This is a genomic window from Deltaproteobacteria bacterium (assembly GCA_009692615.1).
In the GTDB taxonomy this organism is placed as follows: Bacteria; Desulfobacterota; Binatia; order UBA9968; family UBA9968; genus DP-20.
Window position 1 is genome coordinate 1 of sequence record SHYW01000017.1, and the last position, 57671, is coordinate 57671.

The 57671-nt window shown below is 57.0% G+C and carries 54 protein-coding genes and 1 pseudogene (1 of these 55 running past the window's edge); 21 read left to right on the forward strand and 34 right to left on the reverse strand.

Annotated features, from left to right (window positions below):
• The first annotated feature begins 220 nt into the window (after positions 1-220).
• From EXR70_05995 to pyk, 5 genes are all read left to right on the forward strand, one after another.
• Positions 221-1750 (forward strand): peptide ABC transporter substrate-binding protein, encoded by a 1530-nt coding sequence (locus EXR70_05995; protein MSP38023.1) that lies wholly within the window; start codon positions 221-223, stop codon positions 1748-1750.
• A 125-nt stretch (positions 1751-1875) separates the two neighbouring features.
• Positions 1876-2751 carry an alpha/beta hydrolase gene (locus tag EXR70_06000; protein MSP38024.1) on the forward strand — a complete coding sequence of 292 codons (876 nt, stop codon included), beginning with the start codon at positions 1876-1878 and terminating at the stop codon, positions 2749-2751.
• Between the two features lie 80 nt (positions 2752-2831).
• Complete coding sequence (locus EXR70_06005) at positions 2832-3833, forward strand: ABC transporter permease (GenBank protein MSP38025.1); 1002 nt, start codon at positions 2832-2834, stop codon at positions 3831-3833.
• Positions 3793-4695, forward strand: coding sequence for an ABC transporter permease (locus EXR70_06010; GenBank protein ID MSP38026.1), 903 nt, complete (start codon positions 3793-3795; stop codon positions 4693-4695). The genes EXR70_06005 and EXR70_06010 overlap by 41 nt, the downstream gene beginning before the upstream one ends.
• Positions 4696-4828: 133 nt before the next feature.
• Positions 4829-6232 carry a pyruvate kinase gene (pyk, locus tag EXR70_06015; protein ID MSP38027.1) on the forward strand — a complete coding sequence of 468 codons (1404 nt, stop codon included), beginning with the start codon at positions 4829-4831 and terminating at the stop codon, positions 6230-6232.
• Between the two features lie 174 nt (positions 6233-6406).
• On the opposite strand, the gene EXR70_06020 is transcribed toward pyk, so the two are convergent.
• Positions 6407-7948 carry a phosphatase PAP2 family protein gene (locus tag EXR70_06020; GenBank protein MSP38028.1) on the reverse strand — a complete coding sequence of 514 codons (1542 nt, stop codon included), beginning with the start codon at positions 7946-7948 and terminating at the stop codon, positions 6407-6409.
• 382 nt (positions 7949-8330) lie between these two features.
• On the opposite strand from EXR70_06020, the gene EXR70_06025 reads away from it, so the two are divergent.
• The 3 genes from EXR70_06025 to EXR70_06035 all read left to right on the forward strand — a co-directional run bounded on the left by EXR70_06025 (position 8331) and on the right by EXR70_06035 (position 11234).
• On the forward strand, positions 8331-9344 hold the full coding sequence (locus EXR70_06025; GenBank protein ID MSP38029.1) for a cupin domain-containing protein: 1014 nt from the start codon (positions 8331-8333) through the stop codon (positions 9342-9344).
• Positions 9345-9428: 84 nt separating this feature from the next.
• On the forward strand, positions 9429-10175 hold the full coding sequence (locus EXR70_06030; protein MSP38030.1) for a hypothetical protein: 747 nt from the start codon (positions 9429-9431) through the stop codon (positions 10173-10175).
• Positions 10176-10292: 117 nt separating this feature from the next.
• On the forward strand, positions 10293-11234 hold the full coding sequence (locus tag EXR70_06035) for an ABC transporter substrate-binding protein (GenBank protein MSP38031.1): 942 nt from the start codon (positions 10293-10295) through the stop codon (positions 11232-11234).
• On the opposite strand, the gene EXR70_06040 is transcribed toward EXR70_06035, so the two are convergent.
• The 5 genes from EXR70_06040 to EXR70_06060 all read right to left on the reverse strand — a co-directional run bounded on the left by EXR70_06040 (position 11145) and on the right by EXR70_06060 (position 14789).
• Positions 11145-11807 (reverse strand): SAM-dependent DNA methyltransferase, encoded by a 663-nt coding sequence (locus tag EXR70_06040; GenBank protein MSP38032.1) that lies wholly within the window; start codon positions 11805-11807, stop codon positions 11145-11147. The two genes, EXR70_06035 and EXR70_06040, sit on opposite strands and share 90 nt — an antisense overlap.
• A gap of 187 nt (positions 11808-11994) precedes the next feature.
• Positions 11995-12963 (reverse strand): electron transfer flavoprotein subunit alpha/FixB family protein, encoded by a 969-nt coding sequence (locus tag EXR70_06045; protein ID MSP38033.1) that lies wholly within the window; start codon positions 12961-12963, stop codon positions 11995-11997.
• Positions 12964-13743 (reverse strand): electron transfer flavoprotein beta subunit/FixA family protein, encoded by a 780-nt coding sequence (locus EXR70_06050; protein MSP38034.1) that lies wholly within the window; start codon positions 13741-13743, stop codon positions 12964-12966.
• Between the two features lie 118 nt (positions 13744-13861).
• Positions 13862-14053 (reverse strand): hypothetical protein, encoded by a 192-nt coding sequence (locus EXR70_06055; GenBank protein ID MSP38035.1) that lies wholly within the window; start codon positions 14051-14053, stop codon positions 13862-13864.
• 13 nt (positions 14054-14066) lie between these two features.
• Positions 14067-14789: a hypothetical protein gene (locus tag EXR70_06060; GenBank protein ID MSP38036.1), complete on the reverse strand. Its 723-nt coding sequence runs from the start codon at positions 14787-14789 to the stop codon at positions 14067-14069.
• A gap of 145 nt (positions 14790-14934) precedes the next feature.
• Here EXR70_06060 and EXR70_06065 point away from each other — a divergent pair, with 145 nt between their 5' ends.
• Positions 14935-16281 carry a nicotinate phosphoribosyltransferase gene (locus EXR70_06065; protein ID MSP38037.1) on the forward strand — a complete coding sequence of 449 codons (1347 nt, stop codon included), beginning with the start codon at positions 14935-14937 and terminating at the stop codon, positions 16279-16281.
• Here EXR70_06065 and EXR70_06070 read toward each other — a convergent pair.
• The 3 genes from EXR70_06070 to EXR70_06080 are packed head-to-tail and all read right to left on the reverse strand — an operon-like array spanning position 16278 to position 19621.
• The gene (locus tag EXR70_06070) at positions 16278-17270 is read right to left on the reverse strand and encodes a ketoacyl-ACP synthase III (protein ID MSP38038.1); all 993 of its coding nucleotides are present in this window, start codon (positions 17268-17270) and stop codon (positions 16278-16280) included. The two genes, EXR70_06065 and EXR70_06070, sit on opposite strands and share 4 nt — an antisense overlap.
• Positions 17267-18517: a beta-ketoacyl-[acyl-carrier-protein] synthase II gene (gene fabF, locus EXR70_06075; protein ID MSP38039.1), complete on the reverse strand. Its 1251-nt coding sequence runs from the start codon at positions 18515-18517 to the stop codon at positions 17267-17269. The genes EXR70_06070 and fabF overlap by 4 nt, the downstream gene beginning before the upstream one ends.
• A 60-nt stretch (positions 18518-18577) precedes the next feature.
• The gene (locus EXR70_06080) at positions 18578-19621 is read right to left on the reverse strand and encodes a histone deacetylase (GenBank protein MSP38040.1); all 1044 of its coding nucleotides are present in this window, start codon (positions 19619-19621) and stop codon (positions 18578-18580) included.
• Between the two features lie 85 nt (positions 19622-19706).
• Here EXR70_06080 and EXR70_06085 point away from each other — a divergent pair, with 85 nt between their 5' ends.
• Together EXR70_06085 and tatC are read left to right on the forward strand one after the other, a co-directional pair.
• Positions 19707-20027, forward strand: coding sequence for a twin-arginine translocase TatA/TatE family subunit (locus tag EXR70_06085; GenBank protein MSP38041.1), 321 nt, complete (start codon positions 19707-19709; stop codon positions 20025-20027).
• Between the two features lie 38 nt (positions 20028-20065).
• Positions 20066-20797: a twin-arginine translocase subunit TatC gene (tatC, locus tag EXR70_06090; GenBank protein ID MSP38042.1), complete on the forward strand. Its 732-nt coding sequence runs from the start codon at positions 20066-20068 to the stop codon at positions 20795-20797.
• Positions 20798-21088: 291 nt separating this feature from the next.
• Here the strand turns inward: tatC and EXR70_06095 are convergent, their stop codons facing one another.
• From EXR70_06095 to EXR70_06110, 4 genes are all read right to left on the reverse strand, one after another.
• Positions 21089-21640 (reverse strand): arginine decarboxylase, pyruvoyl-dependent, encoded by a 552-nt coding sequence (locus tag EXR70_06095; protein ID MSP38043.1) that lies wholly within the window; start codon positions 21638-21640, stop codon positions 21089-21091.
• A gap of 72 nt (positions 21641-21712) precedes the next feature.
• Positions 21713-22216: a biotin/lipoyl-binding protein gene (locus tag EXR70_06100; protein ID MSP38044.1), complete on the reverse strand. Its 504-nt coding sequence runs from the start codon at positions 22214-22216 to the stop codon at positions 21713-21715.
• A gap of 47 nt (positions 22217-22263) precedes the next feature.
• Positions 22264-23799 (reverse strand): acetyl-CoA carboxylase biotin carboxylase subunit, encoded by a 1536-nt coding sequence (gene accC / locus EXR70_06105; protein ID MSP38045.1) that lies wholly within the window; start codon positions 23797-23799, stop codon positions 22264-22266.
• A 98-nt stretch (positions 23800-23897) separates the two neighbouring features.
• The gene (locus tag EXR70_06110; GenBank protein ID MSP38046.1) at positions 23898-25448 is read right to left on the reverse strand and encodes a methylmalonyl-CoA carboxyltransferase; all 1551 of its coding nucleotides are present in this window, start codon (positions 25446-25448) and stop codon (positions 23898-23900) included.
• A 190-nt stretch (positions 25449-25638) separates the two neighbouring features.
• Here EXR70_06110 and EXR70_06115 point away from each other — a divergent pair, with 190 nt between their 5' ends.
• Complete coding sequence (locus EXR70_06115) at positions 25639-26829, forward strand: aminopeptidase P family protein (protein MSP38047.1); 1191 nt, start codon at positions 25639-25641, stop codon at positions 26827-26829.
• A 146-nt stretch (positions 26830-26975) separates the two neighbouring features.
• A complete protein-coding gene (locus EXR70_06120) occupies positions 26976-27728 on the forward strand; it encodes a hypothetical protein (protein MSP38048.1) in 753 nt (250 codons plus the stop codon).
• A 442-nt stretch (positions 27729-28170) separates the two neighbouring features.
• Here EXR70_06120 and EXR70_06125 read toward each other — a convergent pair whose 3' ends face one another.
• From EXR70_06125 to EXR70_06145, 5 genes are all read right to left on the reverse strand, one after another.
• A complete protein-coding gene (locus tag EXR70_06125; protein MSP38049.1) occupies positions 28171-28542 on the reverse strand; it encodes a hypothetical protein in 372 nt (123 codons plus the stop codon).
• A 110-nt stretch (positions 28543-28652) separates the two neighbouring features.
• Positions 28653-29618, reverse strand: coding sequence for a VOC family protein (locus tag EXR70_06130; protein MSP38050.1), 966 nt, complete (start codon positions 29616-29618; stop codon positions 28653-28655).
• Between the two features lie 43 nt (positions 29619-29661).
• Positions 29662-30381 (reverse strand): hypothetical protein, encoded by a 720-nt coding sequence (locus tag EXR70_06135; protein MSP38051.1) that lies wholly within the window; start codon positions 30379-30381, stop codon positions 29662-29664.
• 16 nt (positions 30382-30397) lie between these two features.
• Entirely contained in the window at positions 30398-31378 is a 981-nt protein-coding gene (locus tag EXR70_06140; GenBank protein ID MSP38052.1) for a hypothetical protein, read from the reverse strand.
• A 42-nt stretch (positions 31379-31420) separates the two neighbouring features.
• A complete protein-coding gene (locus EXR70_06145) occupies positions 31421-32497 on the reverse strand; it encodes an ornithine cyclodeaminase family protein (protein MSP38053.1) in 1077 nt (358 codons plus the stop codon).
• Between the two features lie 106 nt (positions 32498-32603).
• Here EXR70_06145 and EXR70_06150 point away from each other — a divergent pair, with 106 nt between their 5' ends.
• A complete protein-coding gene (locus tag EXR70_06150) occupies positions 32604-33938 on the forward strand; it encodes an MFS transporter (protein MSP38054.1) in 1335 nt (444 codons plus the stop codon).
• A gap of 126 nt (positions 33939-34064) precedes the next feature.
• On the opposite strand, the gene EXR70_06155 is transcribed toward EXR70_06150, so the two are convergent.
• On the reverse strand, positions 34065-35012 hold the full coding sequence (locus tag EXR70_06155) for a hypothetical protein (GenBank protein MSP38055.1): 948 nt from the start codon (positions 35010-35012) through the stop codon (positions 34065-34067).
• A 70-nt stretch (positions 35013-35082) separates the two neighbouring features.
• On the opposite strand from EXR70_06155, the gene EXR70_06160 reads away from it, so the two are divergent.
• A complete protein-coding gene (locus EXR70_06160) occupies positions 35083-36024 on the forward strand; it encodes a hypothetical protein (GenBank protein MSP38056.1) in 942 nt (313 codons plus the stop codon).
• 5 nt (positions 36025-36029) lie between these two features.
• Here the strand turns inward: EXR70_06160 and EXR70_06165 are convergent, their stop codons facing one another.
• Positions 36030-36623: an ABC transporter substrate-binding protein gene (locus EXR70_06165; GenBank protein ID MSP38057.1), complete on the reverse strand. Its 594-nt coding sequence runs from the start codon at positions 36621-36623 to the stop codon at positions 36030-36032.
• A gap of 97 nt (positions 36624-36720) precedes the next feature.
• Between EXR70_06165 and EXR70_06170 the strand changes: the two genes are divergently transcribed.
• The 3 genes from EXR70_06170 to EXR70_06180 all read left to right on the forward strand — a co-directional run bounded on the left by EXR70_06170 (position 36721) and on the right by EXR70_06180 (position 41305).
• Positions 36721-37239, forward strand: a complete 519-nt coding sequence (locus EXR70_06170) for a gamma-glutamylcyclotransferase (GenBank protein ID MSP38058.1) — start codon at positions 36721-36723, stop codon at positions 37237-37239.
• A gap of 94 nt (positions 37240-37333) precedes the next feature.
• Positions 37334-40957 carry a DUF748 domain-containing protein gene (locus EXR70_06175; protein MSP38059.1) on the forward strand — a complete coding sequence of 1208 codons (3624 nt, stop codon included), beginning with the start codon at positions 37334-37336 and terminating at the stop codon, positions 40955-40957.
• Positions 40958-41059: 102 nt separating this feature from the next.
• Positions 41060-41305 carry a hypothetical protein gene (locus tag EXR70_06180; protein MSP38060.1) on the forward strand — a complete coding sequence of 82 codons (246 nt, stop codon included), beginning with the start codon at positions 41060-41062 and terminating at the stop codon, positions 41303-41305.
• A gap of 56 nt (positions 41306-41361) precedes the next feature.
• Here EXR70_06180 and EXR70_06185 read toward each other — a convergent pair whose 3' ends face one another.
• Positions 41362-42792 (reverse strand): UbiD family decarboxylase, encoded by a 1431-nt coding sequence (locus tag EXR70_06185; GenBank protein MSP38061.1) that lies wholly within the window; start codon positions 42790-42792, stop codon positions 41362-41364.
• 252 nt (positions 42793-43044) lie between these two features.
• On the opposite strand from EXR70_06185, the gene EXR70_06190 reads away from it, so the two are divergent.
• Positions 43045-44283, forward strand: coding sequence for an MFS transporter (locus EXR70_06190; GenBank protein ID MSP38062.1), 1239 nt, complete (start codon positions 43045-43047; stop codon positions 44281-44283).
• Between the two features lie 38 nt (positions 44284-44321).
• On the opposite strand, the gene EXR70_06195 is transcribed toward EXR70_06190, so the two are convergent.
• The 6 genes and pseudogenes from EXR70_06195 to EXR70_06220 all read right to left on the reverse strand — a co-directional run bounded on the left by EXR70_06195 (position 44322) and on the right by EXR70_06220 (position 49806).
• Positions 44322-45428, reverse strand: a complete 1107-nt coding sequence (locus EXR70_06195; GenBank protein MSP38063.1) for an ABC transporter permease — start codon at positions 45426-45428, stop codon at positions 44322-44324.
• Positions 45425-46378 (reverse strand): annotated as a pseudogene (locus EXR70_06200) (ABC transporter ATP-binding protein). The gene EXR70_06195 and the pseudogene EXR70_06200 overlap by 4 nt, the downstream one beginning before the upstream one ends.
• Before the next feature lie 28 nt (positions 46379-46406).
• Positions 46407-47072: an HlyD family efflux transporter periplasmic adaptor subunit gene (locus EXR70_06205; GenBank protein ID MSP38064.1), complete on the reverse strand. Its 666-nt coding sequence runs from the start codon at positions 47070-47072 to the stop codon at positions 46407-46409.
• A 78-nt stretch (positions 47073-47150) separates the two neighbouring features.
• Positions 47151-47540, reverse strand: a complete 390-nt coding sequence (locus EXR70_06210; protein ID MSP38065.1) for a biotin/lipoyl-binding protein — start codon at positions 47538-47540, stop codon at positions 47151-47153.
• A gap of 22 nt (positions 47541-47562) precedes the next feature.
• The gene (locus EXR70_06215; GenBank protein ID MSP38066.1) at positions 47563-48435 is read right to left on the reverse strand and encodes a cation transporter; all 873 of its coding nucleotides are present in this window, start codon (positions 48433-48435) and stop codon (positions 47563-47565) included.
• A gap of 210 nt (positions 48436-48645) precedes the next feature.
• Positions 48646-49806: a transglycosylase gene (locus EXR70_06220; protein MSP38067.1), complete on the reverse strand. Its 1161-nt coding sequence runs from the start codon at positions 49804-49806 to the stop codon at positions 48646-48648.
• Positions 49807-49847: 41 nt separating this feature from the next.
• On the opposite strand from EXR70_06220, the gene EXR70_06225 reads away from it, so the two are divergent.
• Positions 49848-50177 (forward strand): metallopeptidase family protein, encoded by a 330-nt coding sequence (locus EXR70_06225; protein ID MSP38068.1) that lies wholly within the window; start codon positions 49848-49850, stop codon positions 50175-50177.
• Positions 50178-50250: 73 nt separating this feature from the next.
• Here EXR70_06225 and EXR70_06230 read toward each other — a convergent pair whose 3' ends face one another.
• Positions 50251-51339, reverse strand: coding sequence for an ornithine cyclodeaminase family protein (locus EXR70_06230; GenBank protein ID MSP38069.1), 1089 nt, complete (start codon positions 51337-51339; stop codon positions 50251-50253).
• Positions 51340-51468: 129 nt separating this feature from the next.
• Here EXR70_06230 and EXR70_06235 point away from each other — a divergent pair, with 129 nt between their 5' ends.
• Entirely contained in the window at positions 51469-52380 is a 912-nt protein-coding gene (locus EXR70_06235) for an FAA hydrolase family protein (GenBank protein ID MSP38070.1), read from the forward strand.
• Between the two features lie 80 nt (positions 52381-52460).
• On the opposite strand, the gene EXR70_06240 is transcribed toward EXR70_06235, so the two are convergent.
• The 6 genes from EXR70_06240 to pgeF all read right to left on the reverse strand — a co-directional run.
• Positions 52461-53351: an ABC transporter permease gene (locus tag EXR70_06240; GenBank protein ID MSP38071.1), complete on the reverse strand. Its 891-nt coding sequence runs from the start codon at positions 53349-53351 to the stop codon at positions 52461-52463.
• Positions 53236-54015, reverse strand: a complete 780-nt coding sequence (locus EXR70_06245; protein MSP38072.1) for an ABC transporter permease — start codon at positions 54013-54015, stop codon at positions 53236-53238. Before EXR70_06245 ends, EXR70_06240 begins: the two co-directional genes overlap by 116 nt.
• Entirely contained in the window at positions 54012-54782 is a 771-nt protein-coding gene (locus tag EXR70_06250) for an ABC transporter ATP-binding protein (GenBank protein MSP38073.1), read from the reverse strand. Before EXR70_06250 ends, EXR70_06245 begins: the two co-directional genes overlap by 4 nt.
• 103 nt (positions 54783-54885) lie before the next feature.
• Positions 54886-55854: a transporter substrate-binding domain-containing protein gene (locus tag EXR70_06255; protein MSP38074.1), complete on the reverse strand. Its 969-nt coding sequence runs from the start codon at positions 55852-55854 to the stop codon at positions 54886-54888.
• A 336-nt stretch (positions 55855-56190) separates the two neighbouring features.
• Entirely contained in the window at positions 56191-56547 is a 357-nt protein-coding gene (locus tag EXR70_06260) for a hypothetical protein (protein MSP38075.1), read from the reverse strand.
• A 665-nt stretch (positions 56548-57212) separates the two neighbouring features.
• Positions 57213-57671: the 3' portion of a peptidoglycan editing factor PgeF gene (gene pgeF, locus EXR70_06265; GenBank protein ID MSP38076.1), read on the reverse strand. Its footprint extends 315 nt past the window's final position; only the last 459 of its 774 coding nucleotides appear in the window; the start codon falls outside the window, past its right edge; the stop codon is at positions 57213-57215.

The following is a 57671-nucleotide window of genomic DNA, read 5'->3' on the forward strand; positions in this document are numbered from 1 at the left end:
TCAACCACGGTGATCTCGCTGCGATATACTCGTTGAATTACGTCTAGTCGTTTCTCGTCTTTCATTGTCAGGGTTGTCATCCTTCCACCCTGACATAATTACGTTGCCGTTAACCCCTGACATAATCACTTTGCTACAACAAAGGTTGACAACTTGCGTTGGAGCTGTAAATGATTTCGCAGCAAATCCCATATTCGGGTTGATTACGCTGGAGGAAGTTATGCTCACCAGAACGAAACATTACTTCGTGATCAGTTTTACCGCAGTCGCCTTTCTCTTAGGCAGCAGCGGCGGCGTCATGGCGCAAACACGGATTTCGATCGGCGTCACGGAAACCATCGACGCTTATAACCCCTATGGCGACAGCGTTTCGCTCATGTATGGCATCTGGAGCGAGATAACCGGGCCGTTTTGCACTTACAACTATACGAAGGGTGAATTCGAAGGCCGACTCGCCGAGAAATGGAAAGTGGAAAATCCAACAACATGGGTTTTCTATTTGAACAAGAACTACCAGTTCAACGACGGCTCGCCGGTAACCGCCGACGACGTGGTCCATTCGATCATGACCCGCATCATCAAAGATCCCCAAGCCAAACAAAAAGCCTCCGTTGCCCCTTTTGTCGTCAACGCAGAAGCCACCGACAAGATGACGGTGAAGGTGACCACCAACAAACCCATCGCTCCGCTGCTGGACTTTTTCTGCGACCGCTTAATCGTCACCAGCAAAGCGATGTACGACAAATACGGCCGCGACGTGGCCGATAAAGATCACATGATTGGCGCCGGTCCCTATCGCCTCAAAGAATTGATTCCGGGTCAGCGCTTAGTCTTGGCCAAGAACCCCAATCACCCCGAAGCCAAGAAACATCCCCGAGCGCCGGACGAAGTGGTGTATCGGATCATGCGCGAAACCGAGCAGCGAGTCACCGCTTTGCTCAACGATGAAATACAAATCGGCCAGTTCGTACCGCCCCATCTTCGTGCGCGGGTCGAGAAGGTGCCGAGTTTGCGCATCGCGCAGACAGACTCGATTGAGATCATGTTTCTCGCCATGCAGCCCAAACCACCCTTCGACAAGAAAGAAGTGCGCCAAGCCGTCTGCCACGCCATCAATCGCGATCAGATTATCGGAACGTTATTGGAGGGATTCGCGAGCCGGCTCGACGGGCCGCTCGGCCCCGGACAATATGGATACGATCCCAATCTAAAACCAAAGCTGAGCTACGATCCGGAAAAAGCGAAAAAGCTCTTGGCCCAGGCCGGATTCGCCGGCGGCATCGACGTCGAACTACAAACGCCGGTGGGACGCTATACTCTGGATAAGCAACTCAGCGAAGCGATGATACCGATGCTCAACGCGGTTGGCATCCGCGCTAAGCTCTCAACACCCGAGTGGGCAACGCTCTGGGGCAACGTGCAGAAGGGCACGGTCCCGTTCTACTACATGGGCCGAGGCTCGATCCAAGACCCCAGCCCGGCATTTCATCAATACTTCCACACCGGTGAAACACCGCGCATCGGCTATTCCAATCCAAAAGTTGACGAACTTCTCGATAAGGAACAACAGGAGTTCGATCCCAAAAAACGGCGGCAGTATTTGTCGCAAGCGATGAGCATCATCACTGAAGACGCCCCAGCCTGTTTCATGTGGCGGCATAAGTTGCTGTGGGGCTTGAACCGCAGAGTCGACTACAACCCGTTACCCGATTCGCGCGTGTATGCAATCGACATAGCGGTAAAGAAGTAGGGGCACTCTCCCTTCCCTCTCCCAGAGTCTCCCTGAGGGCGAGGGTTGAGAAACGTTGTACTAAGGGCGCGAATAATTTTTTAGTTTCAATCTGTAATTTGCAATTCCGAGCATCGTGAGGACCTATGAACGGTGAAAAATTCATTGATGTTGACGGTATCCGCACGCGTTACTTCGATGCCGGCAGCGGGCCGGTTATCGTGCTGTTCCACGGCGGCCATTTCGGCTCCCATGACGCCGCCGATTGCGCCGAGGACTGGAGCTTGAACTTCGTCGAGTTGTCAAAATGGTTCCGCGTCATCGCCGTCGACAGAATCGGCCAGGGTTTCACGGACAATCCGAAGCGCGACGAAGATTATACCTACGCAGCCGTCACCGACCACGCGTATCGGTTTATCAAGGCATTGGGGCTGAAAGAGGTTCATCCGGTGGGGCATTCCCGTGGCGCATACTTGGTCGCCCGGCTGACCCTAGAACATCCCGAGCTCTTCAAAACTTGTATCCTGGTGGACACCAACACGTTGGCGCCAGGAATCAGTAAAAACGAAACGGTCATGGCCAATCCGCCGCAACCGCGCCTGAGCCGCGAAAGTCAGCGCTGGATCTTGCAGAAATATTCCTACGGCCATGAGCATATCACCGAGGAATGGCTCGACGTGATGATGCGCGTGGCGGCTACCGCGAAGTATCAGGACGCGGTAAAAAAAATGGAAGATGTCGGCCTGCGCACGACCCGCTTCCTGCCGCATTTGGCGCGGCAGAAAGACGAGACGCTAGGCATCATTCGAGACCGCGGCCTCGGCAAACCGACCTTGTTGGCCTGGTCCTATCAGGATCCGACCGCGACCATCGACCAGGGCTACGCGTTATTTGACTTAATTACCCGCAACACACCCGACTCGCGCATGTACATTTACAACCGCAGTGGCCATTTTTCCTACCGCGAGCATCCGGCGGAGTTTAACGAGATGCTGCGCAGCTTCATCCAGCGCGTGGTCTAGTGAAAACGTTGCATCCACACCGATCGATGTCGCGGCTTGAAGTAGCCGGGCGACCGTGAACTTTTGGACCTTGCACCATCATGATCAGCTATCTCCTGCGCCGCCTCGCCGGCACCATCCCCGTTCTTCTGCTGATCAGCCTACTGGTCTTCTTACTAATCCACGCCGCCCCCGGCGATCCGACTCTGATGTTGCTCGGTGAAGAAACCAACGCCGCCGAGGTTGCCAGAGCCAAAGAACGCTGGGGACTCGACCAGCCTCTCTATGTGCAGTACTGGAAGTTTTTGCGGTCGGCCGCCGGCGGCGACTTCGGCAAATCGTTCAAATACGCCGAGCCGGTTTTAAATGTCATCAAGACACGCCTACCGGCGACCATCGAGTTGGCATTTTTCGCGATCGTCATTGCCACCCTGCTCGCCATTCCGCTCGGCGTCTGGGCCGGCGCGCGGCCCAACTCTTGGATCGACAACCTCGGCACCACCTTCGGCCTGTTCGGCATCAGCATGCCGAGCTTCTGGCTGGCGATCATGCTGATCCTGTTGCTCGCCGGCGTGTTGAATATTCTGCCGACCTCCGGGCGCAGCACCTACGGCATCGCCGGGCCGGAGCAGAGCGGCTTTTACATTTTCGACAGCGTCATGCAAAAAAATTGGCCGGCGGTGTGGGACGCGCTGACACACTTGCTTCTCCCGGCGCTGGCGTTGGGTGTGAACATGCTGGGCATTCTCATGCGCGTGACGCGTTCTTCCATCCTTGAAGTGATGAACGAAGATTTCATCCGCACCGCGCGGGCCAAGGGACTGCGCGAGAACCATGTCGTCTGGCGCCACGTCAGCAGCAACGCGCTGATCCCGGTGATCACCGTCGTCGGCCTTGAACTGGGCACGCTGCTCAGCGGCTCGATCATCGTCGAAACGGTTTTCGCCTGGCCCGGCGGCGGCAGTTTACTGATCACGGCGCTAAACGCGCGCGACTATCCCTTGGTAACGGGGCTGGTGATGACCTACACGCTGGCGTTTGTAATGATTAATTTAATCATCGATGGACTCTATGCAGTCGTTGACCCTCGAATCCGCTACTGAAAAATCCGCTGCTCTGGCGAAGCGGATGCCGCGGCTCCACGTCAAAGCGTTCACCGGCGGCGTGATCGTCATCGCCTTCATCCTGATCGGCATCTTCGGCCCGCTCGTCGCGCCCCACGATCCCAACAGGCAAGAGCTCACGGCGATGATGAAAGCGCCCCAAGGCGTCGGCGCGTCAAACGTTCTCGGCACCGACAATTTAGGCCGCGATATTTTTAGCCGGGTGATTCACGGCGCGCGGGTATCGCTGTTGATCGCCTTCGCCGTGGTCTTCGTCTCTGGATTTATCGGCGTTAGTCTCGGCGCGATCTCCGGTTATTTTGGCGGCAAGGTCGATTTTTTGATTCAGAAACTGGTCGAAGTCGTCTGGGCCTTTCCACCTCTGCTGCTCGGCATCACGATCATGGCGTTTCTCGGCCAAGGATTATTTAATTTAATTCTCGCGCTGGTCGCCCAGCGTTGGATTCCCTACTGCCGCGTCGTGCGCGGTCAGACATTGTCACTGCGCAGCCGCGATTTTGTCACCGCGGCGCGGTCCCTCGGCTCGGGACATTTGACGATCATCCTGCGCCATATCATCCCCAACTTGATTCAAACCTCGCTGGTGATCGGCACTTTCGCCATGGCATCGTCGATCATCGCCGAGGCGAGTTTGAGCTTTCTCGGCGTCGGCGTGCCGCCGGCAATTCCCACCTGGGGCACCATGCTCGCCGACGCGCGCATCTACATCAGCACCGCCTGGTGGCTGCCGCTCTTTCCGGGCGCGTGTATCTTCATCACCGTGCTCGGCATCAACCTGCTCGGCGACGGCCTGCGCGATCTGCTCGATCCGCGGCTCAAGCGGACGGGGAGCGGAATATGAAATACATGGAGTGATGGAGTATTGGAGTGTTGGGTTTTCGCACCCATCACTCCAGTACTCCATCACTCCAATTCTCCCTCTACTACAATTCCCGTTCGTTGATTCTCCCATCGACTCGTGTAGATTAATTGGGATGCGCCGCACAAAAATCGTTTGCACCATTGGCCCCGCCAGTTCTTCCGACAAGATGCTCGAAAGTTTGATCCGCGCCGGCATGAACGTCGCGCGCCTAAACTTCAGCCATGGCGATTACGCTTCGCACCGCCGGGTGATTCGCAAGATTCGCCAGCTCGAACGGAAACTCGACATGCCGGTGGCGATCCTGCAAGATTTGCCCGGCCCGAAAATTCGTATCGGCGAGGTGGCCGGCGACCGTGTGCGTTTGCAAACCCGCCATCCGTTCACGCTGACCAGCCGAAAGATTCTCGGCTCCGAATTGGCGGTCTCGGTCAGTTTTCCCGGTCTTAGCAAGGCGGTGAAAAAAGGCGATCCGATTCTGCTTGGCGACGGCGAGATCGAATTGGTAGCGGTCAAAGTCAGCCCCCACGAAGTCAAATGCCGCATCGTCGTCGGCGGCATTCTGGGCTCGCACAAGGGCATTCATTTTCCGCGCAGCTCGCTCAACGTTCGTGCCCTCACCCATGAAGACAAGAAAGATCTCGCCTTCGGCATCGCCAACAAGGTCGATATGATCGCGCTATCCTTCGTGCGCAACAGCCAAGACATCCTCTACGCCCGGCGCGAAATGAAAAAGCAAGGCGCCAATATCCCGATCATCGCCAAAATCGAAAAGCACGAAGCCCTCGACGAACTGGCGGGCATCCTCAAAAACGTCGACGGCATCATGGTCGCGCGCGGCGACTTGGGATTGGAAATCGCCCAGCAAAGAATTCCCGCAATGCAGAAGATGATGATCCGCGAAGCCAATCACCTTGGCAAGCCGGTCATCACCGCCACGCAAATGCTGCGCTCCATGGTGTGGAACCCGCGCCCGACCCGCGCCGAAGTCGCCGACATCGCCAACGCGATCTTGGACGGCACCGACGCGCTGATGCTGTCCGAAGAAACCGCCGCCGGTGAGTATCCGTTGGAAGCGGTGAAGATCATGGCCCAGGTCGCCGAAGAAACCGAAATGCTGCTCGATCCGCGCGAACGGTTCAGCGGCCTGCCGAAAACTATTCCCGAAGCGATCAGCTTCAGCGCCATCTCATTGGCGCGCGATCTTGAGGTAAAAGCTTTTCTCATTCCCACCACGTCCGGGAACACCGCGCGGCTAATCGCACGCTACCGGCCGCGCCAGCCGATCATCGCCGTCAGCCCCGATCCGCAGACGGTAAAAATGCTCTGCCTAGTTTGGGGAGTTTATCCGAAGCCTACCCGCGGCTTCAAAAACACCGACGAGATGGTCCAAGTGCTCCAACAAAGCGCCGTCGAATCCGGCTTGGTCAAGCGCGGCGATCTAGTCGCCATCACCGCCGGCCTGCCGCTGCATCAATCCGGCACCACCAACATGATCACCGCCAAGGTGATCGAATAAGACTTCGCGATCCCGTGCCCAGCGCGGCATAGCCGCAACCAAAAAAGAAAGAAAGTATTCACCACGAAGGACACGAAGAGCACGAAGGTCGGATAATCAATTATCCAAAACCTTCGTGCTCTTCGTGGTGAGATTTCTTCTTGGTCGAAGTAAATTGAATGCGATTCGCCAGCGCTAATGATGACGCGCCGGCTGGAAAACATTTTTCAGCACGTAGTTCGCCACCCGCCGTCCCTGGGCGATGCCTTCGGTCTTGTCAAAGGACCAGTGGATGCCGAGATAGATGCGGCTTTGGCCGTTCTCTTCTTCCGCTTCGGACAGTGAATTGAAGGTCCGCGCTTTCAACGGACGGACGTTACCGTCGCTGTCTTTGGTCAGACCGTTGAATTCATCCGAGACAAAAGTAAACGGAATGTTATCGGTGCGGTAAAAGCCGCGCAGCACTTGAAACAGCGCGCCGCCAAAACCGGCATGGCCGGACGGATAGGCGGGAAACGGCGGCGTGAAGTCGGGTCCGCTCAAATTACTCGCCGGTGCGCCGAGCGGTAAAAAATTCACGTCGCCCATCGTCATGGCATTGCCGTCGCCCAGGCCCGTCGGACCGCTGCCGACATCGGATTCGCGAATGCCGGTGATCGGGCGCCAGAATTGATAAAAATATTTCGCATCCCACACGGCGATGCCGGCGTCCGCCATCGCCACGTTGACCAACGCCAACAGGCGCGCCATCTCGATAAAGTTGGAATGCATTTGTTCGGCGATATGCACGGTGATCTGATTGTAGAGCCGCGGCGGCGCGCACAGACTCGGCGTGCCGTCGTAGGCCCAGAATGTGCCAATTTCAGTTTGCTCCGCGGTGCGCTCGGTCGGTGTCGTGATGCCGTCGCCGCCTAAGCGTTTGGCGTCTTCGTAGGCGTTTGCGTAAGCCTCACTGTCGAGAGCCGGCGGCGCCGGCGCGCGGAATTGATCGGCGGAGGACAGAACAAACGGCGTCACTTGGTTCCAGTAAGCGCCGAGCGCCAAGCGAATCTTGCTAATCGGATCTTGGCGCCATTTTCCCGGCAAGTCGCTGGTGATGAAATCGACGTTGACTTCGGGCTCTTCGTGATCCGAACCGTCCGCCGCGCGCATGGTAAGAATCGCCGCGGCCGCGCGATGACCGAGATTGATGCCTTTGGATTTCGCTTTTGAGTTGGGAATTTTCGCGAGATCGGCGGCCAGCTCCGCCGCAAAGCGCGGAACTTGCGATGGATAGAGCACGCTCAAAGTATCGTGTGCCGCCTGGGCCATGGCCGCTTGAATTGAACTCTCGCCAGGCTCGCGCGGCAATCCAGTGTAGCTCTGGTAGCCGCCGACAATCGCATTGACCGCGTCGAAAATTGCGAAATGCACGATCGCCATCGCCCGGCTGGAGCGCGTTGGACCGAGCTGCTCGCCGAACACTCGCGATTCATTGACCGCTACCGGCGTGTGATCCAATCCCGCGGCATTGATCGCAAATTCATTCCAATGACGCAAGCGGCCCATGGGACTGGTGCCAAACTGCTTGCGCTGTGCCGCGGCATTGGCCGCGGGCGCGCGGTAACGCTTGCCCCATGCCTTGCCAAAGCGATCTTCCGCGCTCGCAGCGACTCCTGCAAGGGAAACTAATAGGAGTAGCGATCCAAGAAGGGATCGATAAAGTGGTTGTCTATGCATGATGGCTCCTTCCGGCATAGCTCAAATAGCAATTGCCAAACCATCGGAGCTTGCAGCTATTTTTCCCTTGTCAGGGAAGTTTACTTGAACTTGCCAAGCCGGAAATGTTGGCGGCTACAGCAAATTCGTCCAACTGTGGAGCAGCGCTCGTCGATGATGACAGGCGATGTATAAGAATCGCCAAGCAACGGCAAGCCCCCTCCTCTTTCCTACCCCGCGCCTCGGGGCAGGACGAAAGATGGGGGCTCTGTGAACTCTGTGCTCTCTGTGGTGAAATATCTTCACCAACGTAGTGTCGCGAATTTCACACTCGCACACTGACATGCCGAGCTGAATTTCCGCCTTGCAACCCCAACGAGATTAGGGCTAGATAAGGCACATATTCCGACGGAGGTGATCCATGTCCGAAGCGCTCACAGCATTTGAAAAAGAACTCGAAAGCAAAAGTTTTAAAGGCTACTGGCAAAATGTTCAGGGCGACGCGTCGCGCGAACCGGTGGCTTCCTTCGATGCCTGCTTGTGGAAAGGCAAAGATCTTTTCGCCGCCATGGAGAAGGCCGGCGATGTCGTCGGCCTCGATGTTTCCTTTCGCCGAGTGATTCAGATGTGGAATCCGTCATTGAAGAACGGTACCACGCGGACGTTGGTTTTGAACTTGCAGATGCTCAAGCCCGGTGAAAACGCGCTGTCGCACCGTCACATGGCCGGCGCCATTCGCTTCATCGTCAAAGGCCGCGGCACGAGATTAATCGTCGAAGGCGAATCTTTTGAAATCGGCGAGGGTGATTTCGTCACCACGCCGAGCTGGACCTGGCACGATCATGAAAACCACGGCGAGAATATGATGTGGCTCGACGGCCTCGACGCGCCGCTGGTGCGCTTGCTCGAGACCGACTTTCACGAACCCGATCCGCGCAAGAAACAAACCGTCACCCGACCCGATGGCTACACGCTGGCCACCACCGGCCCGTTACGCCCAGCCTGGACTAAATCGAATGCCATCCAACCGCCGGCGTTTTGCTACAAATGGGCCGATACCGAAAGCGCTTTGAATAAAGTCGGCGAGCAGCCCGGCGACCCGTTCAACGGTATCGTGCTCGATTATTCCAATCCATTGAATGGCGGCCCAACCCTGCCGACCATGAACTGCCAGATCCACATGCTGCGTACCGGCGAAAAAACCAAAAGCCACCGCCACACCAGTTCGGACATCTATCATGTGTGGCGCGGCAGCGGCGTCAGCTACGTCGGCGATAAAAAGTTTGAATGGGAACAGGGCGACTCCTTCGTCGTGCCGCTATGGCAAAATCATCGCCACGAGAACACGTCGAAAGATCCAGCGATATTTTTCGTCATGACCGACAAGCCCTTGATGGACGCCATCGGCCACTACCGCGAAGAAGCCCAGGCGTAAATTAATTATTGTAGGGGCGCAGCATCAGCCCAGGCTGATCCGTCCTTCGGCGGATGCTGCGCCCGTTTCGCGTAAGGAGCCATCATGTTCAGCCTGGCGGCAAAACTAAATCCCGACGAATTCATCAAAACCTTTTTCGAAGCCAACCGCCAAGATCATCAGCGCCCGCCCCATCCTTGGGAAGAAATTTTTCGCAACGGCAAGTGCGCCAAAGAGCAGCTCCAAGGTTGGGGCAAAGAGCGCTACTACTTCACCAAACAAGTGCCGATCAAAGAATACTCGATTCTCTTCAACTGCCCGCACACCGAGGTGCGCCGCATGTGGTTGCCCAAAGCGATCGAAGAAGAAGGCGAAGATCTGATCGGCAAATCCGGCAAGGCCCATCCCGAATATTGGCTCGATGTCTGCGTCGGCATGGGCATGGATCGCGAGTGGGTCAGGAATTCGGAACCGCTCTACGGCGTCAAGTTCGCCGTCGATAGTTTCGCCAACGCCGCGTTTAAAACTTCCTGGCTGTTGGGCGTTGCGGTCTCTGAAGGCGACGACACCGCCAAGGCGATGTCCCGCGACCTCGACGTGTTCCGCAAACATTACAAATGGGTGCCCGACGACGCCCTGACGTTCTACAAGCTCCACGCCGAAGTCGACCAGGAACATGGTTTGCTGCGCAAAGAGATTCTCAAAAAATACGCCGACACCAAAGAGCTGCAAGAAGCCTGCATCAACGCCCAGCTGATGAAAAACAGCATGCGCTGGGTGATGGCCGACTGCATCTACATGAACTACGTCGTCCAAGGCATGAAGTGCGAAGCCACCAGCGCCGCGGCGTAGGCAGCAATAACTCCAACTTCGAAAGTGACATCTCCTTTATCTAATTCCTTCCCCCTCGACGGGGGAAGGTTAGGATGGGGGTGCTTCCGAAAACGCCGCTCAAACTTGGAGACCCGCATGATCGCTCGCATCCTTGCCGTCGCGCTATCGATCCTTTCTCACGCCTCTCTTTCCGCCGCCGCCGCCGTGCGCATCGCCTACAGTTCGATCAGCGCCGCGATGCTGCCGCTGTTTGTCGCCAAGGATAAACGTTTATTCGAAAAATACGGCGTCGATGTCGAGGTCACTTACATCCGCGGCGTCGCCATCGAAGCCCTGATCGCAGGCGAAGTACATTTCGTGCGCGCCTCGCCGCCGGCCGTGGTTCGCTCGACTCTGCGCGGCGCCGACCTCGCCGTCATCGCCAACACCATCAACGTGCCGGTCTTCTCGCTGATGACCCGCGCCGACTTGCGCCGGCCCGAAGATTTGAAAGGCAAAAAGATCGGCGTCACCAATCTCGGCGACTCGCCCGATCTAGTCTTGAGCATGATTCTCGACAAGTTTGGCTTGCAGCGCGGCAGCGATGTCACGGTACTGGCGATTCGCGGCGGCATGCCCGACATGATTCTCGCCTTGAGCAAAGGCTTCGTCGACGGCGGCATGATCTCCGCGCCGAGCAATCTGCGCGGCATCAAGCAGGGACTGCGTGAGTTGATCGACTCCGCCGACCTCGGCGTGCCCTATCTCAACTCGCCCATGAGCACCCGGCGCGGCTATATCAAGAGTAATCGCGACATCGTGCTGCGCGTTTTGCGCGGTTATTACCAAGGCGTGCAAGAAACCCACAACGACCGCGACGGCGCCATGAAAATTTTGGCGAGATACACCCGCGTCGACGAACCAGAAATCCTCGCCGAATCCTACCGCATCTACGGCCAAAAGTTTTTGCAGAAATCGATCAACGTCGATTTGGAAGGCGTTCGGCAACTATTGAAGACTTTGGGCAAAGAAGCCGCCGGAGCCGCAAGCGACATCGAGCAGCCGCCCGTGGAAAGGTTCGATGATCTCGACGATTAGGCGAACGATGCTGCTCGGCGTAAAAAACTCACCGCCCTTCTGCCCTTCCGTACGGGCGAACTCGCCGAGGAAGTATTCGTAGATGCGACCGAAGGCGTCGTATTCGAGACTGGCGGGAATCTCGGAAACTTTCTTCAGCAACTCCTTGAGCAGCGTGCTGTTAAAAATCTGATAGGTACGCGACAGCACGCCGGCGAGCTGCGGATTATGCTTCTCGATGTCGGCCATCGCGTCGTTGATCGCCTGGCCAATGTTGCCGCCTTCCGGCAATGCGAGCAGATGTTCAAAGCGCGCGTTCGGAGTGAGATAAATTACGCCTTCAGCATGATAAGCAGCGGGTTCGTCGATGCGCGAAGAACCTCGGCGCCCGGTCGCGCTCGCTTTCTCCAACTCGCTACGACGTTTAGCGAAACGAGCTTCGGCAAAGCGAAGAAAAATCAGACCGAGAACCGGCGTCGAATATTGCGCGGCGGTCAGCCCAGAATTGGCGCGCAACTGATCCGCCGCCGCCCACAGGCGCGTCTCTAAGGTATTGGTAGCGGTGTCTTTCTCAGACGGTGCGATCCATTGCATAGAGAGTCACGGGCTGAGCGGATATTACGCGATGGTACGGATCACTGACAAGAGCGGCAATTGGTGAAAGGAATAAAGAAAGGGCGGGTTTAAAACCCGCCCCTACCAATCCGAATTATTTTTTGCACCCTCTGCGTTCCGATCGCCCTGAGCACGGTCGAAGGGTGCGGCTAATCGATTTCCGAAGTTACGCGCCCTTGCGCTTCTTCAGCTCTTCAATCAACTGCGGCACGACTTTGAAGAGGTCGCCGACGATGCCGAAGTCGGAGTATTCGAAGATCGGTGCGTCGGGATCTTTGTTGATGGTGATGATGTATTTCGAAGTCTTCATGCCGGAGAGATGTTGCACGGCGCCGGAAATTCCGATGGCGAAATAAATATCCGGCTTGACGGTTTTCCCGGTCTGGCCGATCTGCATCGAGTAGGGCACCCAGCCAGCGTCCACCGCGGCGCGGCTAGCGCCGACGGCGGCACCGAGTACGTCGGCGAGATCCTTGAGCAAGCTGAACTGATCCTCGCCTTTGAGTCCGCGTCCGCCGGAGACGACGATCTTCGCGCCTTCGAGAGAAGGACCTTCGCGCTTGACGATCACCCGTTCCTTCATGTGGACTTTGCGCAGGTTGTCGCCCACTGCCGCCGGAACTTCTTCTACCGCCAAGGGTTGTTCCGTCAATTTCGGCTCGAAGGATTTCGGCCGCACGACTAACAGCTTCGTGCCCTGATTGAGCAATGTACTAGTGTTCTCGTAGCTCGCGCCAAGGGCGGGAATGGTCGCCACCACGCTACCGTCTTTCAATTCGAAATCGCCCACGTCGGTGATCGCGCCGCAATCGAGACGCGCGCTTAAATTAGCCACTAAATCGCGCCCGGCGTAACTCGAAGCGAACAGCATCACCGCCGGATTATGCTTTTGGATTAAACCGGCGACGGTTTCCGCCGCCGGCAAAGTTAAATAGTCTTTGTAAACCGCGTCGGCACTGCGATAGATTTTGCTGGCGCCATGATTGGCAAGCGTCTGTGCCGCGTCGTCCGGCGCCGGACCGAGCAAAATCGCTTCGGCTTTGCCGACCTCCGCCGCCTTCGTCAACATCTCCAAGCTGGTGGTGGTGATCCGATCGTCGATAACTTCCGCGTATACCCAGATTGTGTCCGCCACTTAAATCACCTTGATTTCAGCAAGAAAGTCCGCGATCTGCTTGCCGCCTTCCCCTTCGTCGACCACCGCTTTGCCGGCTTGCCGTTTGGGCGGCCGGCCAATGGTAAGCACTTTTTCCCGCGCGCCCTTTTCGCCAACTTGATCCGGCGACAGGCCCAAATCCGCCGCGGTAAAAACTTTGATCTCTTTTTTCTTCGCCGACATGATGCCCTTGAGTTGCGGATAGCGCGGTTCGTTGATGCCGCTGCTGCACGCGACCAAGGCCGGTAAGTTCGACTCGACCAGATCAAAACCGGTTTCGCTTTGCCGTTTGATCGTGATCTTGGCGCCGTCGACGGCAATTTCCTTGGCGAAGCTCAGCGGCGCCAGGCCGAGCAACTGGGCGATCTGCCCATGCACGATGCCGGAATAGCTGTCGCTGCTTTCGGTGGCGCAGATGACTAAATCGTATTCGAGCTTTTTGATCGCCGCGGCGAGCAGTTTCGCCGTGCCGAGGGTATCGGAACCCGCCACCGCATCGTCGAGAATATGCACCGCCGAGGTCACGCCCATGGCCAGCGCATTACGGATACCGATGGTCGCGTCGCTGGTACCCATGGTCACCAATACCACGGCGCCGCCGTGCTTTTCCGTCAAGCGCAAACCTTCTTCCACCGCGCTCGCCGCCGCCGGATCCAATTCATGGGTCACACCCTTGCGCTGCATGCGCTTGGTGTTGGGATCGATCGCGATGATCACGGTGCTGGCGGGAATAACTTTACCGCATACGACGACGTTCAATGTTTAGCTCTCCCGTGAATGAATTTGCCTGTGTTAAATACGACAAAGGCGCCCTTGGGATCAAGGCGCCTCTGCTCGCGTAACCTATTTCGATCGGCTAAAAATGCTGACTAACAGCTCAGGCGAGCCACTGCTTGACGTCGCCTTCGATGACCACATCGAGGATTTCCTTGCAGTCGGCGATTGCCTGATCGACGATTTTCGTATCGTCCTTCAAATGCGGGATGCCGGCGCCCACGGCTTTCTTCAAGCCTTGAATGAATTCCTTGAACTGCTGATCCAGTGCCTCGGTATTCGGTGCTGCTTCCATTTATATCAATCTCCTAAGTGTAAAGCCGGCCCTTGTTGGGATCGGGGAGCGTCAGGCCCATCTTTAAGATCAACGCGTCGATTTCGTCTTTGTACTGCTGGCGGGCGACGGCATTTGGGCGGCGTTTGAGGCCCCAGTGCATGAAACGTTCGGAACGGTACGACTTGCTGTTGCCAAACATATCGAGGCCTTTAACGTACCAGTAGTCCACCGCTTTTTGTACGCGTTCTTTAAACTCGCCGCCTTTGGCGGCGAAATCGGCGGAGGCGTTGGTGCCGAAATCGAGATGGCCTTCTTCTTCGCGGATGATGTCCGGGTCTTCGACCACACGGGCCAGCGGCGCATAGCTGCAGTCAAGAAATTCTTCAAGCTGGAAACGGCCGACGCGGTCGATCAAGAAACCGAAGACCGCGTAGTCTTCCCAAGTCTTGATCTCGCCACGGAACGCTTCAACATAGCGTTCTTGATTGGGACGGCTAAGGGTATAGGAAACGTCGACGCCGACATCGCCGGCGAGGCGGGCCATTTTTCTGAAGTGATCCATCTCTTCTGCCGCCGTGCGGGCAACGATCAACTGATCTAACTTGGTCGGTGCCGTCGGTAAAATATGCTTGACATAAAGATTCGGGCCGCCAATCTCGCAATCCGCTTGGATCGCCAGCACGCGCCGAATCAAATCCTGATATTCTGGATCCTGTTTTTCAAAATCCTTAACTTCGACCTTGTCGGTAAACATCGATGCCCTCCTGTTTGATCGCCAATTACGCGTCGGTAATAGTGATTTTCTTAACAAAACCTCCCGGATAAATCAACCGCAGCGCCATCCCGCGGCTTTACTGATTGGCCGCTTTTCAATACAGTTGCGGACATCGGAGCGATCCATGGCACTGGCAGAAAACTTCACACTACTCACCGATCTTTATCAACTCACCATGGGTCAGGCGTACTTTCGCGAAGGGCGGCTCGGGCGAGCGACCTTTAGTCTGTTCATTCGCTCTTACCCGCTCAACCGCGGCTATTTCGTCTCAGCCGGACTCAAGGACGTAATCGACTACCTGCAAGCTTTGTCATTCGATGCCGAAGCCCTCGACTACTTGGCCGCGCAGAAATTTTTCAGCGCGGAATATTTGCATTATCTGAGCAGCTTGAAATTCACCGGCGATCTGTGGGCGATACCCGAAGGGCGGATTTTTTTCGCTGACGAACCGATCGTTGAAATCACCGCGCCGATCGTCGAAGCGCAGTTGGTCGAGACCTTCGTTATCAATCAAATGCACCTGCAAACTTTGATCGCGACCAAAGCGGCGCGCTGCGTCCACGCCGCCGCCCGCCGGCCGCTGGCCGACTTCGCACTGCGCCGCGCCCACGGCAGCGACGCCGGCATGAAAGTCGCGCGCGCGAGTTTTCTCGCCGGCTTCGCCGGTACCAGCAACGTGCGCGCCGGCCAGCAATATGGGATTCCGCTGGTCGGCACCATGGCGCATTCCTTTATCATGAGCTTCGAACACGAGGTCGATGCCTTTCGTTCCTACGTCGCGGCGTTTCCCAACAACGCGGTGCTGCTGATCGACACTTACGACAGCGCCGTCGGCGCGCAGAATGCAGTGATCGTCGCCAAAGAGATGGCCAGCCGCGGCGAGAAATTGATCGGCGTGCGCATCGACAGCGGCGATCTCGCTGAACAAGCGCGCATCGTGCGGAAAATTTTTGACGCAGCGAATCTGCCGGAAGTAAAAATAATCGGTAGCGGCGGCCTGGATGAATATGACTTGGCCGAGCTGAGCGCCGCCGATACGCCCTTCGACAGCTACGGCGTCGGCACCAAAATGGGCACCTCGGCCGACGCGCCATGGAGCGACATGTCGTACAAATTGGTGGCCTACGAAGAGCGGGCGACGCTAAAACTCAGCACCGGCAAAGCGTCCTGGCCTGGGCCAAAGCAAATCTATCGTTCACGCGAGGGCGCAAATAAATTCGCCGGCGATGTCATTGGCACAAGGGATGAAGAGTTATCGGCGGAAAAGTTATTGCAAGAATTTGTGCGTGGCGGCGAGCCGGTCAACAATTATCCATCGTTGGCGGAAAGTCGAAAGCTTTTTGCCGAGGAATTCGCCGCGCTGCCGGAAAGTGTGAAAGCGCTACGTAATCCGGCGCGCTATCCCGTTACCTTCAGTGAGAAGTTGAATGAACTACGCGAACGCACCACGCGCGAAGTAAGCGATAACTAAAACTTCACCACCGCCGCGCCCCAGGCGAAGCCGGCGCCGAAGGCGTTTAACAACACGATATCGCCGGCTTTGATGCGCCCTTGGCGGCGCGCTTCATCGAGGGCCACCGGAATCGACGCCGCCGAAGTGTTGCCGTACTTTTCTAGATTGACCATGACTTTTTCCATCGGCACGCCCAACCGTTCGGCCAAGGCGACGATGATTCTTTTGTTGGCTTGATGGGGCACGACCAGCGAGACTTGCTCGATGGCAACGCCGGCCTCGGCTAAAGCTTGACGGCTGATCTCTTCCATGGAGCGCACGGCGATTTTGAAAACCTCTTTGCCGTTCATCGAGATCGTGTGCTCGTTGGCCTGCACGGTTTGCAGACTCGCCGGCTTGAGCGACCCGCCCGCCGGCACGTAAAGCGTCTTGGCGTAAGAACCGTCCGTGCGCAGTTTCGTGCTGAGAATACCGGAACCGTTCTCCGACGCGCCCAGCACCACCGCGCCGGCGCCGTCGCCGAACAAGATGCAGGTGCCGCGGTCTTCCCAGTTGAGAAAACGGCTGAGCGTGTCGGCGCCGACGATCAAAGCATGGTTGGCCTTGCCGCTGCGCACGAACAAATCGCCCACCGCCAAGGCGTTGAGAAATCCCGCGCAGGCGGCGCCGACGTCGAAAGAAAAAGCGTTGCGCGCGCCGAGCAAGTCTTCGAGCACGCAGGCCGAACTCGGCATCGGATAATCCGCCGACACCGTACCCATGATGATCGCGTCGATGTCTTTAGGCTCCAGACCAGCATCTTCGATGGCGCGTTTAGCGGCGTGAAACGCCATCTCGGCGTTGCCCTTGCCGGCTTCGAGCACGCGCCGCTCTTTGATGCCGGTGCGCACGGTGATCCACTCGTCGCTAGTTTCAACCATTTTTCCCAAGTCATGGTTGGTGACGATTTTCGCCGGCAGCTCCGAGCCGGTGCCGAGAATGACACTGCGGCGTTGTGCTCCGCTCATTCAGCCCTCCGGAAAATCACGCAAGCATTGGTGCCGCCGAAGCCGAAGGAATTGGACAACGCGACTTTGATCGCCGCCTGGCGCGCGTGATTGGGAACATAATCGAGATCGCACACCGGGTCGGGGTTTTCGTAATTGATCGTCGGCGGCAACATGCCGTGATGCAGCGCCAAAGCGGAATAAACGCCTTCGACGGCGCCCGCCGCGCCGAGTAAATGACCGGTCATCGATTTGGTCGAACTCACCGCCAACTTGGCCGCCGCCTCGCCGAACACCGTCTTGATCGCGGTGGTCTCGTTGGCATCGTTGTAAGCGGTCGAAGTGCCATGAGCGTTGATGTAATCGACATCGCTGGGCGCCAGGCCGGCGTCTTTGAGCGCCAAGCGCATGCAGCGCGCCGCACCCTCGCCTTCCGGCGCCGGCGCGGTCATGTGATGAGCGTCGCCGTTGGCGCCGTAACCGATCACCTCGGCGTAAATCTTCGCGCCGCGCGCAAGCGCATGCTCGCGCTCTTCGAGAATTAAAATTCCCGAGCCCTCGCCGATGACGAAACCATCGCGCTCATTATCGAAGGGCCGGCTAGCGCGCTCGGGCTCGTCGTTGCGCGTCGACAGCGCTTTCATGGCGGCGAATCCACCGACGCCGAGCGGCGTGATCGCCGCTTCCGCGCCGCCGGCGATCACCGCGTCCTGCAAACCGTAACGAATCATGCGGTAGGACTCGCCGATCGCGTGGGTTCCCGACGCGCAGGCCGAGGTCGGCGTAAAGTTGACGCCCTTGGCGCCGTAGCGAATCGCCACATGGCCGGGCACGAGATTGGAAATCACTTTGGGAATGAAGAACGGCGAAATTTTCCGCGGCCCACCGGCCATCAAAGCTTCTTTGGTGACTTCGAGGGTGTCGAGACCGTTCATGCCGACGCCGATGATGACGCCGACGTTCTCGGCGAACTCGCCTTCGATCTTGAGGCCGCTGTCATCCATCGCTTGGACGGTGGCGCCCAAGGCGAACTGAATGAAGCGATCCATTTTTTTGATCTCTTTGGTCTCGATGTAATCTTCCGCGTTGAAGTCGGCGACTTCGCCGGCGATGCGCGAGGCGAACGCCTCGGCGGCGAAATGGGTAATTTTTCGGATGCCCGAGCGGCCGGCCATCAAAGCCTGCCAATTTTTCTCGACGCCCGTACCTAATGGCGTAACCAGCCCGACGCCGGTCACCACCACTCTGCGTGGTTCAGTTGTGCTCACGTTCGTAACCAATCTGTAATGAATTTTGTCGTTTAAAGATAAATGAGAGTTCTTGGACCGTCAATAGGACTGCAAGTTATTATATTGCTCATGGGTTTGACGAATGCGGCGCAGCAGCGGCTCAATGCGGCTGTCGGCCAATTTCAAATGTCCAGGCGCAGCCGGCGACGGCTCTGACATCGCACCCAACACCGCCGCCACGGAATTTTTTAGCGCTCCCAAGTCGTAACCGCCTTCGAGCAAAAATGCGATGCGCCCGCCGGCGAGTTTTTGCGCCAGCGCCACCAACCGCTCGGCCATCGCCGCGAAACCTTCTTCGCTAACGCCCATGCCGCCGAGGGGATCGTCGCGATGCGGATCGAAGCCGGCGGAAACCAAGATCCAATCCGGCGCGAAGCGCTCCACGGCGGGCGCGACGATGTCTTGAAACACCTGTAAATATTCTCGATCGGCGCAGCCGGCGGGAAGCGGAATGTTAATGGTGAAGCCTGCGCCTGCGCCCACGCCAACTTCATTCACCGCGCCGCTGCCGGGATAATAAGGATACTGATGGGTGGAAAGAAACAGCACCGACGGATCGCTGTAAAAAGCGTCCTGAGTGCCGTTGCCATGATGCACGTCCCAATCGACGATCATGACGCGCTTGGCGCCGTGGGTTCGGCGCAAATATTCGGCGCCGATCGCCATGGTGTTGAACAGACAAAAACCCATCGCCCGCTGACGCAGCGCGTGATGGCCCGGCGGCCGGACGAGGGCGAAACCGTTTTGCGCTTCCTTTGCGGCGATGGCATCGAGCAAACCCAAAAAGCCGCCCACCGCCAACAGCGCAACGCCGAAGGAATCGCGGCAGGTAATCGTATCGCCGTCGAGAGCGTAATGGTTGTGTTGCGCGGTGGCTTCGATCAGCCGGACAAAGTCGGCGCCGTGGGTCGCTTCGATGTCGGCGCGCCGCGCCGGATTGGGCGTCAGCAACTGAAATTTCGCCGGTTCCAATTCCGCCGCCAAATCGAGCAGCACTTTGACCCGCTCCGGCCGTTCGGGATGACCATCCCCCGGTTGGTGTTTGAGATATTCCCGATCGACAACAACGGCAGTTTTTGCCATGCGTCGAGCCTAACACCTACGCGCCAACCCTGCAAAGCGCCAAGCCAAACTTGCGAAGGCGGATGAAATCGCTTAGGTTAATTTTATGTTTGGTATCGGCATGTCGGAATTGATTTTGATCTTGGGCCTAGCACTGATCGTGCTCGGACCGAAGAAGCTGCCGGAGCTCGCCAAGACTTTGGGCAAAGGTCTGGCGGAATTTCGCCGTGCCACCGATGATCTCAAAGATGAATTTCGCAAGATCGAGCATGAAGTCGAAGACCCGGCCACCGCCGCCATGCTCAGCGACGACCCGTCGTTGGATCCGGCGAATGCGGCCAATCCTACGACTCCAACCAACCCGCCAGAAAAGCCGGTGGAAGTTGCCGCCGTCGATCCAGCGCTCCAAAACCCAGAAAAAAAGTGACCAGCGATCCAGCAAGCGGGCAAGCGGGCGATGTCCAGATGCCCTTCACCTCGCATCTGGCCGAGCTGCGCAACCGTCTGGTCAAGAGCACCGTCGCCGTCGGCGCGGCGTTTTTTGTCTGCTACGCCTACGTCGACAACCTATTCGCGATCCTAGCCGCGCCGCTGCGGCGGATTCAAGTTCAAGGGTTGATGTTGATCGGCACCGCGGTCACCGAAGCGTTTTTCACCAAAATGAAAATCGCTTTCATCGCCGCACTGATCGTCACCTCACCGGTCTTGCTCTGGCAGCTCTGGCAATTCGTCGCCCCCGGACTCTACGAACATGAAAAACGCCACAGCCGGAGCTTCGTGATCGTCGGCTCGCTGTTCTTTTTCAGCGGCGCGGCGTTTTGCTACCAGATCGTCATTCAACAGAGTTTGGGCTTCCTACTGCACCGCTACGAAGCGATCCACATCCAGCCGATGCTGCAAGTGGGCGACTACCTGTCTCTCGTGTCGCGAATGGTACTCGCCTTCGGCGTCATGTTCGAACTGCCGGTGTTGGCGTTCTTTCTCGCCCGGGTCGGACTGATCGACCACCGGTTTTTAATTCGCCACGTCCGCTACGCGGTCATCCTCATCGCCCTGCTCGCGGCAATCTTGACGCCGCCGGATTTAATTTCACAAATACTTTTTATCATACCGCTGAGCCTGCTCTACTTGCTCAGCATCGCCGTGGCCTACGCCGCGCGCTTTCAGATGAACCGGCGCCAACGCGCCGCGGAATAATTCCGAATTCAACAATCAAGTATCACCGGCAAGGGGCAAGCCCGGAGCAGTGAAGCCACCGAGCCGTGAATTGACAAAGCCCAATTTCAAGCGAAGCGCGAAATGATCGACTCACTACAGAACCAGCAGCTTGCACCATCGTTCATGGAGCGCTTAGAGGCAGAGCCCCATTGGCTTCACTGCGCAGGGCTTGCCCCTTGCCGCACAGCGCACTTTCAATTGTAGAATCCGGAGCAAAAAAAAGCCGGCCCCTTTCGCACAGGACCGGCTCGATTTAAAATTTAATCGCGCTTAATTATCGTCGTTGATAAAAGCGCAGGCGGCGAACACCGTGGTCCATAGACCGTCCTTGTTGCCGATGGCGGATTGGGTGATGTTGGAGGTGCGAACGATTTTTTCGGACATTTTGAAAAGCTGCTCGCGCTCGTCCCACGCGGTGTCGGGATTGAACTCGATGCCCAAGGTCGTCGCCAACATGCTGGCGGCGAGATCTTCGGCGTAATCGCCGGCTTTCTCGTCGGTCTCGCCGAAGGAATGGTGCTCGGAGAGATAACCGTACTGGCTTTCGTCGGAGGGAATCGCCACGCCCACCGACGCGGCGACCAAGCGGTTGGGCTCGTTGGTGCTCTCGCGGTCATAGACGCTGAAGACCACTTCGCCGGGACGGAGAAGTTTAGTGCCCTCTTCCTTTGACAGCCGCTTGCAATAAGGTGGAAAGATGCTCGACACCAACACTAAGTTGCAATAAGCCAGTCCCGCTTGCCGCAACGCCAACTCGAAGGACGCCAACTTTTCCTTGTGGATGCCGACACCTTTGGTAAAAAAACATTTCTTCGGAATCATGGTTCGATGCTATAACATTAATGAAGAGAACTGACAACAAATTCCCGGCAAAATTAAATCGCCGCGGGCAAATTATTCGACGATCACCAACACCGTGCCGCCCTCCACCGTGTCGCCGGCTTTGACTTTGATCTCTTTAATCTCGCCGGCGATCGGGCTATGCACTTCGTTTTCCATCTTCATCGCTTCGACGATCACCAACCCCTGGCCCTTTTCCACTTGATCGCCTTCACCGACCAGCACGGCGATAACTTTGCCGGGCATGGGCACCGAGACTTTCTGCCGGCCTTGCAGCTGCGACGCGGCCTGGCTGCCGCCGACTCGCAAACGGCGCTCGTCGACTAAATTGATGTGATAACTGCGGCCGTCGACCAAGACGCGATACTCGTCGTCGGTGTTATCGACTTCGATTTCGAAGGAGCGGTTGTCGACGATCAGCGAATAGTTGGTGCGGCCGGTCTTTTTACCGTCGACGAGAAATTCATTGCCGTCCACCGAGACCCGATAAACCGACTTGCCGGTCTCCTCGATCTCGACGGAATAACTTTGCTCGCCCAGTTTGCCGATGAATGCCATAAGTAAATTAGCCGACTTGTTGTCGCACGCCCACGAACACGATCACGTTACGATCGCCCCCACCCGCCGCGCGACGCGTTGCGGCGCAAGCCGCTGCGCTTACCTTGCTCACGCCACTTCGACGGTTCCGCGGCGCCCTTGGCGAGCAAGCCCAAAGTCCGCTCATGTTCGCCATGCAGCGCGGCGATGGCGGCTGAAGCCAAGGCGATCTCTTTGTGCGGCAGCACTTCTTCGTTGGCCGAGCCGTGGTACTCTTCGTCGATGAAGCCGGTGTTGATGTTGCCCGACATGAAGCGCGGATGGCGCAGTATCCATTGATGAAACGAAATATTGGTTTTGATGCCGCGCACCTGATACTCGCGCAGCGCCCGGCGCATGCGCAGGATCGCTTCGATGCGGTTCTCGCCCCAGGCGATCAGTTTGGCGATCATCGGATCGTAATAGATCGACACCTCGGCGCCTTCGTAAACCCCGTTGTCGTTGCGCAAGCCTAAACCTTCCGGCAAACGCAGCCCTTCGATTTTGCCCGGACAGGGCATGAAGTCGCGCTCAGGATCTTCAGCGTAAATCCGGCACTCGATGGCATGGCCGGTTTGGGTGATATGGCGCTGGCGCCACGGCAAGTAACCGCCGGCGGCCACTTCGATCTGGGCTTTGACCAAATCGATGCCGACCACCCGCTCGGTGACCGCGTGCTCGACCTGCAAGCGCGTGTTCATTTCGAGAAAATAAAAATTTTGCTCTTGGTCGAGGAGAAACTCCAGCGTTCCAGCCCCGACGTAACCCACCGCGCGCGCACCCTGGATGGCGATGCGCCCCAAGCGCCGGCGCGTGCGGTCTTCCAATCCCGGCGCCGGCGACTCTTCGATGACTTTCTGATGGCGCCGCTGGATCGAACACTCGCGATCGTAAAGATGGATCACCCGGCCGTACTTGTCGGCGAGAATCTGCATCTCGACATGGCGCGGCTTTTCAATAAATTTTTCGACGTACAAACGGGCGTCGCCAAACGACGACGACGCTTCGGAGCCGACCGCGCGATAGGCGGACGACAGTTCGCGGCGCGAGCGCACCAAACGCAACCCCTTGCCGCCGCCGCCGGCCACCGCTTTGAGCATGCACGGATAACCGATCGACTCCATGGTTTCTAAAACTTCTTGCTCGGAAGTGAGAATGCCGTCCGAACCGGGCACCACCGGCACGCCGGCGGCTTTCATGATCTGGCGCGCTTTTACTTTATCGCCCATTTTGTCGATGACGTCGGGCGGCGGCCCAATGAAGACGATGCCTTCGTCTTTGCAGCGCTGGGCGAAGGCCGCGTTCTCGGCGAGAAATCCGTAGCCCGGATGGACCGCTTCGGCGCCGCTTTTTTTGCACACGTCGATGATCCGGTCGATGACCAGATAACTCTGCGCCGACGGCGCCGGCCCGATGGGATAGGCGTAGTCGCAATATTTGACATGCAGCGATTCGCGGTCCGCTTCGGAATAAACCGCCACGGTCTCGATGTCGAGCTCCCGGCATGCGCGCGCGATGCGCACGGCGATCTCACTGCGGTTGGCGATCAGGATGCGTTTAAACATTGGGGATGGCAGCAGGCAATAGCCAATAGGCAACAGTAAAACCGCAACCGTCGGATGAATTCCGACTATTGCCTAATGCCTGGTGCCTATTGCCTTCTTCAGAGTGGAATATTCCCATGCTTCTTGGGTGGATTATAATCTTGCTTGTTCTTCAACATTTCCAAGGCGCGGATCAAAGTCGGGCGCGTCTCTTCGGGATAAATGATCGCATCGATATAACCCGACTCCGCCGCCTTGAACGGGTTGGCAAAGGTTTCGCGATAGTTGTTGACCATTTCGTCGCGCGCCTTGGCCGGATCGGCGGCTTTTTGAATCGCGTCGCGAAAGACGATGTTAATCGCGCCCTCCGGACCCATGACCGCGATCTCAGCGGTGGGATAGGCCAGGTTGACGTCGCCGCGCAAATGTTTGCTCGCCATCACGATGTAGCCGCCGCCGTAGGCCTTGCGCGTAACGATGGTCACTTTCGGCACCGTCGCTTCGGCGTAGGCGTAAAGCAGCTTGGCGCCGTGACGGATGATGCCGTGATATTCCTGCTCGGTGCCGGGAAGAAAACCCGGCACGTCGACAAACGTGACGATGGGAATGTTGAAGCAGTCGCAGAAGCGAATGAAGCGCGCCGCTTTCACCGACGCATTGATGTCCAAACAGCCCGCCAAATTGGCCGGCTGATTGGCGACGATGCCGACGCTCCGGCCGCCAAGATGGGCGAAGCCGATCAGAATGTTGAGGGCAAATGCATGCTGCACTTCGTAGAAGTAACCTTCATCGACCACCGCGCTGATCAGTTCCTTCATGTCGTAGGGCCGATGCGGATTGTCGGGAATCAAATCTTTCAAATGCTTATCGCGCCGCAGGGGATCGTCGCTGGTCGGGCGAAACGGCGGATCTTCTTGGTTGTTGCTCGGCAGGAAGCCGATCAATTCGCGAATCATCAGCAAACATTCTTTTTCCGTGTTGGCGATGAAGTGCGCCACGCCGCTCTTGCCCGCGTGGGTTTCCGCGCCGCCTAGCGCTTCTTTGGTCACGTCTTCATGGGTCACGGTCTTGATCACTTCCGGACCGGTGATGAACATGTAGCTGTTGGTCTTGATCATGAAGATGAAATCGGTGATCGCCGGCGAATAAACGGCGCCGCCGGCGCAGGGCCCCATGATCGCGGTGATTTGCGGCACCACGCCCGACGCCATCACGTTGCGCTGAAAAATATCGCCGTAGCCCGACAAACTGTCGACGCCCTCTTGAATGCGCGCGCCGCCCGAATCGTTGATGCCGATGACCGGCGCGCCGGCCTTCATCGCCATGTCGAGCACTTTACAAATTTTATCCGCGACGACGCGGCTCAAGCTGCCGCCGAACACGGTGAAGTCTTGGGAGTAAACGTAAACCAAACGGCCGTCGATGGCGCCGAAACCGGTCACCACCGCGTCGCCGATAAATTTTTGTTTGTCGAGACCGAAGTCGGTGCTGTGATGGGTGCGCAAACGGTCGATCTCGACGAAACTGCCGCTGTCGAGCAAAATGTCGAGCCGCTCGCGGGCCAAAAGTTTTCCCTGCTCATGTTGCTTGCGGGCGCGTTCCGCGCCGCCGCCCGCTTCGGCTTTCTGATTGAGTTCGCTGAGTTTGTCGAGATTGTTGGTCGTGGTCATGAAGAGAATTTCCTTAGCGGCGAAATCGCCGCCATTCCGTGAGCGAGTGTGGCGATCATAACAAAAGTCGCTAGTGTGTCAACCGAATCCGCTGCTTTTACAGCGCAGAAATCGCCTTGCAGTTCGCCAGTGGAATTGTTAGCGTGAAAATTCTTCAGAGCAAAAATCTAATTTTCTCCAAGGGCCAGCGATGTTTGAAATCAAAGCAAGCAAACAAACGATGACTAAGCCAGCCGCGGCGCCGAAACTCGATCTCAAACCGACCCAAGCGATCTTGCTCTACGCCGCCAGCGAAGGCGACGCCAACATGCTCTACGCCGCCGGCTTTTTCGTGCCCGATCCGTTTATTTTTTTCCAGCACAAGAAAATCAAACATATCGTCATGAGCGACTTGGAGATCGACCGCGCCAAGAAACAGGCCAAGGCCGATCGCGTGCTGTCGCTGTCGCTCTATCAACGCAAACTGCGCAAGCTCGGCAAAGCGCCGGGCATTATCGAAATACTGGATCTGCTGTTTCGCGAACGCGGCATCCGCGCGCTGATCGTGCCGGCGAACTTTTCGGTGCTGATCGCCGATCAGTTGCGCGCCAAAGGCTTTAGCGTGCAAGTGAAACGCGATCCGTTCTGGCCCAATCGCGAAACTAAGAATAATCTGGAAGTAAAGCAGATCACCGAATCGTTGCGCATCGCCAAGCTCGGCCTCGAAGCCGGCATCCGCATGCTCAAGCGCACGACCACCAAAAAAGACGGATATCTCTATCTCAACGGCACGCGCTTGACATCGGAGATGCTCAAGACCGCGGTCAACACGACGATCATGGCCCAGGGCTGGCTGCCGAGCCACACGATTATTTCATCTGGCAATCAGTGCGTCGATCCGCACAACGAAGGCAGCGGACCGGTGAAAGCCAACACGTCGATCATCTTCGACATCTTTCCGCGCTCGCAGCACAATGGTTATTTCGGCGACCTGAGCCGCACGTTGGTGCGCGGCAGGGCTTCGGAAAAGTTGAAAGCGATTTACGCCACCGTCCAAGCCGGACAAGAAATCGGCTACCGGCAAATCCGCGACGGCGTCAATGGCAAGGACGTGCATCAAAATATATTAGACATGTTCGCCGCCCGCGGCTTTCCGACGGGTAGAATCAACGGCCGCATGCAAGGCTTCTTTCACGGCACCGGCCATGGTCTGGGCTTGGACATCCACGAGCCGCCGCGCATCGCGCCCATCGACGCGATCTTAAAAACCGGCCACGTCGTCACCGTCGAACCTGGGCTTTACTATATCGGCGTGGGCGGCGTGCGACTCGAAGACGTGGTCGTGGTGACCGCCAAAGGCAATCGCAACCTAACCAACTGCCCGCAGTTTCTCGAAATCTAAGTCGTTCTCGCAGGGTGCTGAAAAACATGGAGCATGCTTCGACGAACTCGGCATGAACGGATTTACTTCAATCATTACGAAACCAATCTCCGTTCGTCCTGAGCCTGTCGAAGGACTCCGAAAGAGTTTTTCAGGAACCTGCTAGAATGGAACCCGATCGCCTCGCCGCGCTCATCGCCGACTTAGATCATCCCGACAAACCAACCCTGCGCGCCGCGGTCGACGAACTGATTGTTCTCGCCGCCAATTCAGAAGCAGTGAGAGCAATTCTCGACCAGCGACTCAGCGAACCCGATCATAGAAATTACTGGCCGGTGGCTTACGTCTTAGGACATTTGCCGAAACCGTCCGGCGTCGCAATTCGCACATTGCTGCAAACCTTAGATCATCCCGAGCCCGACATCCGCTGGGCGAACTCCTTACTATTGGTGAAAATCGCCAAGCGTGAAGGGTCGGTTTTTAGTTTGCTAATCGACCTGTGCCGCAACGGCACGGCCAATCAACGAAGAATGGCGGTCTACTGCTTGCGCGATTTGGAATTGAATGACGCCGCCAGTCTGCAAGCCATCGTCGACTTGCTGTCCGACACCGACGCGACGGTCCGCGTCGCCGCAACAACCAGTTTAAAAACTCGTCGTGATGAGAACAAACGCGTGCGCCAGGCGTTGCTCGATAGTTATTTGAACGATGAAGATATAAAAGTCCGCAACGCCGCCGCCGTGACGCTGGCGAGTTTCGGCGCGCCGTCGGAAGATTTTTTGCGCGCTTTGAATGAAGCGGCAAAAAGCAACGATAACCAAGCTAGAAAAGCGGCTACCGTCGCTCTCGGTTTATTAGAAAAATGGGGAATCGGAAGTGTCACCGCGGAGCCGCTGAGGACGCCGAGTAAAGAATCTTAGATCACGAAATACTCCGAACTCTGTGATCTCCGTGCCTCCGTGGTGAATACTCTTTTCCGACAACCCACACTACCCAAAAAAAAGAAGGCCCGCTTCAATCGGAAGCTTGCGCGACCGTTGAAGCGGGCCCACTAGGTGGTCTGAGGGGGTTTACCAGGCTCTAGGCCGGAACCCCATCAAGAAGTCCGCCTAGAGCCTAAGTCTCAGCCACCTCACAGTCAGTACATAAATAATCAATCATGTCTGGACCACCTCCTTTCCCTGCTGGATACTACTTTACGAAAAGTGGTGCAGAGCTGTCAACAAAATAATTGGTTAAAAAATAAATTGCGATTCAGATTCATACTGCGAGAAGTCACTACGGGAGTTCTTTGAACATACGGTCAAATCGATTGAGTTGAATGAACACACGACATGCGGCTCCGCGAAAACTATCGGGTTGTTAAAGGGCTCTACGTCTCCCCGACCTTAAGGTCATTAAACCGTCAACGAAGACAGGAAGTATTAGATACCAAAGCGGTGCTATAATCCCGTGAACAACCATAGGAACAATAAAACTGTGAAAATCATTTAACGGAGATGGCAGCCCAACAAAAATTCTCCAATCGGGAAAGAGGTGGCCCGCAAATAGCACCAACAGAGAAAAGGGGAAATCAAATGGTAATAAACAAATCCATACCAATTGCCACTGCGCATCCCTGTGACTTGTACCGACACCAATAATGATCCACCAAGAAATTATGAGGTGAACGATGAACAGCACCCGACCTAATTTACGAGATCCGACGGTTGCTGCAGCGAAAATTTCTTTCATTTCTCACACTAATAAGCGAATGAAAGGAGAGACACAAGAATTCAAACAACCTCTCAGGTTCTACCCGCATTGCTAGAGTCTAGCATTGATTGGCTTGCAGCCCTAAAAACTCACCCCCGCCACTCATAAACCAAACTCGCGTAATCGGTAACGTAGCTGCCACCCTGCTTCGCGCCGCGCGGGAAGCTCGCGGCATCGGGCAAATCTTTACCGCAATAGATTTCAAATAAATTGCCGCTGGGGTCGCGAAAGTACATCAGACCTTTCTTGCCATCGCGGGTCCACGGGCCGGGCGTGACCACGCCGTTGGTCTTCAACCAGTCGATCATCGGCAAGAAGTTTTCGGCGTCGGCATAGAAAGCATAGTGCGGATACTCGGCATCGCGGCCGGTCGGCACGCCGCTGCGGGTCGACAGGCCGACGATCGCGCCGGCGACGCGGACTTCGGTGAACGTCGCGGGATCACTGGTCGCAAGCGGCTCGCCGCCCATCACTTCGATGAAAAACTTCTTGCTCTGGGCGATGTCGCGGCACGGCACGCTCAGATGCGCGAGGCTTTCAATGCGCGGCCGCTGTGAGTTGTCAGCGGGCACGCCGCCCTGCCAAACGTGATTGAGCCCGGCGAAGGGAATCGGTTGCCCGCCCTGACGCGGGCCCAAAGCTAATCCTTTGATGCCGTCGTATCCCTCCTCGCAATAAAACTCGATAAGATTTCCCGACGGGTCGCGGAAATAAAGTAACGCGGTGCGGAAATTGCGCGTCCAACCATGGATCGGCACGCCGCACGCGGTCAGCCAACTTTGCGCCAGCTCGAAATTTTTGTCGACGACGTTGAATCCGTAGTGCGGATACTCGGCTTCGCGCTCGGTCCAGCCGCTCGGCTGCTCCGACATGCCGACGATGATGTCGGCGATCTTCACTTCCGAGAAGCCGGTGACGTCATGAACCAACTCGCCGCCCAAAACTTCGATGTAAAATCGCTTCGACTCTTCGAGATCGCGGCAAGCCAAACTGATGTGATGCAGGAATGCGAAGCGCGGCCTTTGGGTTTTTTCGGCGATCGATGGATTCGCCATTTTTAGCCTCCCTGTTTCAGCGTGCTGACATCGTGCGCACCCTTCACGGCAATTCTTCGAGCAACCGGCCGAGCCCTTTGATCGGTTCGCGGACGGCGAGAAACTTAAGCGTGGCCCAAATATCGGCCGGCACGTTGGTCAGCACGGTGGTGTTTAAGTCGCGTTCCAGTGGCGCGATCGCCTTCAAACAATCCCAGCCGGCGCCGAGCAAGTACAAACACTCGGCGCCGCCGGATTTTTGAAATAATTTCTTCGCCTCGGCGTAAATCACTTCGACGGGAACTTTGCCGACGTCGCCAAACGGCACGTTGATCCCTTTCATCGCCTTGACCGGAAAGCCGGCTTGCTCGAAAAACTCGGCGAACTTCGGATTGAGATCGTCTTGAAGGTAGGTCAGGCCGACAAGGCTTCGTGCGCCAAGCGCTGTCAACGCATCGAGCTGAATCATCGTCGCGCTCTTGACCGCGACGCCATGTTTCTCTTGCAGCTTGCGCGAGTTTTCGCGGTCAAACTCTGGGCCGAGCAACATGAACGGCGGTGCGCCTTGGAGCAAAACCAAATCGACTTTGAGCGCGGCGAGCTCGCCAACGCGCTGATCGGCAATCGCCAAGGCATCTTGAAATTCCTGCTCCGTGCCGCCGCGAATGCCGACGTAACGCGGCACCGCGCAGACGCCGTCGGGCAGCAAGCGAATGAAAGCTTCCAATGGACCGGGTCTAAAAGTAGGTTTGACTAAACCAACAGTTCCGCGCCAGCCGTACATCGGTCACCTCGGAGAATTATTCGCCATAAAGTTTTTTGATGAAGCCGCTCTGGTCTAGATCTTTCAAATAACTAACATCGATAAAATGTTCCGGCGCCATACTTTTCGCCTTCGGCGTGCGCAAACCGATCTCGTCGAGGACGAGTTGAATGCCTTTTATCGTCGGATAGGGAACCCGCGGCATGACTTTCACCGCGTAGTGCTGGTAGGTTTCTTCCAGCGCTTCCTGATCCGCGATACGCGAATATTTGCCGATCACTTTCATGGCGAAGTTTTTGTCGGTCTTGAAGCGATGAAGCGCTTCCACATAAGCGCGCAGGTAGCGGCGCACGGTGTCCGGTGCTTCGCGCATGTAAGTCCGAGACGTAACGACGCCGGCGCCTTGGTAATCGATGCCGATGTTGCTCAGGTCGGCGAGCAGGTTGTAACCAAACTTCAGAGCTTGCAGATGCAAAGGCGATGACAGCATGCCGCCATCGACGCCGTGGGAAGCCATGCCGGCGAGGATCTCCGGTGAACCGCCCATTTGGATCATCGCCACGTCGCGATCCGGTTGCAGCCCCCACTGTCCCAGCACGTAGCGCAGGAGAAAATCGTCCGAAGTGCCGAAGCGCGTGATGCCGATCTTCTTTCCCTTTAAATCTTCGCGCCGCTTGATCTCCGGCTTGACCATGATTTTCTGACCAGGTTTGTGATTGGGACCGGCAAGCATCACCAGATCGGCGCCGGCGAGATTGGCCTGAATCACCGCGGGAATCGCGATCTCGGAAATCGGAATGTCTTTCGCCAACATCGCCTGCACCACGCGCGAACTGCCGGCGATGTAAATCAGTTCGACATCGAGCCCCTGTTTGTCAAATAGCTTGGCCTCTTTGGCGACCCAAATCACCGCAATCGAACCGACGGTGGTCGGATACGCGACTTTGAGTCGAATCTGGCCGATCACCACCGACGGCCAAAGTAAAACCGAAACCACCAACAGCAAAAAGGTTTTCATTTCATCAACTCAAAACTAAACACTAACAACTAAAAACTATTTTCACGGATGCACATCCTCAAGAAACCAATCCGTCGGAATCTCCCGCCCCACTCGCGCCTCGCGCGCCCGCGCCAAAACTTCGCTGCCGACCGCGGCGAACTGCAAGCCCAAACCAACGTTGTTGCAGAAGCAACTGATCGCATCGTCTTTGGTTCGCCCCGGATGTTTGCCGTTGACCAATTGAGAAATTGTCGGCAAGTCCCAGATCGCCGTGTCCTCGCGCGTGAGCGGATGATGCCAGCCCTCGGCGATGTCCGGGATCGACTGGGGATCGACGCCGATAACGATCTGAAACGGCTTGGCTTCGTGCCAGTGAATGATCAATGGATCGGATCTCTTATAAGTCAGCGCGTCGAGCTCGCACGGCTTGACGCACGACACATGCATGCCCGGCTGCAAAAGTTCGCCGGGAAAGAGCGCGGAGATCGAATTGGTCGTGCAGATCACCATGTCGGCGTCCTTAATCGCCTCCGCCGCGCTGCCCGCTTCGAGCAAATCCAACGAAACCTTGCCGCGCCACTCTTCGACGAACTTGCGCCGCGACTCCGGCGTCGGGCTGAAAACTTTGACGGTTTTCAAATCGCGGACCATCGACAGGGCGACCAGATGCGCGCTCGCCTGCCAGCCCGAGCCGAGTAACGCCATCGTGCGAGAATTCTTCCGCGCCAGATAGCGCGCCGCGATCGCGCTGGCGCCGGCGACGCGCAGTTTCTGCACATAGCCGTCGGGAAAAATCGCCAGCGGCTCGCCGGTCTCCGTGCTAAACAGCATGATCAACCCGACGTACCGGTCGCCGCCCGCCACCGGCAATTTATCTTTGCGCACGCCGCCGGCTTTCTCGTACCATTTCACCACGCTGGAGTTGAGCCGCAGCGCGGCGATGCCGCGATTGGGCAACACCCCGCTCATGGTTTTGTACTCGTAAAACTCATTGGGTTTGGTCGGACTAAAAACATCGTAGCGCGGCACCGTGGCGGCCATGCCGTTGCCGAGATCGCGGTAAGCTTCTTCGAGCACGTCGAGGCACGCGCCGACTGGGAGAATCTTTTCGATGTCTTCGTTGGATAGAATCAGCATTATCTAACTCCCAAAAGCAGTGAACAACGATTTGCTCAGCCACATTTATGGCCGTCATGTGGCATTTGCAAGGTCCCTAACGTAAGAGTGGATAACTATCGATTCCATGTATTCCTCTCCGAGCACTAACGACGCCATTGAAACGCCGCGTTTCTTCTACGGCTGGTACATAGTCGCCGTCGGCATTCTGGTCAACATCGCCGGCACCTTTGCTTTTTCCAGCACGCTGAGCATATTTCTCAAGCCGATTACCGAAGAGCTTGGCGTCACGCGCGGCACGTTTTCACTGATTCGTACTTTCGAGATCGGCATCGCCGCGTTGATCGTGCCGCTGTTGGGTCCGTGGATCGATCGTCATGGCGGGCGCGGCGTGCTCGTCCTCGGCGTACTGATGGAAGGCGCGGGATTGCTGCTTTCCAGTTTGGTGCAAAGCTTTTGGCAGTTCGCGTTGGTGCGCTGTTCGCTGGTGATCGCCGGCGAAGCGCTGTTGGGCTCGCTAGTCATCAACGTCACCATCGCCCAATGGTTCGTGCGCAAGCGCGGCCGCGCCATGGGCATCGCCAATCTCGGCACCGGCGTTGCCAAGCTGAGCATCCCGATCGCCGCCGCCTCCTTGTTCGTGCTCGTCGGCTGGCGCCACACCTGGGCGATCTTCGGCGTCGTCGCGCCGCTTTTAGTGGTCGCGCCGGCGCTCATCTGGGTGCGCCGCAAGCCGGAAGACATGGGGCTGCGCCCCGATGGCGAATCACCCACTCAGTCGGCAAACGAATCCACCGCGCAGAAATCGGCAACCGCACAGCGGGATGCAATCGACGGAGCGACGTGGACCCGCGCCCAAGCGCTTCGCCTGCCGACGTTTTGGGTTTTAGTCGTGACCTTCGGCATCGCCAGCGTCGGCATCGCCGGTTTGAACTTGCACATCTTCTCCTACATCACCGACATCGGCTACAGCCCGCTTGTCGCCGCATCGTTCATGAGCACCATCGCCTTGACCCAACTGGGCTCGACGCTAGTGTGGGGGATGCTCGCCGACAAGTTCGACATCCGAAAAGTTTCCTGCGTGCAATTTGTAATTCAAGGCGTGGGACTGATCACCGCGATCACCAGCGCGCACATTCAACTTACCTACCTGGGATTTTTTCTCTACGGCACCGGCCTGGCGGGAAGTTTCGTACTGCGCGAGGTAATCTGGGCCAACTTTTTCGGGCGGAACTCGCTGGGCACCGTGCGCGGCCTGTCGTTGTTATTCTCCCACCTATTCGCCGCCAGCGGCGCGCCCTTTTTCGGCTTTCTTCATGACCGCACCGGCAATTACAATCTCTCGTTCTCGATCTTTTCCTGTGCGTTATTCACTTCGGCGTTTTTGGTTTTACTAGCGAAGCGGCCGCAACTACCCAACAACACGAAACCCGAATCTCGAAACGAAGCTAGTGGACTGTAACACCAGTTTAGCGATCGAATATTCGGAACCCTTCGACTTAGCTCAGGGCGAACGGTCTTAGGAATTCCGTTCGTGGTGAGCTTGTCGAACCATGAACGGGTAACGCGATTCAAGTGTTACACGCCACTAGTCGATCGCCACGAACAATTCTTCCGGCGTCAGCCGCCGCTTGGTCAATCCCTGCTCGTGGCTGTACAAAGCAAAGCGTTCGATGTTTTTGCGGTTCGCTTCAAGTCCATTCTTCCACGGATCGAAGCTGCATAACTGATTCTGCCGCTCTAACTCGCCCCTGCCCCACATCACCATCGACCAGTTGGGATCGACCCACCGCTGGGTGGCACGCGCGCGGGCCTGTTCGAAGATATCGAAAAGCGCGCGCGGCAGCGATGGATTTTCTTGCGCCAGCTCTTTTTTGTACGCCAGCACGTGCATGATCGGGAAATAACCTTCTTCGCGCAAATAGCGCTCTTCTTCCGCCTGCGGATCGGCGAACAAGCGGGCGAGGTTTTTGTTGCCGTCGCGGAAAGGTTTCGGTAGCCGCGACACGAACATCGCTTGAATCTTGCCGTCGACAAACTCTTGCTCGATCTCGGCCATACCGGCGCGGGTTTCGATTTTTAAATCAGCGGGCAATGCGACGTCGACGACTTCCTTGCCCGGCGTGACCCAAGTCACCGACGAACGATCGACGCCGTAGAAATGGGTCAGATCGCCTTTGGCGCGCACGCCCAAAGTATTTTGATAACCGCTCAAACCGATGCGCTTGCCGGTTAAATCGCGCGGCATGGCGATACCGCAGTTGACGTTCTTATACATCTGCGACTGGCTAAACAGCCGGCGCGGAAAGATCGGCACCGCGTGCACCGGCATGCCTTGATCGATGGCGATGCAGTAGGACGAGAACGATAGCTCCGCCGCGTCGAATTCGAAATGCTGGAGAAAGCGCTCATGGCGCCCCTGCTGCGGGTCGCACTCGATGTATTCGATGTCGACATCCGGGTGCTGGATGCACCCTTCGAGCAGCGGCGCGTGACGATCGTAGGAACCGAGGGCCAAAGTGATTTTTAATTTCATAGTCCGAAGAGTTATCTAATGTGGCCGAGCGCGTCAACCGCATGCTTGTAAGGATGGTAACGATTCGTTTATGTTGCCAAGCATGATGCCACGAGCCCTTCAATTAATACTCCTGCTGCTTTTCGCCCTACCGGTCGCAGCGCAATCGAACAAGATCCACATCTCCGCCCCGTCAAAATCGCTGTCGTGGTTTCCCATTCATCTGACCCGCGAAAAAGGTTTTTACCGAGCCGAAGGACTCGACATAGACTATGTGATCATGAAACCGCAGATCGCCATGCAGGCATTGATCGCCGGCGATGTCGGCTACACCACGGCGCTGGGATCGACCATCCGCGCGGCGTTTCGTGGCGTGCCGCTGCGCGTGGTCATGACCATCGCCGACAAGCCGCTGTTCGCGCTGATCAGCCGGCCGGGAATAACTTCCGTGGATGAATTGAAAGGCAAGCTGCTCGGCATCTCGTCCTTCGGCGCTAGCACCGACACCTATGCCCGCGCGCTCTTACGGCGATTTAAATTAATTCCCAACCAAGACGTGAAGATCATCGCGCTCGGCGGCGGCATGAACCGCATCGCCGCCATGGAAGCCGGCGCCATCGACGCCGCACTAATTGAAGCGCCCTACAATGTCATGTTGGAGCGCAAGGGCTTTCGCAAGATTCTCTTTGTCGGCGACTTGATTCCGTCGCCCTTGGCGGGACTGGGCACGAGACTGGAAAAAATTCAAAAGCAGCCGGACGAAATACAACGACTGGTGCGCGCCACGCTGCACGGCATTCAGTACGCCAAGAGCAACAAGCAGGAGACCATCCGCGCGATCATGAAATGGACCGATCTCGATCAAGCTTTAGCGGAAGGCAGTTATGAGATGGCGGTGTCGAGCTGGTCGAGCAGCGGCGCGGCGAGCGCCCAAGGATTGCAGATCGCCATGGAGGAAATCCGCGCCGAGTTCAAACTCGACGCCGCTCCAGACGCGGGCAAAGCTTTCGATTGGAGTTTCGTGCAGAAGTAATCGGCTTACGACTCGATCTTTTTCATCCGTTGTAGCAGCTCTTTGATCGAGGTTTTAGCGATCACGCGCTCGAACTGGGCGCGGTAATTTTTGACGATGCTGATCTGATCGATCACCATGTCGTAAACTCGCCACTGGCCGTCGCTGACCAGCAGATGATAATCGATGGGCAGCTCTTCGCCGTTGCCGCTGACGACTTTGGTCTCGACGTTGGCGAACTTATCGTCGCCGGTCTCGCCCTTGAACTCGATTTTCTCATCCCCCGATGCGCGCACCGTGCGGCCATAGGCATAAAGCAAGCGGTTGGTGTAAGCTTCGACAAATTCCGTTTGCTCGGGCTGCGCCAGCAGGTTCCAATGCTTGCCCAGCGAGCGCTTGGTCATCTCGGAAAAATCGAAGCGGCCGTAGATCAGTTTGAGCGCCTTTTGCGGCAGTCCGGTGGCCTGCAATTCCTCGACTGAAGTATTGACCAAGATCGCAACGAACTCATCGATGGTCCGCTTCAACTGCGCCGTAGCCTCACCGGCGCGCGCGCTGGCAGGCATCGTTAAAACAATCAAAACCGCTGAAACCTTTGTTAAGTTCCTAATAAGCTTCATTCAATCTCCGGGGGATTTCTAGATAGTTGAAACTTTAGCTTTTTACTTCGACGGTTGCAGATTGCCATCGCTACAACGCGCATCCTACGAACCAGAAATGGCATCTCAAACGCTTGAGACCCGCGTCACATTTCCTTACTATGCCGGTGCGTTGGAAGGAACTAGCTCAATGTATTACTTCGCTTATGGCTCGAACTTGGATTGGTCGCAAATGCAGCGGCGCTGCCCGTCGTCGCGTTTCGTCTGCGCTGCCCGTTTGGCCGGCTATCAATTCGGCATCACGCGCCATTCTCGCTTGCGCGATTGCGGCACCGCCAATGTTTTCCCGGCGCCCGGCAAAGAGGTGTGGGGTGCGGTCTACGATGTCAGCGACGCCGATTTGATCGTCATGGATAGCTTTGAAGATGGCTACCGGCGCGAGATTCTGTCCGTCGAGCCCAGCGGCGGGAAGCAACCAGCGATCGACGTTCTGGTCTACGTCGCGGCAGTCGAAACCCAAGTGCCGCTGCCCAATGCCGAATACAAGAGGCTGATTCTTCAAGGCGCTCGACATTGGCAGCTACCGGCGAATTATATCGAGATGCTCGAAGCCATCGACGCCGCCCGCGAACCATAGTCGCGCGGGCTAATTCCGCGCCAACGGTAAAACGAAAAACCGCGCTCTCATCAATAGATTTACGCCGCCCTATTCGTTAGTATTCACCCACCTCATGGCGCCCGATATGAAACAGATGCAGGGCCGAGCGTTGACGCTGGCGCGCCATCCGCGCACACGCAAGCTCGGGCTCTGGGCCGTGGCAATCTTTGTCGGCCTGGGAATTCTTCTCGGCCTCGTCGCGCCGCCGCTTCTGCGCGGCAAGATCGCCGCCGAGCTCGGCAAAAAACTCCACCGCGAAGTTTCCATCGAACAGATTAAGCTCAATCCCTACGCCTTGACGGTCGCCGTGCGCGGCTTTGTCATGAAGGCGCGCCAAGGAACTGCCACCGAACTCTCCTTCGACGAGCTGTTCGTCAACTTGGACATGCGCTCGCTGTTTCGTTTCGCGCCGGTGATCGAAGAGCTGAAGCTGACCAAACCTTACGTCAGCATCGTGCGCGGCGACGACCGCAAATATAATTTTCAGGATGTGATCGACGAATTCATGTCCGGACCGTCCGGGCCGACGCCGCGTTTTGCCCTGAACAATATCGAGATCCTCGACGGCAAGATCGACTTCGACGACCGACTGGAACAAACCAAGCATACCATCGCCGCGCTCAAGGTCGGCATCCCGTTTATTTCCAGCTTGCCTTCCTACGCCGCGATCAAGGTCAAGCCGGAACTGTCGGCGATCGTCAACGGCGCGCCGTTCCATCTCGCCGGCGACACCACCACGCCGTTCAAAGACAGCCTGGAAAGCACCCTCGGCATCGACATCGACATCGACATCGACATCGACATCGACAAGTTGGAGATCGCCAAGTATCTGGAATATTCACCGGTGGCGCTCAACTTCAAAATGGCTTCCGGCCAACTCAACGGCAAGATCACCGCCGCATTCAAGACTGCGAAAAACCAGCCCTCGGTGTTGGCGCTGGCCGGCAATTTGGCGGTGAATGCGCTCGACATGCAGCAGAGCGGCGCAGCGTTGCTCAAGTTCGCCAACTTCGGAGTCATTATCGACTCCTTCGAAGTGTTCGCCAACAAAGCCAAGGTGAAATCGGTCAAAGCCCAGGGACTCGAAGTCAACGTCCGCCGTGATCGCAAAGGTGAAATCAACTTGGCCAACTTGGTGGCTAAACCTGCCAATTCCACGCTAGTCGAGCCTAAAAAAGACGACGGCAAACCTTTCGCCTACCATATCGACGAGATCGCCGTCGATGCCGCGACGGTTTGGTTGACGGACGATCAGCCGCAACGGCAGTACAAAACCAAGCTCAACAATCTCACCATCAAAGTCGCCGGCCTGAACAACGAAGCCGACAAGAAAGCCAACGTCGAGATTGGATTTGAATCGGCATTGAAAGAGAAGTTCTCGCACACCGGCACGCTGCAACTCACGCCGCTCATCGCCGAAGGGAAAATAAACATCGAAGCGCTCCGCCCCGCCGCTCTAGCGCCCTACTATCAAGATGCACTGGCCGCGGAAATCACAGACGGCCTGCTCGATCTAGGGACCGACTATCATTTCGCGGACAAGCCGGATCAGCCCGACATCGCGCTGGCGAATTTAAACGCAACGTTGCGCAACTTTCGCCTGGAACTGGCCGGACAACCGGAACCGCTCTGGCGCATCAGTTCTCTCGCGCTGCGCGACGGCGCCATCGACGTCGGCAAAAAGTCTCTGCTCATCGGCGCGCTCCAGGCCAAAGACGGCGCGGGCTATATCCAGCGGGAAGCCGACGGCACGCTCAATCTCACGCGCATCGCCAAGAGCGAAACGACACCAGCTCCGACGACGGCCGCGCCGGCAAAAAAAGACGATGCGCCGTGGCAGATCGACATGAAGCAGATCGTCCTCGACGGTTTCAAAGTCGGCTTCGACGACCGCGCCACGCCGGCGCCGGTGCGCACCAACTTGAGCGAAATCGCCTTGCGGCTTGAAAACTTTTCCAACGGCAAAAATCGTCCAGGCAAACTGACGCTGCGCACCCGGCTTAACAACAAAGGCGCGCTCCGCCTGGCTGGGCCCATGATGACCAATCCGCTGAACGCCAAGCTTGTCGTTGAAGCGGAAGATTTAGAAATCTTGCCGTTCCAGCCCTACCTCGACAGCCAAGTCAATTTTCTTTTGACCGGCGGCCGCATCGGCACCAAGGGCAATCTCAGCTTCGACGCCGCCGACAGCGGTCCGGCCAAGGTCAATTATTCTGGCGCCGTGCAGATCGCCGACTTCGGCATGGTCGAAAAAACTACGGCCCTGGATATTCTCAAATGGAAATCGCTAGCCCTCGAACAAATGCAATTCGCATTGGAACCGTTTCAGTTGCGCATCGGCGAAATTAATTTAGCGGAATTCTATTCGCGCTTGATCGTCGGCGCCGACGGCAAGTTCAACTTGCAAAAGCTCGCGGTCGAAAAAGAAGCTAGCAAAGAGGCCGGCGCCGCTGTGGCCAGCGAGAAAACCCCGCCGGCTACAGCGCCAAGTGACAAAGCGATCAGCATCGGCAAGATCAATCTCGCCGGCGGCAAGATCAACTTCAGCGATTTTTTCATCAAACCCAATTACTCGGCCAACTTGACCGGCGTCCAGGGTGCGGTTTCTGAATTGAAACCGGAAGCGCCCGGCGATCTGGAAATCCACGCGAGACTCGACAACGCCGCGCCGGTGAAAATCAAAGGCAAGCTCAATCCGCTTTCCAAAGAACTGTTTCTCGATTTGGTCGCCGACGCCAAGGAGATCGAACTCAGTCCGATGACGCCTTACTCCGGCCGCTACGTCGGCTACGGCATCGAAAAAGGCAAGCTGTCGTTCAACGTCAAATACAAACTCGACAACCGCAAGCTCAACGCCGAGAACAAAATCATTCTTAACCAGCTCACCTTCGGCGACAAGATCGACAGCCCCGACGCGACCAAACTGCCGGTGCTCCTCGCCGTAGCGTTGCTCAAAGACCGCAACGGCGTCATCGACATCGACCTGCCGATTACCGGCTCGCTTGACGACCCGCAATTCAGCGTCGGCGGCATCGTCTGGCGGATTATTATCAACGTCATCACCAAAGCGATCACCGCGCCCTTCTCTCTGCTTGCCGCGGCCTTCGGCGGCGGCAGCGGCGGCGACGAACTGAGCTACATCGAGTTCGACAACGGCCGGGCGAATTTGAATCCGGCGGCGCAAGCCAAAATCGCCACGCTGGCGAAGGCCCTCAACAATCGCCCGGCATTGAATCTCGAACTTAGCGGCCGGGTCGACCCGTCCAGCGATCTCGACGGTCTCAAGCGCGCCAGTATCGAGCGCAAGGTCAAAGCCCAGAAGTTGAAAGATATAGTCCGCCGCGGCGAGAGCGCGAAATCCGTGGATGAAGTCCAAGTCGCCGCCAACGAGTACGGCCAATATTTGAAAGCCGCCTACGGCGAAGAGAGTTTCGCCAAACCGCGCAACTTCATCGGCCTCGCCCAAGATATACCCGTGCCGGAGATGGAAAAACTGATGCTGCAAAACGCCAAGGCCGGCGACGAAGAAATGCGTCAACTCGCCAGCCAGCGCGCCCAAGCGGTGCGCGACGCGCTGTTGGCGACCAATCAGGTAAACGCCGAGCGTTTATTCATCGTCGCCGCCAAGCCGCTCAGCGCCGACGAAGCGTCCCAAGCCAAGGGCAAACCCAACCGCGTCGACTTCTCGATGAAGTAGGCGGATCGCCGCGGTGCATGGGCGGAAAAAGCTCGCGCCGGCGGGTAAGTTGTGAAGGCCTCCCTTCTGTTATAGAGTTCGCTACGATTCAGGAGGCTCTAAATGACCCAGGTAAGAAAGACCGCCAACCCCAAAGTAACCATCATCGCCAGCAAGGGCGCCAACCAAGCGATCAATTATTTATTGGAAGACCGGGACGAATTGGAATGGCTGGTGGCCATCGGCCGCAATAAGAATGGCGATATTTTCTTTTACGACACCGGCGGCGATATCATCCAAGACTTGGGCGCCATCGAATACGTCAAAGAAAGAATCGTCCGCGACTATTTCGGCGAACCCGACGAATAACACGCAGCAGTGCAAAGTTTGGGGTTGCCCCTTACCCTTCACCCCTTACCCCTAACTCAATCCCCAGGAATCTTCGGCTTGATCCGCAGCGGCGGCGATCCCGCCGGCAAAAAATCTTCCAAGTGAACGGTCTCCCAGCCCACCGGTCGGAGCCGCTCGAACTCGTTGCGCCGCTTGGCGTCGCATTCCGGCGGCTTGGTCGCGTCGATGATCATCTTGCCGCCGACCCGGTGCCAGCCCGGCGCGCCGGGCTGACCGAACTCGGGACAGGACGGGTCCATCGCATGAATCTTGGCGCCGGGAATCGTCACGATATCTTCCGCCGGATTGACCCGCGTGTTGATCGACCAGAGCACCTCGGCGTAGTTGAATATATCGACGTCGACGTCCACCGCGATGGCGATCTTGGGATGTTGATACTCGCTCGACAGCACCGACATCAAGACGTTCTTCGCCTCGCCGTAGTAACGCGGCTTCATCTGCACCACCACGCCGAAGATTCCCGGCATGACTAAAACGTTTCGCACGTCGGCCAAGCCGCCGACGCTCCGCGCGCGGCGCAAAATTTGCGCCGACATGGGCACTTTGTGATAGACGCAGCCTTCGACTTCGGTGCCGTTCTGGACGTTTTTGAAGATCGCGTCATTTCTCATCGTGATCGCTTTGATGTTGACGATGGGATTTTGTCCTGCGCCGGTGAGATAGTAATCCTGAAATTCGCTGAACGGTCCTTCCGGCTCGCGGATTTTCGGCGGGATTTCCCCCTCAAGCACGATCTCCGCCCAAGCCGGCACTTCTAAGTCGACGGTGCGGCATTTCACCAACTCGACATCTTCTTGCAAGAGCGCCGAAGCGATCTCCAATTCATCGACGCCATATTGGGTCGTCGTCGCGGCGGCGAAGTAATACATCGGATGATGGCCGATCATGATCGCCACTGGCATCGGCTTATCCTGCGCTTCGTACATTTGATAATTGGCCCAAGCGTGGCGCGGATAGAGCAGAATACCGGTCTTCTTCGGTCCCTTCATCTGCAGGCGATGAAAACTCAAATTGCGCTGGCCGGTCTCGGGATTTTTCGTGATCATCAAACCCGAACCGATAAACGGCCCGCCGTCGCGAATACCGGCTTGATGAATCGGCATTTTAGTAATATCGACATCGTCGCCGAGCAAAACTTTTTGTTGCACCGGCCCGGTCTCGACCAGCCGAGTTTTGCCGAGCTTCTCCGTGCGCCGGACAAATTCCGGAATCATCTGATCGCGCTCGACACCGAAGGCCACCGGCGCCAATGCGACATCGCCCGGCGCCTGCCCCAAACAGCGCCAACCGGGATAGCCCGGCAGATTTTCAAACAGTAACCCGCGATCGCGCGCTTGCCACAGCAGCGCGCCCATCTGCGTGCGCGGGTCCACCGGTTTGATAATGCGCGCCAACAGCCCGGCTTTTTCCAGTTGATCGATCCACGTGCGCATGTCTTGGGGCATAACTCTTCTCCTTATGCGATGTGCAAATTGCGCACATCCATATCACGGCGGCAATTTGCGCACCACTCGGAAACCGACCGTTCTGAACATCCCCCTTTGAAAAAAGGGGACCGAGGGGGATTTGTTTCGCGCGCAAAAGAAAATCCTCCCTTCCCCCCTTTTTCAAAGGGGGGCAAGACAGACCCATCAATGATTGGAGTTGTTCATTGAGCATATGAGTCACGACGCCAAACTCTAGACAAGCTCCGCCGCTTGAACTACGGTTCGCCCATGCACTCCATCGCGGCCATCTTCGGATTGGAAAAACTCGCACCGGAAAAAGCCCGCGCCCTCGCCATCGTTTACGCCGCGAGCATCTCTTTGATGATGGGCGTCAATTTCATTCAGCCGGCGCTGCCGGCACTGAGCGAACCGTTTCAGGTCAGCGACGCGCAATTGTCTTGGATCATGACCGTGTTCACCGCGCCGGCCATCGTGCTCTCGCCGATCTTCGGTTTCATCGCCGATCTGTACGGCCGGCGCCTGCTGCTCGGCGTGGGGTTAATTTTATTCGGCCTGTTTGGCACGGCCATGGCGTTCGCGCCCAGCTTCGCTTGGCTACTGACATTTAGAACTCTGCAAGGCGTGGCGTTTAGCGCGGTGATCCCGCTGACCATCGTGCTGATTGGCGATCTATTGGAGGGCGACAAGGAAATCAGCGGCCAGGGACTCAAAGTGTTTCTCGACCGCATCGGCTATTTCGTCTTTCCGCCGCTCGGCGGTTTGCTCGCCGCCATCGCCTGGTTCTGGCCCTTTATCTTTTACTTGCTAACGATTCCGGTAGGACTGGCGGCGCTGTTTTGGATGCCGGAAACCAAAGGCAAGCACAAAGAGCCGGCGGCCAATTATCTCGGCGACATCCTGCGCCTCGCCCGCCACCCGCGCTTGGTCATCGCCTTTGCCGCGGGCTTTCTGCGCTTTTTTCTCGACTATGGCTTTCTCACTTACTTTCCACTTTTTCTCGTCCGCACCCACGGGATTTCGACGGCGACGGCGGGACTGCTCTACCCATTTTTTGCCGTCGGCGCCATGGCGACTTCAAGCCAAGCGGGAAGAATCGCCGCGGGGCGCGACAAAGCGAATATTTTATTTTATGCCTTTGTCGTCAGCGGCGGCGCGGTGCTGGCCGTGCCGTTTATTGGCAATGTCTGGCTGGTCGGCGGCGCGCTGTTTTTCTACGGCCTGGCCAACGGCGTGATCTCGCCCATGCAAAAAAGTTTGCTGACCCAAAATGCGCCGGCGGAGCTGCGCGGCGGCATCGTGTCTCTCGACCGTCTGATTCAGCAGGTCTCGAAAACTACTTCAACATCCATCGTCGGCCTGATGCTAGTAACCGCCGAGTTGCCAACAATCTTTTGGCTGCTAGGAATTCTCTCCTTCATCAGCGTAGCCCTAATGGCCTGCCTACTACCGCGCGGCGCCAGCGTAACAATTCTGAAATCTGAAATGTGAAATCTGAAATTCCGAGCGCAGCGAGGATGGAGCGAGGATCAGCCCAGATGCTTCTTGAAGCGTAGCGCGCTGAGCACCATGAAGAATATACCGAAGCCGGCGAGCACCAAAGCTTCATCCCACAACGCCGCGATTCCCGCGCCGCGCAAAATGATGCCGCGGAGAATTTCCAAAAAGTAAGTCGCCGGAATCAGCAAGCTCAAAAGATAAATAATCAGCGGCATGGAATCGCGCGGAAACAAGAAACCGGAAAGCAGAATCGACAGCAGCATGGTCATCAGCGAAAGCTGCAGCGCCTCGCCCTGATTCTTGGCAAAGGTCGAAATCAGGATGCCGATGCCCAACGCCGGAATCAAAAACAAGAACGAAAGAAACAGCAGCAACGGAATCGAGCCGCTCACCGGCACTTTGAATAGAAAGACCATCACCAACAACACCAGCACGGTCTGGCCAAATCCGATCACGGTGTAGGGAAGCAGCTTGCCGACGATCAAGCCGCCCTTGGACACCGGCGTGACCAGCAGTTGTTCTAACGTGCCGCGCTCGCGCTCGCGCACGATCGCGAAGGCGGTGAGAAACACCGTGACCAATTGCAAGATGATACCGATCAATCCGGGCACGAAAAAATTAGCGCTGCGCAAATTGGGATTGAACAGCAGCCTGGGCCGGATGTCGACTTTGAAATCCGCCGGCGAGATGTTTTCGATCGCCAACGACTTCAAGAAGCCCAACTGCTGGCTCGAGTTGAGCGCCTGAAGCGCCGTCGTCGAGTCGGAACCGTCGATGAGCACCTGCACCTGGGCTTGACGTCCATTGACCAGCGCCGCGGCATAATCCGCGGCGATCTTGATGCCGATCTTAGCTTGGCCGCTGACGATGGCGTCATTCAGTTCGCGATCGGAATCCACTTCCTTGATGATTTTAAAATAACGGGTGTTTTCGAATTCTTTGAGCAGTTGACGGCTCTCGGCGCCGCGATTGAGATCGAAAACCACCGTAGGAACATGCTTGACGTCGGTGTCGATGGCGTAGCCGAACAGCAACAGCTCGACCAGCGGGATGGCGAAAATAAAGCGCGTCGCCGGATCGCACTTGATGTGAATGATTTCTTTTTTAAGAATCGCCCACAGGCCGCGAAACATCATCGTCCTTTCGCCGGGCCGCGCTGGATTCTAGTGAGCGTGACGAAAACATCCTCCAAGGATGGCGGCACGGCGCGGCAGCGAACGTTGGCGACGCCGCGCTGGAGAAAATATTTTTCCAGCGCCGCGGCGTCGGTGCCGCGACGCGCCAGGGCATGCACCGCCTCGCCGAAGATGGTCGCATCGACGATATCCGCATGGCCGCGCAGCTCGGGCAGCAATGCCGTCGCGTCGTCGCTGCTAATTTCGAACCAGCCAGAACCGTCCGGCGTAATCTCGGGCAAGCGCTTCAAATCCTGCGGCCGGCCCAGGGCGATCAGTTTCGCCAGATAAATATAAGCGACTCGCGAGCAGCGCTCCGCCTCGTCCATGTAATGGGTCGTGACAAACAGCGTGGTGCCTTCAGCGGCAAGACGAAAGAGTAAATCCCAAATCTCCCGGCGCGCCACCGGATCGATGCCGGCGGTGGGCTCGTCGAGAAAAACGATCTTGGGACTGTGCAAGAGCGAGCAAGCCAGCGCCAAGCGCTGCTTGTAGCCGCCGGAAAGCGTCGCCGCGAGCTGCTCCTGGCGATCTTCCAAACCGGCGAGTTCGACCACCGTGCGCCGACGCAGCGCCATGTCGGCGCGGGACAATCCGTAGATCGCGCCGTAAAAGTCGAGATTCTCCGCCACCGTCAGGTCTTCGTAAAGACTAAAGCGCTGCGACATATAACCGATGCGCTTTTTAATTTCTTCCGATTGTTTGACGATATCGAAGCCAGCCAGTTCGGCGCGCCCGGAACTCGGCTGCAACAATCCGCAGAGCATGCGAATCACCGTCGACTTCCCCTACCCATTGGGCCCGAGAAAACCAAAAATCTCCCCCGCGTCGATTTCGAAGCTGACGTTATCGACGGCCGTGAGGGCGCCAAATTTTTTGCCCAGCCCGTCAGCTTTGATGACAGCGCTCAACCTCTCCTCACTCCTTACCCCTAACCCCTTACCGTATTTGAATCGTCACATCCGCGCTCATCCCCGGCCTGAGCACATGATCGGGATCGTCGAGCACCACTTCGGTCTGAAACACTTGTAGCGCACGCTCTTCCTGGGTTTGCACGTTGCGTGGGGTAAACTCGCCTTGACGATGCACGCGGCGCACCACGCCGGCGAAGTTCTTGCCAGGAAACGAGTCGACACGCACGGCGACTTTCAGTCCCGGTTGGACAAAACCCAAGCGCGCTTCGGGAAGATAGGCGCGCACCCATAAACTACCGGTGCACAGCAAAGTCGCCACCGGTTTGCCGGCGCCGACCAGATCGCCCGGTTCGAGATCGAGGGTTTCGACCAGCGCGTCCACCGGCGCTTTGATCACGGTCTCTTCCAATTGTGTTTGCATGACATCGACCCGTGCCCGCGCCGCTTCCATGGCCGACTTGGTCTGGGCGATTTCCTCTTTGCGAAAGCCGCTGCGAATCTGGCGCCGCTTGGCATCCGCCTCGGCCAAGCGCTGGCGCGCCCGCTCCACTTCTTCCTTGCGCGTGCCGGCGAGCAGCAGATCGTAACGTTCCCGCGCCGCTTTGGTTTTCTGCGCCGCTTCGTCCGCTTTCGCTAGGGCGTCGTCGTATTCCTGTTTAGCGATGAGTTCGCGCTTCGCCAGTCCTTCCATCCGCTGCGAGAATTTTCCGGCGTTTTCCGCCTGGGCCTTGGCGGCTTGCCACTCGGCGGCGCTCTGCGCGATTTCTTCCTAGCGCGGCCCGGAAATCAATTGATCCAATTCAGCTTGGGCTTGCTTCGCCGCCGCCTCGGCTTGTTCGATCTCTTCCGAGCGCGATCCGGCGGTCATCAGAGCGTACTTCGCCTGGGCTTGGCGCAACTCAGCTTGCGCCTGAGCCAACGCCGCGTTCATCTCGTTGGGCTCCAACAGTACCAGGCTCTCGCCGCCTTTGACGGTTTGCCCTTCTTTGGCGACCACCTTCAACACCCGGCCGCCGATTTTCGAGCCGACATGAATGTCGTCCGCCTCGATGACGCCGGAGATGACGATAGCCGAGGCTGTGCCGTTGAAATGCCAAACGCCGTAGGCGACGGCGCTGACGACGACCACCACGAATGTGTAGAGATAAAATCTTTTCATGCCGCGAAGCGCGCCTGGCGGTTTAGAAAGCTTTGTATTCCTTATCTTCCCGGCTTTCAGTTTCCAGTTGAATGGTCGTGTGCTCGATATTGAAACGTTCTTTCATAGCGTCCTCGATGCCGTTCAACACCTGATGAAAGTCGCCGCCATTTTCGACCACCGCGTGGGCGCTCAGCGTGTAGATGTCGGATGTCACCGCCCAAACGTGCAAATCGTGCACCTTGGCGACGCCGTCCACCGACTCGATGGTGCGGCGCACGTCTGCCAGCTCGATGCCTTTGGGCACGGTCTGCATCAACACGTTCACCGAATCCTTGACCAAGCTCCAGGAGGAAAACAGAATCAGCGCGCCGATAAACACGCTGATCAACGGATCGGCGAGATACCAGCCGGTGGTCAGCATGACCACGCCGGCGGCGATGGCGCCCACCGAGCCGATCGCATCGCTCACCACGTGCAAGAATGCGCCGCGCATATTCAAATTATGGTGGTGGCCGGAGTGCAGAATCGCCGCCGCGGCAAGATTGACCGCCAAGCCCAAGACCGCGACGACGATCATGCCGAAGCTTTCGACATGCGGCGGCGCGGAAATTCGGTTGTAGGCCGCCGCGAAAATCACGCCGACGATGAACCACAGGGTCAAGCCATTGAACAAGGCGGCGAGAATTTCGACGCGGTGAAAACCGAAGGTGCTGTGATGGGTCGCCGGCCGCTTGGCCATGCGAAAGGCGAACAAGCTCAAAGCCAAAGCGCCGACATCGGAAAGCATATGGCCGGCGTCGGACAACAACGCCAGACTGTTGGTCATGAAGCCGGCGATCAGCTCGGCGAAAAAATATACCGCGCTGATGATCAAAGCCCATTTGAGCCGTTGGGTTTCGGAGTGTCGTGCCATAGTCGTTAGCGTCTCGACTAAGTTACTCTGAGTAAGAAAGCCGCTCAAGAGGCGCGCGACAATTGACAACAGTTCGGAATCTCTCGCGCCAAGAACGCCAAGGTCGCGAAGAACAGAAAGACATAATTCCGAACTTGGCGCCTTGGCGCCTTTGCGGGAGGAACGTCCGAATCCGAACAGCTCTGACCTACGAAACCCACTCAAGCAGCGCTAATTCTTCGCCTCAGGCTTGAGCAGGAGAAAATACAATCGCCCCGGCCGATTCATATAACCTGCCAAGGCGCCGGCTTGATCGCCGCTGCCGAAATAAATATCGGCGCGCTGCAAGCCGCGGATCGCCCCGCCGGTGTCTTGATTGAGCGCCCAGCGCGTTACCGGCCGCCAGCCCGCTAGTTCGCCGGCAGGGCCGATGATGGGAATCGAAGTCTGCATCAGCGCCAACGCGCCCTTGGGAAATAGCCGGGAGTCGAGCGCGATACTGCGCGCCGCCGTCAACGTAACTTCGAGACTGCCGAGAGGTCCATTGTCGACGGCGCGAAAAAACACATAGCTTTCATTGTAAGCGAAAATGTTATCGCGCTCATCTGGGTGGTCGGCCAAATAACGGCGCAGCCGCTGCATCGACATTTCTTCTTTAGGAATTTTACCGTCGTCGATGAGCAGCCGGCCGATGCTGCGATAGGGCCGGCCGTTTTGCCCGGCGTAGCCGACGCTCAATCGGCCGCCGTCGGGCAGACTGATAATTCCCGAGCCTTGAATATGGAGAAAAAAAACCTCGACGGGATCTTTGGCCCAAGCGATTTCCAAACCGCGCCCTTTGAGCGCGCCGCTTTCGTCGATCTCTCGGCGCGAATAGAATGATGCCGGCGCAGCGCCGTTACCGTTTTGCCCCGCCGCGAGTTCAGCGGGCATGCCATAAATTGGATTGCGATATTCGTCGCTCGGCGTCAGACTGCCGGCAATCACCGGCTGATAGTAACCCGTGAACAAGACATCGCGGGAATCGGCGCTGGCGCTCGACGCCACTAGCTCGAAGCGCGCGTCAAGCTCAAGGGCGATACAAGCAGGACAATTGCCAGAGCCCAACAGCCGCTCGAAGGCCGTCAGGGAGTCGGCAATTTCCGCCGCGGTGAATCGGCGCGGCTGCTCGCCAACCACGCGGTCCGGCGGCAGCTTGCGGAAATAAGCCAAGCTCTGGCCGATCGCCGCGCGCAACGATGCGACATCGAGGTCGTCGGTGACGAAACTCGATGGCGCCGGCGGCTTGGCGGTAAACAACGGCGCACAGCTAGAAAGAAAAAATAGAATAAAGAGCAAACGGCAATTTGCCCGAGACTTGAACGCGAGAAACATTTGGGTGAGAGTTAGCAACTGTGAATCATCGCGAGATCAGAGCCGAAGTCGCGCGCGTGATGGAATCCTTACCGCGCCAGTTTCGCGCCCAACTGCAAAATCTTGAAATCGTCGTTGAAGAATGGCCGTCCGATCAATTGTTACGCTCCGAAGGTCTCGACCCAGACCAAGACACGCTCTACGGCCTCTATGAAGGTGTGCCGCTACCCGAACGCTCGCTGCTCGACCCGCCCATGCTCCCGGATAAGATCACCATATTCGCCGGCCCGTTGTTGGAAGACTTCCCCGACGCCGAGGATCTGCGCGAAGAAATCCGCCTCACGGTGATCCACGAAATCGCCCACTACTTCGGCATGGACGACGACGAGATCGAGGATTTGGGATACTAATCCTAGTTTTTAGTTCTTAGTTTTGACTCTTGAGTCCCAAACTAAACACTAAAAACTCAACACTCAAAACTGCCTAGTCTCTGATATCCTGCAAAAACCACTCGGTCGGCAACACGCGTCCCACTTTAGCCGCCTTGGCCAGCTCGACCACTTTGCCGGCACAGGCGGCGAATTGGAGTCCCTGGGTGCCGGCATTGATAAAGAACGTCACCTGCTTGTCATTAACGCGTCCGGGAACTTTTCCTGAGCGCACATCCATGAAGTACTTGAAGTAGTCGCCTTTGTAATTATCCACCGTGGGATTGGGAATGCGCGCGCGCTCTTCGGGTTGACCGGCGATGTAGCCAACGTTGCCGTGCAAGCGCACCATGCCCTCGTCCATCGCTTCAATGGTGTTTTTGCCGAGCTTCACCGAGAGATCGCATTGCTTAATCACTTTGGGGCCGACCTCGCAGGCGCGCACGCAGGTGATATGCGCGCCCGGCTTCAACCATTCCGGGTTGTCGAAAACAATTTGCGTGGCATCGGTGCAGGTCGCGACGATGTCCGACTCGCGCACGACTTTTTCCGGGGCATCGACGGCGACCACTTCAATGTCGAGCTTGCCGGTCATTTCTTGAGCGAAGCGCTCGCGGTTGGCTTTGGTCGGGCTGTAGACTTTAACTTTTTTCAATTTGCGCACTTCGTAAAACGCTTCCAAATAGCTCCGCGCCATGCCGCCGGAACCGAAGATGCCGACATCGCAGGCGTCCTCGCGCGATAAATATTTAACACCCAAACCAGCGCAGCCGCCGACGCGCATATGCTGGAGCAAGCCGTCGTTGATCATCGCCAGCGGCTCGCCGTTGCGCACGCTGAAGACCATCACCAAGCCGCACCAAGTGCCTGGCTCCACACAATACTTTTCTTCAGTCTCGCCATTGGGCCAGTAAACTACATCGGATTTCATGCGGATCGCGAACACGCCGATCTTGCGGCTCGCCCCTTCCATGGTGCCCCAGCGGTAGTAGCCATCGGGCCGCTCGCAGGGCATCCACAGATCTAAACGCGGCCGATACACCGCGTCGCCAATCATCAGATCGTCGTAACCGTCTTCCAACGCGGCGAGACAATCTTTCATCGAGAAAAGTTTTTCGACTTCTTGGTTGTTGATCAGTAACATGGAGCCCTCCTACCCACGGCTTACAATAATTATATGCTTTTGCAAAGCCAAGGCCGCCGCAATTGATTTGACATTATTCCCCGGTTGTTAGAATGATAGGCGCAATTTCGCACAGGGAGGGAGCAGACTTTGAAAATTTTGCGATTCAACGACGACCGCATCGGCGTCATCAAAGACGGCAACATGGTGGTGGACGTGAGCGACACCATTAGCGCGCGCAAGGCCAAGGGACCGCAGCGCGTGATGGAAGAAATCATCGAGGGCTGGCGCAAATACAAAAAGCGCTTCGACAAAATCTTGGCCGAGCAGAGCGGCGTGCCGCTCGACACGGTCCAATTAAAAAGCCCCTTCGCCCGTCCCGGCAAATTTCTCGCTGCGTTCAGCAACTACATCGACCGGCCGGAACGCACCGCGGACAATTTTCCCAACGAGTATTTTTATAAATCTCCCGACCTGGTCGGCCCCGGCGAGTCCGTCAATCTCCGTGACATTCCAGCATGCGTGGTTTACCAGCCCGAAGCGGAGTTCGCCTTTATCATGGGCAAGACCGCCGAGAACGTGCCGGAGAACAAAGCTTTGGATTACGTCTTCGGTTACGTGCCGATCTTCGACATCTCGACCCGCGGCTTACTCCGGCGCACTCAATTCGTCGGCAAAGGCCAAGGCTCGCACGGCTGCTGCGGCCCGTGGATCATCACCAAGGATGAAATCCCCGATCCCCATAACGTGGTAGTGAAATCTTGGACCAACGGCGAACCGCGGCAGAACTACAACACCAAAGCGATGGCGCACAAGTTGCCCAATCAAATCGCCTGGCTAAGCAAATTTCTCACCCTCAGCCCAGGCGACATCGTCGCCACCGGAACTTTTCACGAAGGTCTCATGCCGGTGAATCCCGGCGACGTGATCGAAATCGAATTTGAAAACATGGGCCGCGCCAAGTTCAACGTCAAAGGTAACACGCCGCGCAAAGACGTACCGTGGCTGCCCGGCAAGAACCAGCCGACACCGCCTCCCGGCGGCGGCATGCACGTGGTCTAGAAGAATGGAGTGTTGGAGTATTGGAATAATGGAGTGTTGGGTTCTCCGAAAACCCATTACTCCAACACTCCACTACTCCATCACTCCAGTTCCCTTCCTCGCATCATCCCCCGCTGCCACGGCAGCAATAAGCGAATTAACCAATTGAACAGCTGATTGAGCGCGTAACCGAGCAGCGCCAGCGCCAACATGCCGGCGTACATTTGCGCCACTCGGAAGCGGCGCTGGGCGTCGAGCACGAAATAGCCGATGCCGTCGGTGCTGCCAACCATCTCCGAGATCACCACCAGAATCAGCATGATCGGCAAGCTGACGCGCAGACCGGTTATGATCTGCGGCGAACAGGCCGGCAATATCACTTGCCAGATAATTTTTCGCCGAGAAAGTCCAAACGTCCGCGCGGTATTGAGCAAAACTCCATCGAGATGGCGCACGCCGTCAAGCGTGTTGAGCAGAATCGGCCAGGCGCAGGAGAAAAAGATCACGAAGATTTTCATCTCGTCGCCCAAGCCGAAAAACAGCAGCGCGACGGGGATCATCACCGGCGGCGGCACCGGGCGGAGCATCTCGACGATCACGGCGAATAAACGATAGACCGTCGGCGCCAAACCCATGAAAATTCCCAAGGGAATAAACACCGCGGCGGCGAGGAAATAACCGGCGGCGGCGCGCTTCATGCTGACGAGAATTTGTTGCGGAATTTGTCCTGAGAGAGTCAATTCGGAAAAAATTCCGAGAATCTTACCGAGCGGCGGCACGATCAGCGGATTGAGCCATTCCAACTGCGCGGCCCCTTCCCAAAGCGCAAACAGGCCCAAGAGAAATAACCAGCCATGCCATTTTGCCGAACGCATTCTAAGTCGACTCCCGCGTGCGCATGCCGTGGCGCCAGCGCAGCGCCCGCGCTTCCCCGAGCAGGAACAGCCGATTGAGCAGATAACCGAGCAGCGCGACCAACACGATGCCGCCATACATGTTGGCGCTGTTCATCGCCCGCTCTTCATCGAGTATGAAAAAACCCAAGCCCTTGCTGCCGGCGATCATCTCCGCGGTGGTGACCAAAATCAGCGCGATCGATAAGCCGATGCGCAAACCGGTGACGATGTAGGGCGCCGCGCCAGGCAAAATAATTTGCCGCAGAATTTGCCGGCGCTTGAGGCCGAAAGTTCGGCCGGTGTCGATCAACGTCGGCTCGACCCGGCGCACGCCGTCGATGGTGTTGATCAAGATCGGCCACAGCGTGGCGTAAACCGTCACCGCGACAATCATCGCATCGCCGATACCGAGCAACAAGATCGCCACCGGAATGATCGCCACCGACGGCATGGGCCGCAGGAACTCGATGACCGTCTCAAACAACCCGTGCAAAAATTTTATATAACCGAGAACCACACCGAGCGTCACGGCGAGCGCCGCCGAAAGCAAATAGCCTTCGAGAAATCGGCCGACAGTCACACCGAGATGCCGCGCCACCGGTCCGGCGCTCAAAGCCTGGCCGAGAGCGGAAAAAATTTGACTGACCGGCGGAAAATAAAGTTGCAGCTTGGGCGTGCTGCGCGCAGCCAATTCCCACAACAGCAATAACGCCGCGAAGGCGAGCCAGCCCAGCCAATTGAATTTCCGCCAAGCGATCATAGTGACGCTGCGTTGCCAATCTGGCGATAAATCTCGTTGCGCAGTTCCATGAAGCGCGCTTGGGCGCGAGTCGTCACTTGATCGCGCGGGCGAGTAAAATCGATTTTCAATTCCTGGACGATCTCCGACGGCCGCCGGCTCAGCACCCAGATGCGATCGGAGAGGTAAATCGCCTCTTCGATGTCGTGAGTAATAAACAGTATCGTGGTTTTCAACTCCGCCCAGATTCTTAGCAGCGTGTCTTCCAGCTCCAAACGTGTCAGGGCATCGAGCGAACCGAACGGTTCGTCCATCAGCAGGACTTCGGGACGGTAAGCCAATGCGCGGGCAATGGCGACGCGCTGCTGCATGCCTCCGGAAAGTTCCCAAGGATAGTGTTTTTCAAAACCCTTGAGTCCTACTAGGTCGATCAAAGTGCGCGCTTTCTTTTCGGCATCAGGAGAACGATCGCCGCGGGCATCCAAACCGAAGCGCACGTTGCCGAGCACCGAGCGCCAAGCGAACAGCGACTTGTTGTATTCCTGAAACACTAAAACCAAATTCGCCGGCGGCCCGCTGACTTCTTTGCCGTTGACGATCACGCGGCCGGAGCTCGGCACGAGCAATCCAGCGATGGTCATCAACAGGGTTGTCTTGCCGCAACCGGAGGGTCCGACGAAAGAAACAAACTCGCCGGCTTCGACTTGGCAAGTGATGTTGCCGATGGCGACGGTCGTCTCGCCGCCGGCTTGGCGATAACTCTTAGAAAGATTTTGGATATCGAGAATGGACACGGGCGGGTGGAAGAATGGAGTGATGGAATATTGGAGTATTGGGCTTGTCCGAACCCATTACTCCATCATTCCATTACTCCAACACTCCAATTATTTTTCAGGATTTCCTCGCCAGATCGCTGACCACGTCTTTGGCTTTGAGCGGACGGGAAATCATTTTGTACTTGTAGGTCAGATCCATCGTCACTTGGACATCTTTCTCGGTGATGCCTTTTTCAAAATAGGGCAAGCCGATCTTGCCGGCGAAATCAGGATTGAGCCCAGCCCACTTGATCATCGCGCCACGGCCGCCCTCTTTGTCGGCGTGAATCGCGTCGACGCCTTTGTTGATAGCGCGCACAAATGCCTGACTGACTTCTTTGTTTTTCTGAATCCATTTTTCCGAGGCGAACCAGCTGGCGACCAAAAATCTCGGCAGCACATCGCCCCAGGGATTCGACAGCACTCTGGTCTCCGGCCGGCGCGCGGCAACCGCGGCGAAGGGCTCATGCACGCTGATGGCGTCGACTTTGCCGGCGATCAAAGCCGGCTCCATCTGCGGAAAAGGAATCTCTACGAACTTTATTTTGCTCGATGTCCCGCCGTTCTTGTCGACCCAAGCGAGCGCCATCAGATGTACGATGTTGTTGAGCGTGTTGACCGCCACGGTTTTGCCTTCGAGATCTTTCGCGCTCTTGATCGGCGAATCCTTGCCGACCACGATGGCGTGGGTTTCATTGGCACCGCGCACGTTGGTCGCGCCGCCGGCGATCAGTTTAAAATCGAACCCTTCCACGTGCGCCTGATAAAGCGAAATTACGTTGGTCCAGCCGAACTGCAAATCGCCCGAGGTCACGCCCTGAACGATCACCGCGCCGCCGGCCATGGGCACGGTTTCCAGCTCGATCCCCTCGGCCTTGAAGAAACCTTTTTCCATCGCCATGAACATCGCCGCGTTATCGACGATTTTCATGTAGCCGAGCTTGCCCTTCGATTGCGCTTGCGCCCAACTGACTTCGCGCGTGAGCGATAAACCGGCGACGCCGACAGTCACCTTGGTGAGAAAAGTACGCCGCGAGATTTTCATAGTTCTCCTCCGATGCGTGAATCATGCAGTGAAAATAAATTTGCGCCAACGCTAGCGGCTTCGCGCTGAGTCGTCAAGGGCAATTTTAATGCGATGGAAAATTCGCATTACTCCGGCGGCCAGCCGACCACACTGATCTGCCGGCCGGTCTCGCTGCCGGCGCCGCGGTAGGAATAGAAATCCTCCGCAGCATCGGCAAGCTAGGCGAAGTGCCAGAGGGGCGGTCTCTGTCTCTAACTCTATCTCGACCTCTCACCCGTTCTTCCGGGCGCCGTTTATTTTTGTCGGGGAAGGAAAGTGAAGTTTGTTTTGTAGAGTTGTGACGTTCGCGACTGGTTAGGGGCTAGACGCGCTGCGCGGCCTTGCTTTGTTCGCACTCACTAGTCGTTGGTTGACAATCCGCCAAAAAGTGACCACGGCCTTGGGTTTGGCATCAAAGAAATCCTGAAAAAATCCCACGGAATTGAGCGGCTGCGGGTAGGCGTAAGACTCCCCCTCTTCGCCCTTTTCGGTGACCCAGTCGTGAGGCTTAGACGAGTCGATAATCTGAAAGAGGCGCGAAGGATAGAGATACGGACGGCCTTGATCGTTCAAAATACGGTAATCGTCGGCCTCGATTCCGATCACGACATACGATAGACCTGCGGTGAGATCCGGATATCGTGCGTTTTTACGTCGGAGCTTAACAATCATCGAGAGCGTATCTCCTTTCGTTTCACTTCCACTCGGCCAATGCCAGGATGTTCATACCAGTGATATTCGAACTGATGAACGCCCAACCCAAAGCGAGGACTGCTCTTCTTGACCCAGGTCGACGCTTTGCCACCATAAGTCTCGACCAGGCGTCGAACATCACGAATGCGTCGGCCTTTGGCAATGACCCGTGACTGGGCAAGAAACCGAGACGTTAGTTGAGCAATGGTATGTGCCCTTTCTCGATCGCCAAGGTTGCTCTCGGCGATTTACGTCGGCCATGTTTGCAATTTTAGCACGGGAGCAAATTCGTCGCGGGCAACGGGGTGGCGTGCATACCCTTCGCGGTGACGGCGAACTTTTTCCACCGCCGCCCGCCGTTTGAGCCAAAGCTCAAGAGCTTCGCTAACCACCTCGGAACGATCTTTGTGGGCGGACTTGCTAGCGACCTCGACAGCGCGCAGGAGCCGCTGATCGAGACGGAGTGAAACAGTCTTTGTCATGACGGAGATGATACGAACGACAATTGAGGTTGTCAACGACAAGAAATAGCGGCTCGCGCATGGAAAGCAACAACGACCGACTCTACGGCAAATAACCTAAGCGCCCTGAACAGGGTCAACGGCGCGAGGAATTTCTACCACCACGATCAAGGAGAATGCGAACTACGCCGGCAGCCAGCCAACCACGCCGATCTGCCGGCCGGTCTCGCCGCCGGCGCCGCGGTAGGAATAAAAATCCTCGGCGGCGCAGCGTGTGCATGGGCCGACTTGAAACAGTTGCTTGCCCGGCACGCCGGCTTCGCGCAGAATATCGCGATTGAGCCGGCTTAGGTTGATATGCGGTTTGCCATCCTTGACGGCGATGCTCGGAGTCGTCAGCGATCCCCATTTTTTCATCAGCGGCTGGGCGACATCGTCGTTGACTTCATAACAGCACACGCCGATGGATGGACCGAGGGCTACTTCCAACTCGCTCGCATCGACGTTATGTCGATCCTGGAATAGGCGCACGGCCTTCTCGGCGATCCCGGCGAGCGTGCCGCGCCAACCGGCGTGCACCGCGGCGACCAACTTTTGCTTGGGCGCGATGAATAAAATCGGTACGCAGTCGGCGGTCAGCAC

Coding starts and splice junctions, on each gene's coding strand:
- EXR70_05995 (MSP38023.1), top strand. CDS start 221: ATGCTCACCAGAACGAAACATTACTTCGTGATCAGTTTTACCGCAGTC.
- EXR70_06000 (MSP38024.1), top strand. CDS start 1,876: ATGAACGGTGAAAAATTCATTGATGTTGACGGTATCCGCACGCGTTAC.
- EXR70_06005 (MSP38025.1), top strand. CDS start 2,832: ATGATCAGCTATCTCCTGCGCCGCCTCGCCGGCACCATCCCCGTTCTT.
- EXR70_06010 (MSP38026.1), top strand. CDS start 3,793: ATGGACTCTATGCAGTCGTTGACCCTCGAATCCGCTACTGAAAAATCC.
- pyk (MSP38027.1), top strand. CDS start 4,829: ATGCGCCGCACAAAAATCGTTTGCACCATTGGCCCCGCCAGTTCTTCC.
- EXR70_06020 (MSP38028.1), bottom strand. CDS start 7,948: ATGCCGGAAGGAGCCATCATGCATAGACAACCACTTTATCGATCCCTT.
- EXR70_06025 (MSP38029.1), top strand. CDS start 8,331: ATGTCCGAAGCGCTCACAGCATTTGAAAAAGAACTCGAAAGCAAAAGT.
- EXR70_06030 (MSP38030.1), top strand. CDS start 9,429: ATGTTCAGCCTGGCGGCAAAACTAAATCCCGACGAATTCATCAAAACC.
- EXR70_06035 (MSP38031.1), top strand. CDS start 10,293: ATGATCGCTCGCATCCTTGCCGTCGCGCTATCGATCCTTTCTCACGCC.
- EXR70_06040 (MSP38032.1), bottom strand. CDS start 11,807: ATGCAATGGATCGCACCGTCTGAGAAAGACACCGCTACCAATACCTTA.
- EXR70_06055 (MSP38035.1), bottom strand. CDS start 14,053: ATGGAAGCAGCACCGAATACCGAGGCACTGGATCAGCAGTTCAAGGAA.
- EXR70_06060 (MSP38036.1), bottom strand. CDS start 14,789: ATGTTTACCGACAAGGTCGAAGTTAAGGATTTTGAAAAACAGGATCCA.
- EXR70_06065 (MSP38037.1), top strand. CDS start 14,935: ATGGCACTGGCAGAAAACTTCACACTACTCACCGATCTTTATCAACTC.
- EXR70_06070 (MSP38038.1), bottom strand. CDS start 17,270: ATGAGCGGAGCACAACGCCGCAGTGTCATTCTCGGCACCGGCTCGGAG.
- EXR70_06080 (MSP38040.1), bottom strand. CDS start 19,621: ATGGCAAAAACTGCCGTTGTTGTCGATCGGGAATATCTCAAACACCAA.
- EXR70_06085 (MSP38041.1), top strand. CDS start 19,707: ATGTTTGGTATCGGCATGTCGGAATTGATTTTGATCTTGGGCCTAGCA.
- tatC (MSP38042.1), top strand. CDS start 20,066: ATGCCCTTCACCTCGCATCTGGCCGAGCTGCGCAACCGTCTGGTCAAG.
- EXR70_06095 (MSP38043.1), bottom strand. CDS start 21,640: ATGATTCCGAAGAAATGTTTTTTTACCAAAGGTGTCGGCATCCACAAG.
- EXR70_06100 (MSP38044.1), bottom strand. CDS start 22,216: ATGGCATTCATCGGCAAACTGGGCGAGCAAAGTTATTCCGTCGAGATC.
- accC (MSP38045.1), bottom strand. CDS start 23,799: ATGTTTAAACGCATCCTGATCGCCAACCGCAGTGAGATCGCCGTGCGC.
- EXR70_06110 (MSP38046.1), bottom strand. CDS start 25,448: ATGACCACGACCAACAATCTCGACAAACTCAGCGAACTCAATCAGAAA.
- EXR70_06115 (MSP38047.1), top strand. CDS start 25,639: ATGTTTGAAATCAAAGCAAGCAAACAAACGATGACTAAGCCAGCCGCG.
- EXR70_06120 (MSP38048.1), top strand. CDS start 26,976: ATGGAACCCGATCGCCTCGCCGCGCTCATCGCCGACTTAGATCATCCC.
- EXR70_06125 (MSP38049.1), bottom strand. CDS start 28,542: ATGAAAGAAATTTTCGCTGCAGCAACCGTCGGATCTCGTAAATTAGGT.
- EXR70_06130 (MSP38050.1), bottom strand. CDS start 29,618: ATGGCGAATCCATCGATCGCCGAAAAAACCCAAAGGCCGCGCTTCGCA.
- EXR70_06135 (MSP38051.1), bottom strand. CDS start 30,381: ATGTACGGCTGGCGCGGAACTGTTGGTTTAGTCAAACCTACTTTTAGA.
- EXR70_06140 (MSP38052.1), bottom strand. CDS start 31,378: ATGAAAACCTTTTTGCTGTTGGTGGTTTCGGTTTTACTTTGGCCGTCG.
- EXR70_06145 (MSP38053.1), bottom strand. CDS start 32,497: ATGCTGATTCTATCCAACGAAGACATCGAAAAGATTCTCCCAGTCGGC.
- EXR70_06150 (MSP38054.1), top strand. CDS start 32,604: ATGTATTCCTCTCCGAGCACTAACGACGCCATTGAAACGCCGCGTTTC.
- EXR70_06155 (MSP38055.1), bottom strand. CDS start 35,012: ATGAAATTAAAAATCACTTTGGCCCTCGGTTCCTACGATCGTCACGCG.
- EXR70_06160 (MSP38056.1), top strand. CDS start 35,083: ATGTTGCCAAGCATGATGCCACGAGCCCTTCAATTAATACTCCTGCTG.
- EXR70_06165 (MSP38057.1), bottom strand. CDS start 36,623: ATGAAGCTTATTAGGAACTTAACAAAGGTTTCAGCGGTTTTGATTGTT.
- EXR70_06170 (MSP38058.1), top strand. CDS start 36,721: ATGGCATCTCAAACGCTTGAGACCCGCGTCACATTTCCTTACTATGCC.
- EXR70_06175 (MSP38059.1), top strand. CDS start 37,334: ATGGCGCCCGATATGAAACAGATGCAGGGCCGAGCGTTGACGCTGGCG.
- EXR70_06180 (MSP38060.1), top strand. CDS start 41,060: ATGACCCAGGTAAGAAAGACCGCCAACCCCAAAGTAACCATCATCGCC.
- EXR70_06185 (MSP38061.1), bottom strand. CDS start 42,792: ATGCCCCAAGACATGCGCACGTGGATCGATCAACTGGAAAAAGCCGGG.
- EXR70_06195 (MSP38063.1), bottom strand. CDS start 45,428: ATGATGTTTCGCGGCCTGTGGGCGATTCTTAAAAAAGAAATCATTCAC.
- EXR70_06205 (MSP38064.1), bottom strand. CDS start 47,072: ATGGAAGGACTGGCGAAGCGCGAACTCATCGCTAAACAGGAATACGAC.
- EXR70_06210 (MSP38065.1), bottom strand. CDS start 47,540: ATGAAAAGATTTTATCTCTACACATTCGTGGTGGTCGTCGTCAGCGCC.
- EXR70_06215 (MSP38066.1), bottom strand. CDS start 48,435: ATGGCACGACACTCCGAAACCCAACGGCTCAAATGGGCTTTGATCATC.
- EXR70_06225 (MSP38068.1), top strand. CDS start 49,848: ATGGAATCCTTACCGCGCCAGTTTCGCGCCCAACTGCAAAATCTTGAA.
- EXR70_06230 (MSP38069.1), bottom strand. CDS start 51,339: ATGTTACTGATCAACAACCAAGAAGTCGAAAAACTTTTCTCGATGAAA.
- EXR70_06240 (MSP38071.1), bottom strand. CDS start 53,351: ATGGCGGCATCGTGTTGGTCGCGCTGCTCGGTTATCTGCTCAATCGGC.
- EXR70_06245 (MSP38072.1), bottom strand. CDS start 54,015: ATGATCGCTTGGCGGAAATTCAATTGGCTGGGCTGGCTCGCCTTCGCG.
- EXR70_06255 (MSP38074.1), bottom strand. CDS start 55,854: ATGAAAATCTCGCGGCGTACTTTTCTCACCAAGGTGACTGTCGGCGTC.
- EXR70_06260 (MSP38075.1), bottom strand. CDS start 56,547: ATGATTGTTAAGCTCCGACGTAAAAACGCACGATATCCGGATCTCACC.